Genomic DNA, 56,279 nt, shown 5'->3' with positions numbered 1-56,279 from the left:
TGAACCGCAAGATGTTATTATCTTGGAGGGGATTCTTGTATTGGCTGATGCCCGGTTACGGGATTTGATGGATATTAAGGTTTATGTGGATACTGATGATGATATTCGGTTATTAAGACGGATGCATCGCGATATGGAAAGCCGTGGTCGAACGTTTGATGATGTGGTTGGCCAATATCTTAAGACGGTAAAACCCATGTTCCATGAATTCATTGAACCAACCAAGCGTTACGCTGATTTAATTGTCCCAGAAGGTGGCAATAATCGCGTGGCCATTGATTTACTTGTAACAAAGATTCAATCAATCCTAAATGCCGATTAAAGATTGAGATTTGACAAGGACGTACACAGTAATTAAGATAGTCAGTATTATTAATTAAAATAAAGAGGTGGATAAAATGGTACAAAAAACTTATCCAATGACTGCAGAAGGCAAAGAAAAGTTAGCCGAAGAACTAGAAACACTCAAAATGGTAAAACGACCAGAAGTCATTGACCGGATTAAAATTGCACGGAGCTTTGGTGATTTATCAGAAAACTCTGAATATGAATCAGCTAAAGATGAACAAAGCTCATTGGAAACACGCATCGCAGAAGTTGAGAATATGTTACGCTTTGCAGAAGTAATCGATGTTGATAGCATCGCAGCTGATGAAATTGCTGTTGGTAAAACAGTTAGCTTTACAGACGACGAAGATGGTGAAGAAGAAACTTACCAAATCGTTGGTGCTGCAGAATCAGACCCATTCAGTGGTAAAATTTCAAATGATTCACCAATTGCCCAAGCATTACTTGGCAAACACGTTGGTGATAAAGTAGCTGTGCAAACACCAGGCGGCGACATGCACGTCACAATTACAGAAGTTAAATAAAGTGCGTTTCGAACGGGTTAGTCTTTGAGGATTAACGTAAAAACGGGTGTTATGGTCGAATTTTGACCATGACACCCGTTTTGTAGCTAACCGGAAAAGGTTGTTCGAAAAAGCACGTTTAAGAATAGAGTGCTTTTGGGTGCGGTTAGCAACTGAGCATTAATACAAAATTGGCAGTCATCCAGATTTTAGGATGACTGCCAATTTTAGATTAAGCAGAAGTTGTTGCAGCCAAAAAGCACGTTTCAAAAAAGCCACGGAAATCAATCCCGTGGCTTTTTTATTTTGCCGTTAATTCGTTAATCAGCCTTGAGACGGATTGGTGTTTATCTGGTTTGCTTGTATAATAATATTAATCAGTTGAAAGGGGACCGTAAATATGCCGTTTATCTGGCGCGTTTTTTTAATAATAGAAGCGATTATCTTCGGGACGTTCATTTGGCAGATGATTACGATACCCGCAAATTTAGTGTTCATCATTGCAGGTATTTTACTCTTAGTCTGGGCCAACAAACGTCGTAGTAAAGGTAAAATCGGTGTCTGGACGACTTTGTTAACGATGGTCGGTTGCGTAGCTGTTACGGTACCACTGTTAATTAATTTCTCGTTATGGTTAATGATTATTGTTGCGGTCGTCTTTTTAGCCTTAAATCATAGCCGAATGGGACAGTTTAGCAGCCGCAATATGAATCAGTTGTTTGATAATGCCCCTTGGCGCAAGAAAAAATTTATTCCCGTTAATACGACGGAACCCACCGCGAAAAAGACAACAGTCAAGCGGCATAGTTGGTTTGGTCATCAGACAATTGGCAATAACATTTTTGAATGGGATGATATTAACTTCGCGGTCGCTGCCGGTGATACAATTATCGATTTAGGGAGCACCATTTTACCCAAGAATGACAACCATATTGTCATCCGTAAGGGGTTTGGAAAGACACGGATTTTAGTGCCTGTCGGGACCGGTGTCTATCTTGATCACTCTGCAATGTTAGGGAGTGTGACAATCGACAATCAGCACTATAATTTGAAAAATGAGTCGATTCAGTTGTATAGTACAAACTATGATGAAGAAAGTCGCCACCTTAAAATCATTACCAACGTAATGATTGGTGATCTTGAGGTGATCTTAGTATGAGCAAGTTAACGCGGAGCTTTATATGGATCAGCACGAGTTTGTTGACGCTTCTGTTTTCAGTGGCGTTATTTTTTGCGTATTTCTACAGTACGCATCAGGAACAATGGCTGATTAGTTTGGCCACGAAGCAATTATTCTATGTACCACTGATTGTTTATATTGTGGTGGCCGCAATGGCAGTAGGCTTTTTAGTTACCGCAATCGTCTATCTTGTCGTACGTAAGCAATTATCCCATACTGAAAGCCAGTTACAATTTTTACTTTCTGGACAGTATGAATCGCCTGTTTTTCAGATTAGACAGAGCGAAACCAATGACTACGCGATGTCAATCGAGCAAACAGTTGAACAACTACGCCAAAAAATGATACGCTTACAACAAGAGATTCAAAGTTATAGTGATCGGCCGACCGTGATTGCTGGTGAAACCAAGGAAGAAATTCTAGCGCAAGAACGGCATCGTTTAGCACGCGAGTTACATGATTCAGTGAGTCAGCAACTATTTGCGGCGACGATGATGTTGTCGGCACTCAGTGAAGTTGCGCAAAAACAAGCTGATAACGCACAGATGTTGCAGTCCTTAACGACAGTTGAACGGGTGTTAAATGAGGCTCAATCAGAAATGCGGGCCTTACTCTTGCATCTACGACCAGTTAATTTGGAAGGCAAGAGTTTACGCGATGGGATCATTCAGTTATTGAACGAATTGAAGACCAAAATTGCGATTCAGATTACATGGGACATTGATAGCATAACGTTACCAAGTGGCATCGAAGATAATTTATTTAGAATTGTCCAAGAGTTGCTGTCAAACACACTACGGCATGCGAAGGCCCAAGAGATTGAAGTATACTTGAAACAACTCGGTCAGAGTGTTTTACTAAAGGTAATTGATGACGGGACCGGGTTTGATACGAATGCTGAGCAAAAAGCCGGCAGTTATGGGTTAAAGAACATTGTCGAACGGGCCCATAGTGTTGGGGGGACGGCAAAAATTATTAGTTTGCCTAACCAGGGAACGAGTGTTGAAATTCGAGTGCCACTATTAAAGGAGACCAATTAAGTGATTAATGTATTGATAGTAGACGACCATGAAATGGTGCGATTAGGCATCTCAACGTATTTAGGGGTTCAAGACGATATTCATGTCGTCGATCAAGCCGTCAATGGTAAAGAAGGTGTCGAAAAGGCGCTTGCATTACGTCCTGACGCGATTTTAATGGACTTAGTGATGCCTGAGATGGATGGCATTGAGGCCACCAAAACGATTTTAAAGGCGTGGCCTGAAGCCAAAATCATTATCTTAACGAGTTTTATCGATGATGAGAAAGTTTATCCGGCGATTGAAGCCGGTGCGGCCAGTTACATATTAAAAACTTCTACAGCCGAGGAAATTGCCAATACGATTCGTAAAACGGCGCAAGGACAATCGGTTTTAGAGCCAGAAGTGACGAATAAGATGATGAATCGCTTAACACATCCGGCTGAACCTAAGCTATATGAAGACTTAACTAATCGCGAACGTGAAGTCTTAGGCTTGATTGCCAAAGGCCGTAGTAATCAAGAGATTGCGGATGAATTATTCATTACGTTAAAAACGGTCAAGACGCACGTTTCAAATATTTTGGCGAAGTTACAAGTGGATGATCGCACCCAAGCGGCAATTTATGCGATTAAGAACCAACTAGTCGATTAATCAGGAGGAGTTTAACATGCAAATTCAGGTGTCAGATGCAGCAAGTCAATGGTTTCGCGACGAATTAGCCTTACAATCGGGGGATGCAGTCCGCTTTTTTGGCAAAGTGTATGGTCAAACGGCCGTGCATGATGGCTTTTCATTGGGCATGGAATGCGCCACTGTTGAGCAGCCAATTGGTTCGGTTGTTAAAGATGGTATTACCTATTTTGCGAGTCAATCGGACGAATGGTTTTTTGCCGATTATGATTTACAGGTTGATTACGATCCAGAGCTTGAAGAACCTAAGTATCAATTTGAACGTCGTTAGACGATAAAAAGCCCCGCCAAATCATTTGGCGGGGCTTTTTATTTTGGGTTAAAAGGCGACCAGTACGCGCCCAGTTTTATGCGTCTTCTGGCTAAGTTCTCGGGCTAAATCAGAAAAGGCGACCAAGTTAACTGTTGGCCAAATTTCCGGTTTAAACGTCGTGGCGAGTAATTGCCAGAGTTCTTTACGGTCTTTGCGCGGGTAATAGACTGAATCAATTCCGGCTAAGGTAATCCCACGTAGAATAAACGGCATCACTGTTGTTTCTAGGGTTGCACCAGCGGCATTGCCACAAGTTGCTACGAATCCGCCGGCACAAACTTGCGGTAAGATGTGGGCTAAAACAGGACCGCCAAGCGTATCAATAACCCCGGTGAATGTCTGATGGCTGAGCGCTTTAAGCGGACCAGCAGTTAGGTCAGCTGTATTAATAACATGGGTCGCACCAAGGTGCAATAAATAATCGGTTTGTTGCAAGTCACGCGTAGTTGCCGTTAGATTTGTGAAGCCAAGCTGCGCGAGGATGGTAAGTGCGAAACTTCCGACTCCGCCAGTGGCACCCGTAATTAAGAGTGGGGTGTCATGATCGGCTGTAAAGGCTTGGCGTAATAATTTGCTGAGCGCAATTGCGGCGGTGAAACCGGCCGTCCCAAACTGCATCGTTTCAGCAAGACTAAGATTTTCGGGCAACTTAAAGAGCCATTCACTAGGGACTTTGACATATTCAGCGTAGCCCCCAGCGATTGTAATGCCAGTTTCATAACCCGTACATAACACCTGATCGCCCGCTTCAAAGAACGGATTATCCGATTCGACAACTTCGCCAGCAAAATCAACGCCAGGTGTCATGGGGTAGTGACGTAAGACGCCACTTTTAGGATTCATAGCGAGCCGGTCTTTGTAGTTAATATCAGAATAGGCGACTTTGACTAACACCCCGTCTTTAGCGAGGTCTGGCGTTAACTTAGTTTGATAAGTGGCACTGACAGTAGTATCGGTTTGTTCTAAAACGAGTGCTTGATAGGCGACCATATGATTACAACCTCATTTCTAAATAATTATTTAACTCCATTATACAACAATGTTCGCTTTGAATTGGCATTGCGTCTCGGAAACGGTATAATTAATAGGATATTAGTCAACTAATAACGAGTCTGAGAGTGCTAAAGATAAAGGGGACGAAGAAGAAGATGCAACAACCAATGGTGGAATTTAAAAATGTCATTAAAGAATACGACGATGTCCAAATTTTAAAGGGCATCGACATTGCGTTGGAAAAAGGTAAGTTTTATACCTTACTAGGGCCGTCTGGCTGTGGTAAGACAACTATTTTAAGAATTATCGCCGGATTTACCAATGCGTCTGCCGGGGATGTTTTATTTGAAGGGCAGAAGATGAACGATTTACCGGCCAATAAGCGCCAAGTCAATACGGTTTTTCAAGATTATGCCTTATTTCCCCATCTAAATGTCTTTGAGAATGTTGCATTTGGGTTAAATCTACGTAAAGTTAAAAAAGCAGCGATTAAAGAAAAAGTGATTGAAGCCCTTAAATTGGTGCGCCTTGCCGGATATGAGAATCGCGAAATTAGTGAGTTATCAGGTGGGCAACAACAACGAGTAGCGATTGCGCGCGCTTTGGCCAATGAACCAAAAGTCTTGCTACTAGATGAACCTCTATCAGCACTCGATATGAAATTACGAAAAGATATGCAATATGAACTACGCGATTTACAACAACGGTTAGGGATCACGTTCTTATTTGTAACGCATGATCAAGAAGAAGCCTTAGCGATGAGTGATGAAATTTTTGTTATGAACGAAGGGCGCGTGTTGCAAAGTGGGACACCTGTCGACATTTATGACGAACCGATCAACCATTTCGTAGCCGATTTTATCGGGGAAAGTAATATTCTGCCAGGTAAAATGGTTGCTGATTATCAAGTTGAAATGGTCGGCAAGCAGTTCGAATGTGCCGATGCCGGGATGCGGGTCAACGAAGCAGTTGAAGTGGTGCTTCGTCCTGAAGATCTAGACATTGTTGCCGTTGACCAAGGCCAATTAGTGGTAACGGTTGATACGCAGCTATTCCGTGGTGACTATTATGAAATTACGGCCTATGATGCGGATCAAAACCGGTGGTTGATTCATTCAACTAACCCAGCTAAAGATGGTCAACGAGTCGGCTTATTCTTTGAACCAGAAGATGTGCACATCATGCGTTTTGGGGAATCAGAAGAAGATTTCGATGCACGACTTGAAAGTTACGAAGAGGAGGACTAAGGCAATTGCGTAAAAAACAATGGTTATATTACTTACCATATGCCCTCTGGCTAATTTTGTTCGTCCTCGCACCAGTCGCATTGATTGTGTACCAGTCCTTCTTTGATATCAATGGGCATGCGACATTGGTCAACTACACGACCTATTTCCAGTCAGGTACTTACTTGAAGATGACATTAAATTCGATATGGTACGCCTTTTTAATTACGCTGATTACGCTATTAATCAGTTATCCGACGGCGTATTGGCTTCATCAAACGAAACATAAACAACTTTGGCTATTATTAATTATTTTACCGACATGGATTAACTTATTACTGAAAGCTTATGCGTTTATCGGGATTTTTAGTCAAGATGGTGCCATTAATCATTTTTTGGGGTGGTTCGGGATTGGGCCACAACAGATTTTATTTACGAATTTCAGTTTCTTAGTGGTGGCGACCTATATTGAAATTCCGTTTATGATTTTGCCGATATTTAATAGTTTAGAAGAATTGAATCCATCATTGGTCAATGCAAGTCGTGATCTTGGCGCAAGTAGTTGGCAAACCTTTACGAAAGTCATCTTACCGTTAACAATGGCTGGGGTTAAAGCCGGGATACAGGCCATCTTTATTCCATCGTTATCCTTATTCATGTTGACGCGTCTAATCGGGGGTAACCGCGTGATTACGCTGGGGACTGCGATTGAAGAACACTTCCTCACAACAATGAACTGGGGAATGGGCTCGACCATCGGGGTGGTCTTAATCGTCGCCATGGGCTTAATCATGCTGGTAACCGGGGAGCAAAAAGCAAAGAAGAAGGTGACTAACAAATGAAAAAAATGAAATGGCAAAACGTTTGGTTAGTGCTTGTCTCTGTCTTATTGTACGCACCGATTTTCTATTTGATTTTCTATTCATTTAGCAGTGGGGATAATATGAATGGCTTCAAGGCATTTACCTGGGCAAATTATCAGGCCTTGTTTGAAGATACTCGGATGATTGAAATTGTGTTACAAACGTTATTAATCGCGATTCTATCATCTTTATGTGCGACGATTGTGGGGACGTTTGGGGCGTTAGGGATTTATTCAACGAAGCAACGGCGTGTGCGCAATATGATTTTATCGCTGAACAATATTTTAATGGTTTCACCCGATGTCATTATCGGGGCAAGTTTTTTGATTTTCTTCACGTTCTTAGGTTTTGGTTTGGGCTTTGGTTCAGTTTTACTGAGCCATATCGCTTTTTCAATTCCGATTGTTGTCTTGATGGTTTTGCCGAAGTTAAATGAAATGCGGCCAGCATTAGTTGATGCGGCACGTGATTTAGGTGCGACTGACTGGCAAGTCCTGAGTAAAGTTATTTTACCGTACATTAGTTCCGGCATTTTTGCAGGCTTTTTCATGGCGTTCACCTATTCGCTAGATGATTTTGCCGTAACCTTCTTTGTCACTGGGAACGGGTTTGAAACGCTCTCCGTTGAAATTTACTCCAGAGCGCGTCAAGGAATTAGTCTAGAAATCAACGCATTATCTGCCTTGATGTTTGTCTTCTCCTTAATCCTTGTGGCCGGCTACTATTTATTGAATCAAAGAAGCCAAGCCCAAAAAGCACGGCGTAAACGGAAAGCGGGGGCTTAAAATGAATAAATTAGGACGCATCACTTTAGCGATTTTAGTGGTCTGTGCAGCCCTTTGGTTTGGGACGGTTGAATTACAAAAATCACAAGGTTATACGAAAAATAATACATTAACATTATATAACTGGGGCGATTATATCGACCCAGCACTTATTAAAAAGTTTGAAAAGCAAACTGGTTATCACGTTTCGGTTGAGACGTTTGATAGCAACGAAGCGATGTACACGAAGATTAAGCAGGGTGGGACTGCTTACGATTTAGCGGTGCCAAGTGAGTACATGATTGAAAAGATGCGCAAAGCACACTTACTTAAACCGATTGATCATCGTCGCTTAACCGACTATCAAAATATTGGCAAGGATTTTTTGAATCAATCATTTGATCCTGGGAATAAGTATTCATTGCCTTATTTCTGGGGCACACTCGGGATTATCTACAACGATCAATTGGTTAAAAAACCACTGACACATTGGTCAGATCTATGGTCACCAGATTATCGCGGCCAAATTATGGTAGTCGATAGTGCTCGGGATATGATGGCCGTGGGCTTGATCGAAAATGGCCAGTCAGTCAATAGCACGAATCCGGCGGTTTTAAAGGCGGCTAAGGACAAGCTTGATCAGATGGCACCAAATGTCAAAGCGATTGTAGCTGACGAAATTAAGATGTATATGGTTCAAAATGAAGCGAGTGTTGCTGTGACTTGGTCCGGTGAAGCTGCCGAGATGTTGGATAATAATCCCCATTTGCACTATGTAATTCCAGAAGAGGGCAGCAATCTATGGTTTGATAATCTAGTGATTCCCAAGACGGCAAAACATGAAAAGGCGGCCTATGCCTTCTTAAACTTTATGTTAGAGCCCAAAAACGCGGCTCAAAATGCTGAATATATTGGTTATTCAACGCCCAATATACCGGCCAAAGCACTCTTGCCAGCAGCAACACGGAATAACCCAGGCTATTATCCAAGTCAAAAGGTGATCGATCGCTTGCAAGTTTATAGCGATTTATCACCAACTGCGGTTGGCCGTTATAATGATTTATTTTTAGAGTTTAAAATGCAACATTAAAAGTACAATGAGCAGATTGAAATGGTTCATGGTATAATAGATACAGAATTTTTTTGGATGGAGGTTACCTATGTCATTTGAATGGTCACAGTTATTAACATGGCGGATGCTCGCAAATGTGCTAGACATCATCGTTGTCTGGTATTTTGTGTATAAATTAATCATGTTGATTCGCGGTACCAAAGCCGTCCAATTGTTTAAAGGCATTATAGTCATTGCGCTGATTAAGGTTATCAGTTGGTACATTGGTCTACGAACTGTTTCGTACATTATGGATCAATTTATCAGCTGGATTGTGATTGCGTTGATCGTTATTTTTCAACCCGAAATTAGACGTGGTTTGGAACATATCGGACGTGGATCGCTACTACGACGCGGCGTTAATCCCAAGATTGAACAAGAAAATAATTTAATTAAAGCCCTCGATAAGTCGATTCAGTATATGTCGAAACGGCGTATCGGGGCGCTGATTACAATTCAAATGAATACCGGTTTGGAAGATTATATCGAAACTGGGATTGATTTGGATGCGGATGTGACGGGGGAGTTATTAATTAACATCTTTATCCCGAATACACCATTGCATGATGGGGCGGTCATAATTCGCGATGATAAGATTGCCGTTGCGGCCGCTTATCTACCACTTTCAGAGAGTAATTTAATTCCCAAAGAATTAGGGACCAGACATCGGGCAGCCGTTGGGATTAGTGAAGTAACGGATGCTTTGACGATTGTTGTTTCTGAAGAAACCGGTGGTGTCACATTAACGCGCAATAACGAGTTAATGCGTGATTTAAGCCGTGATGATTATATGAAGTACTTCAACTCGCATTTGATTACCCAAGAGGAAAACAAAACGAGTCTCTTACAAGAATTTGTTGATGGCTTCAAAAAAGGAGGCCAGAAATGATGAAAAAGTTTGTTGAAGGCCCATGGCTCTATCGAATTTTAGCGTTATTTCTAGCGTTGTTACTGTTTGGTTATGTCAATTTGGATGAAATTAACACGACGCGCCAGACGAATAACAATGATACACAGATGCTAGCAACCCGCACGGAAACCGTAAAAGTGCCGCTCCAGATTAATGCGGATACTGATCGGTATTTCATTACCGGCTATCCACAAAAGGTCAAAGTGAAATTATCCGGGCCGAATGCGCTAGTCACATCAGCAGTTAACACATTAAATTTCCGCGTGATTGGCGATTTAACGAAGCTGGGTCCTGGTGATCACACCGTCAAGTTAAAACAGACGGGGATTAATAAAGATATCAAAGTCACGATTGAACCTAAAGAAATTAAGGTCCACATTGAGCACAAAGTGACAAAGCAATTCCCTGTGCAGGTCAATGTTAAGAAAGAAAACTTAGCGGCCGGGTATAGTCTAGGAAATCCAAAACTAAGTCAAGACGTGGTTGAAGTCAGTGGTGCAAAATCAGCAGTAAATGCTGTGTCGCAAGTAGTAGCCACTGTTGATCCCGATGAAGGCACCAAAAAAGACATCAATGAAGAAGTCTTGTTGCAAGCTGTTGATCGCAATGGGAAAGCGTTAAATGTTTTAATTTCACCACAAACCGTTAACGTTAAGATATTGGTTCAAATGAGTAAGAAAACACTCCCGATTAGTTTGGAAAAGGCCGGTGAAAAAAGTGGCTACAGCTACAGTCTGTCATCAACAACTGATTCAGTGACCGTGTATGGTCGTCAAACAGCTTTAGCCAAGTTGACGTCGTTACCAGTGAGTGTCGATTTATCGTCAATCACGAGTTCAACTTCAAAGACGGTTAAAGTGGCTTTACCACACAACATTTATGAGAGTACGCCAAGTGCCATTAAGGTGACAATTACGGTGACTCCAGATACGACCAATACGAGTGCTACTAATACTGTTGAAGCGCCGTCTGAAAGTACGGCACAAACATCAAGTAGTGCGCCCGTTGAGTCAAGTTCAAGTAACAGCCAATCAAGTAGTCAATCAAGCTCAAGTGAAAGTAGTAAAGCAAATACCGATGTAAATCAATAATCAACGCTAAAGATTTTAGCAGGATGAATGGAGATAATTAAATATGACAAAGTATTTTGGAACTGATGGTGTACGTGGCGTTGCCAACTTAGAATTAAGCCCAGAAATGGCTTTTAAATTAGGACGTGCGGGTGGTTACGTTTTGACCAAGCACGCTGATAAGGATCAACGGCCAAAGGTTTTGGTGGCTCGTGACACACGTATTTCAGGCCAAATGTTAGAACAATCTTTGATTTCCGGCTTATTATCAGTTGGGATTGAAGTCTTATCATTAGGCGTGGTGACAACACCTGCGGTTGCCTATTTAATTAAGGTTCAAGAAGCAAGTGCCGGCATTATGATTTCAGCCTCACATAACCCCGCTATCTATAATGGAATTAAATTCTTCGGCGCAGATGGTTACAAATTACCAGACGCAACTGAAGAAGAAATTGAAGCAATTATTGATGCCGAAGAAGATACTTTACCACGTCCAGAAGGCGCTGGTCTGGGGACGGTGGAAGAATATCCAGAAGGTGCTTTGAAGTATACCCAATTCTTAGAACACACGATTCCTGATGATTTAGCTGGGATTAAAGTGGCATTGGATGGCGCAAACGGTTCAACCAGTGGTTTAATTAGCCGCGTATTTGCTGATCTAGAAACAGAATTTACAACAACGGCAACCCATCCAGATGGTTTGAATATCAACGATGGTGTCGGTTCAACACACCCAGAAAATGTTGCTAAAAGAGTGCTTGAAACAGGCGCGCAAGTTGGACTAGCATTTGATGGTGACGGGGATCGGTGTATCGCAGTTGACGAATTAGGTAATATTATTGATGGGGACAAGATTATGTTCATTCTCGGTCAATATTTATCTGATAAGGGTCGTTTAAAACAAGATACGATTGTCACAACTGTTATGAGTAATATCGGCTTGTATAAAGCGATTGAAGCCAACAACATGCAATCAGTCCAAACAGACGTTGGGGATCGTCACGTCGTTGAAGAAATGCGTGAAAAAGGCTATAACCTTGGTGGCGAACAATCAGGACACATCATCATCTTTGATTACCACAATACAGGTGATGGGATGTTAACCGGGATTCAACTCTTAAACGTCATGAAACAAACTGGTAAGAAGTTATCTGAATTAGCAGCTCCTGTTCAAACTTACCCACAAAAACTCGTTAACTTAACAGTTAAGGACAAGGATGCTTGGTTAACAAATGACAAGATCCAAGCTGCCATTGATACCGTTGAAAAAGAAATGAATGGTGATGGCCGCGTCTTGGTTCGTCCAAGTGGGACAGAACCATTGCTACGAGTAATGTGTGAAGCTGCAACAGAAGAAAAAGTAAATCAATATGCTGATCAAATCGCAGCGGTTGTTAAAGCTGAAATTGGCGCATAATTAAAGGGAGTGCTGACGCGAGTTGGTTAGGCTTTGAGGATTAACAGTAAAATGGGGGTTATGGTGTTTCTTGCCATAATCCCCATTTTGCAGTTCACCGGAAATGGCTACTCGAGAAGCGCGTTCAAGTTGGTCAACTTTTGAGCACTAGCTTGAAAAGCACGTTCTCACTTGAATCAAACTAAAAAAGCCCGTCAACATTGTGTTGACGGGTTTTTTTGGTGCAATTTTATTTAAGAGCCCATTCTTCTAACGCAATGTGACTTGTTCGTACATCAGAAAACCAAAGACAACCAATAAGACAACAGCAGCGGATATCAGATACCATTCTTTGACAAGTATGATAGGTGCATCAGTCAAATGATAATTTTTGCGGTAACGTTTGAGATTGAAAACACTGACTTCATTCACGATGATTAATAAAGCGGGTTCTAATAGTAGCATGTATTTACTACCGGTTGAATCGACAATGTTATTGGCGGCAATATGTAAGGCGATTGTTTTAGGTGCAACGACGATAAAGCTCAGTCCGACTAATAGGCCAAGAAGAGAAATACTTCGAATTAACAAGATGCTCTTTTTCATTACAGAAACTCCTTTTCTAAAATTGACTGGTCTTAGTATAGCATAAAAGCGCTAGATAGCGGAAAATATTTGGACTATACCAAAATTATAAATTTATATATACCAATAAAAATGTTGACATTAAAATCGTTGGTGCTATTATATTTAAGTGTTGTACCAATTGATTAAAAAATATTAAACCAAAGTTGAAAAGAGGATTTTTATAATGTGTGGAATCGTAGGCGTAATTGGCAATGAAAAGACAACTGAAATTTTATTAAACGGATTAGAGAAGTTGGCGTATCGTGGTTACGATTCAGCGGGCATTTACGTGAACAGCAAAACTGGGCATGACTACTTAGTTAAAGAACCCGGTAAAATTAGCGTTCTAGAAGCAGCGGTTGGGCCTGAAGTACAAGGAACAATCGGTGTTGGTCATACGCGTTGGGCAACGCATGGTGTTGCGAGTCGTGATAATGCGCATCCGCATGTTTCTGAAGATGGTCGTTTTTACTTGGTTCACAACGGCGTGTTAACTAACTATTTAGCTTTAAAAGAAACATACTTGGAGGATGTCCATTTTGTCAGTCAAACCGATACGGAAGTCGCTGTTCAGTTGATTGCTTACCTTGCTAAGACAGAACAATTATCAGCTAAGGAAGCCTTCCGGAAGGCTTTAACGTTGATTGAAGGCTCATACGCATTTGTCATGGTCGATCGTGATGATCCTAACACCTTATACGTTGCTAAGAATAAATCGCCATTGTTAATCGGTGTAGGTGATGGCTTTAACGTTGTGTGCTCGGATGCATTAGCGATGTTGAATGAAACAAAAGATTTTATTGAAATCCATGATCGTGAAATGGTGACACTCACGAAACAAAGTGTTCAAATTGAAGATTTAGACGGCACTTTTATTCACCGCGAAAGCTATCATGTTGAAATGGATGCTGATGCAGCGGGCAAGGGCACATACCCCCACTACATGTTAAAAGAAATCGACGAACAACCAGCTGTTATGCGGCGTTTATTGAACGAATACGTAGCTGCTGATGGAGAGCTTAAAATCGACTCAGCGTTACTCAGTGCAATGAATGATGCAGATTGCCTCTATATCGTGGCGGCTGGGACAAGTTATCATGCCGGTTTAATCGGGAAGACCTTGTTTGAAACATTAACACACAAGCCTGTCGAAGTACATGTTGCTAGTGAATTCGGCTATCACATGCCGCTATTATCTGAAAAGCCATTCTTTATCTTTTTAACACAAAGTGGCGAAACTGCTGATAGTCGCCAAGTGTTGGTACAAACTAATGCCTTACATTATCCAAGCTTGACCATCACTAATAGCCAAGGGTCAACACTTTCACGGGAAGCTGATTACACATTATTATTGCATGCAGGCCCAGAAATTGCGGTTGCTTCAACGAAAGCCTACACTGCACAAATTGCAGTTGAATTATTCTTGGCTGTTGCGCTTGGACGCCACAATCAACTGGTGCTAGCAGAACAATTCGATGTACATCATGAATTAGGCTTAGTCGCTACTGGCATGGAAGCTTTATTGAGCGAAAAAGAACAGATTGAAACCTTGACGACTGATTACTTACAAACAACACGCAATACCTTTTATATTGGTCGTGGTGAAGATTATGCCTTGAGTTTAGAAGCTGCTTTGAAGTTAAAAGAAATTTCATACATCCAAGCTGAAGGATTTGCAGCCGGCGAATTAAAACATGGCACCATCGCTTTGATTGAAGAGGGGACACCCGTTATTGCATTCTTAATGGATGCCAAAACGATTGCGCACACGCGTGGTAACTTACAAGAAGTGACTGCGCGTGGGGCAAAAGCCTTGACGATTGTCAGCGAAGAATCTGCTGAAGCAGATGATCAGATCATTTTACCAACCGTAAACGACTTATTGACACCATTATTGGGGATCATTCCTGGTCAATTAATTGCTTACTATGCAAGTTTGCATAGAGGGTATGATGTAGATCAGCCAAGAAACCTAGCTAAGAGTGTCACGGTTGAATAAATAATATTCAAAAAGCCTCGTTCAAAGAACGAGGCTTTTTTGCGTTTAATGAGTTGGTGCATATGTTGCTCGAGGACCGCCAACGTATTTTGGTCGTGACCGTAAAGCTGTGACATGTGCACTACCCAATGTATCAAGGGTTGGGCGGACAGGGACTTGAACGAATTTCACGTGCATCCCAATCGCCGTATCACCGATATCTAATCCAGCTTGTGCAACGATATGTTCAACTTCAACCGGATCACTGAATTGTTCAAATGCAGCGACGGAGCAGGCGCCTCCAGCGTGCATAGCAGGAACAACTGAGACAATTTCAAAGTCGTGTGCGCGGGCGACCTGACGTTCAATCACCAAACTACGGTTAATATGTTCACAGCCTTGCACGGCTAAATGAATCCCCAATGGATTGAGAATGCCACGAAGTGTTGCGATGATGACTTCACCGACTTCTTTGCTAGAAGCCTTACCGATATGACCACCGACGACTTCACTCGTTGAACACCCGAGAACGAACAAATCACCATTTCCTAAGTGTGCTTCGTTTAGAACATCCTGAGTCATCTTTGTTAAGTCTTGTTGAATTTGGTTTAATTGTAATTCGTTTGTCATTTAAAAAATCTCCTAGTGGTTAAATAATTGTGGTCGAATACGGGATAAACTAGTGACTAACGGGATGGTAACCACGATACCAAGTCCATTTTGAACAATATTACTGAAAATCGAAGCGATTCCGGCAGCCCAGCCGAAAAGTAAACTGGTAGCTAAAAAGTAACCGGCAACCATGACGATACTACCGCAAATGAGGGGGATAATCAGCTGCTTTGGTCGCATTGAATCATTACGAGTTAGGTGACCTACAACGAAGCCTTGCCCCCCATGAATGATGAGTGAGAAGAGACACCACTCAGGGTAACCAGATAATAGATCGATTAATAGGCCACTCAGGGCTCCGACAGTGAGTCCGCCAGGATTTCGCAGCATGATCGCCGTTGTATAAATACCGACCTCACAGAGCGTCACAAAGCCCTTCGTCGCCGGAATCGGGATGATGATTAACAAAGAGAGTGCCACGGTCAATGCGGTGAGCATCGCGAGTAATGGTAATTGACGTTTATTAAAGTGCATGTTTAGTAGCCCCCTGCCAGACATTCCCCAGGCCATGGCGTAGATGAATACCATCTTTTAAACCGGCATAAACAAATTTCTTTGCGCGTGCCACGGCAACTTCAATCGATTTTCCTTGTGCTAATTCCGCCGCAATCGCTGCCGAAAGCGTACAACCGGCGCCATCAATGGTAGTTGTTTCCAATCGTGGAGCTTCTAAATAATGAGTTGTTGCGCCCGATTTTAATAAATCAACGGCCTGCTCACCAGGGAATCGTTGACCACCTTTGATAATGACGTGCTTGGGGCCAAATGATTGGATAATTGTAGCAGCTTCGACCATTTCCTCACGCGTGGTAATTGACGAAAGACCACTGAGTTGTTGGGCCTCCAACAAGTTTGGGGTGACAACGCTCGTCAAAGGCAGTAGTTCTTTTTTTAACGTGTCGAGGTACGCTTGCTGCGCAGGAATGGCGCCTTCTTTAAAGACGAGGACCGGGTCAGCGATGATGGTTAATTCAGGATGTTGTCGTAGTCGCTCACAGATGGCTTTTAAAGTTTCCGTTTGATGAACCAAACCAATTTTAACGTGCGTTAGTGGCACGTAGTTTAAAATGGCATCAAGCTGGTCCAAAATGGTATCCTCAGGTAAGTTGTGGATTTTCAAGTGACCGTCTGGTAGCAATGTAGCGATGCAAGTTAAGGCACTGACCCCAAACGTTTCTAAGGCCTCGAACGTTTTTAAATCGGCCTGGATGCCACCACCACCCAGAGTATCAGAGCCGGCAATGGTTAGAATGTTTTGCATAGTTGTCCTCCAAAATTCTATTCTTAACTATCATAGAGAAGAATAGAATGTTCAACAACAGCCAATTGGCTTGTTTTTTTACCATCCAATTTGTAAACTAAATAAGAGGTGTTAAAAATGATTGAATGGTTACAATATTTACCTGAACAAAAGCCAAAGTATATGGCAATTAAAAAAATGATTATTAGCTTGATAGATAAAGGACAATTAAGTTCAGGTGACCAATTACCGCCAGAGCGTCAGTTAGCTAAATTATTGAGTGTCAATCGTTCAACGGTGACACGTGCGTCTGATGAATTGGTTGCAGATGGCGTGATTGAACGTCGCGTTGGTAGCGGGACGTTTGTCAGCCAGCAAGCGCGACCACAGGCAAGGCGGGTCAATTGGCATACTTATTTGATCAGCCAACGTCAGTCACAAAGTCAAAATGAACGGCGCCAATTACAACAACTGATTAGACGAAAACCTGAAAAGTTAATTGATGTTTATTCAAGTGACTTACCATTAGAATTAGTCCCACAATTTCAATTTCCTGCATTGACGTGGCAAGATTTTATTACTGCACAAGCATTAGAGACACCACGAGGCTATCAACCACTTATTACGGCAATTAATCAATTGGATCAACACAATAAACGGCTATTTTTTACCGAAGAGCAGTTATTAATGACTGCCGGTGTGCAACAATCACTCTTTTTAATATTACAGGGTTTATTGACGCCAGGTGATGCTGTTGCAATTGAATCACCCTCCTTTTTTCATGACTCAACTTTGTTTGAAGCGACGGGTGTCCGTGTCTATGAAGCTTCAGTTGATGCTGATGGGATTTCTTTGACTGCTTTAGAAGAGCTAATCATTAAGCACCGTGTTAAGTTGGTTATTCTCAATCCAGATTATCAAAATCCAACGGGGCACGTAATGAGTTTTCAAAAAAGAAAAGCAGTTGTTCATTTATGCCAGATGCATCAAATACCAATCGTAGAAGATGATGTCTTTGGTTGGTTAGGATTTGATACAACTAGGCCAATCCCAACGTTAAAGCAACTTGATCCGGATAATGTTATTTATATTAGTTCGTTGTCCAAAATTATGGGGGCTAGTAGCCGAATCGGGTGGGTAGCTGCTACTCCGCAAGTCATCGAACAGTTGACCCGCGTGCAACATGAAATGGATTTAGTGCCAAGCATTATGGTGCAAGTCATGGTGACCTTAGCGATGGGGGATCCGCAATTTCAAACGCAGTTGGATCAACTTAAGGGGATGCTTCAAGAACGTGCACAAGCAACCTATAAGATGCTTGAAAGGGTATTACCCGATTGGCACGTTTACTTACCAGCGGGAGGTTATTATATTTGGGTGACCTATCCGAACCATAAATTACGCTTAAAAACCTTTATTGATCATCAGCTTGCTGTCGCACCAGGATCATTATTTGGGCTTAAAACAGATGCGTTGCGCATCAATTTTGCGCGATTAAATGCAATTGATTTGGTCGCGCTAGAACAACGATTAGTAGCCATTATTAAAGCAACAGAATAAAGAGGGGGATTCGGATGACAGAGCAATTCGTACCAGAGATTTATACACCATTAAAAACCAGTGTTGTCGGACCACCTGCTGTGGCGCGACAAGTTGGGGGGATTAAGATCCTCGGTAAGAAGATTAAAACAATTATTTTTACCACCGATGTTGCGATTGTGAATAATACAAATGCTGACGCTGTTTTGGCAGTTTATCCATTTACACCACACCCAGCTGTCATGAATGCCATCAGCAATGTGGCGACGATCCCCGTTTTTAATGGGATTGGTGGGGGCTTAACGGCCGGCAGCCGGTCCGCGTACATGGGATTATTGGCAGAGGCCGCCGGTTCGATTGGCGTGGTGGTTAACGCACCGACCTCGGTGGAGACGATTAAAATGATTAACCGCGTTGTTGACGTTCCGATTATTTGTACTGTTGTGTCAGAACGTCAGGATTACGCCGCGCAGATTGAAGCTGGAGTTTCAATTTTAAACGTTAGTGGCGCGGCTAAAACCCCAGCAATTGTTAGCGCAATTCGCCAACAATATCCCGAAATTCCGATTATGGCAACTGGGGGTAAAAACGAAGCTAGTATATTAGCGACGATTGAAGCGGGTGCGAATGCATTGACGTACACGCCACCGACCAATGGCGAGTTATTTGCTAAGAAAATGGCCGATTACCGATCTGATTTAGTATGATAACAGTTTACGTGCTATGCAATCCCCCGTATGATAAAAAGATTACTAGAGGAGGTTTTTGAATGATTCGTCAAGCAACAGTTGCAGATGCCAAGAGTGTCTTGCCAATTATTAATATTGTTTTTGAAGAAATGGAAATGCCACTCTTCCAAAAGATTCCGTTGGAGGATTTATTTGGTATTTTAGAACAGGCCTTTGCAATACCTGAATATCGGTATAGTTATGCTAACACACTAGTTTATGAAGAAGACGGCCAAGTATTGGGGATTGTTGTAGGCTTCCCAGAAGAAAAGGAAGCCCATATCGACGATGCATTAGCACCGTTATTCCCACAAATCGGCTTACCTGAGACAACGCGTTTCTTTACCGATAAGGAAGCACAACCGGGGGAATGGTATTTAGATACACTTGCCGTCGCTGAACATGCACAGGGGCATGGTGTAGGGACAAAGTTACTTAAGGCCTTACCAGATTATTTAAAAGCACGTGGTGAAAAAAAGATTAGCTTAAGTGTGGATTTACAAAATCCTGGCGCTAAAAAACTTTATGAACGAATGGGTTTTGTTAAACAAGGAGATTTAACGATTGGTGATCATCAATATGATCATATGATTAAACAGCTTTAACACGAAAAGAGCCGACAACAATTGTTGTCGGCTCTTTTCAGATTAAAGTAATGGCATAATCATTGTCGTCCATAGCCAGCTCAGTGGCATGACTAAGATCATTGCTGGTATCATGTCTGCAATTGGAAATTCGCGAATTTTAGCAATTCTAAAGCCAGTGGCGAGCATCAAGAGGCCGCCGCAAGCTTTGAAATCTGCAAGCATTGTTGGATTCGTTAGTGGGAAAATGAGTTTGGCGAGTAAGAAAATGATGTAAAAGATAATGAATTGCGGAATCGCAATGGTTGAAACGACGGGGCCAAGATTGCAGGCAAAGATGGCAGCAGTAAAGAAATCTAGAATTGATTTAGAAATTAGAATCGTATTGTTGCCTGTCATACCAGCATCTAATGTCCCATAAATACCGGTCCCACCGGCACAAAAGAGAACAATCACTGTCACGAGTGCTGAAATAAATTCGGTATCTGATAGCGTATTGTTTTTACGCGGAAAAAATTTAGAAATTGGCCGTTCCATCAAGACAGCACCGCGATCAATCCAGCGACCGAAGTGAATGAGTAGGCCAATCCCAGTACCGAGAACAACTGCGAAGATGACTGCAGGCATGTTCTTCATTTGAATAATGGCATTGATGCCCATTCCCATCGAAGCAACACCGAAGATTAAGGTGAGTTCTGTTTTAAATTTAGTTGATAATTTATCTCCCAATAAACTACCGAATAGACCGCCAAATAAGACGGCTAATGAATTAATAATCACGCCAGTTGGCATTGAGAAGACCCCTTTAATTTTAAGTTTGCATATTCAACCATACCAATTTAAAAGAAAAGAATCAATTTAATTTTAAATGTTAGCGCTTATATATATTCGATGGGAGTCTTGAGCTAGACCAAAAAACGACTAATCATTTGATTAGTCGTTTTTTTACTGACTATTCGAATCGCAAACTAGGCTTAAAACGCCGAATCAGTGCCTTGGGTTGGTTATAGGCCCAATGATTTAAAACGGCGGCAATCAAAATACAGGGGACGATATCCTTTTCTTGGTTGACAGTCAATTGAAAGGCTGGACCGCTGCTTGCTAGAATGGTGGTCGCTTGCATGATGGGTTGTGTATGGTAGATAATGCGATATTGATTTTGCGTTAAATCTCCCATAATTAACCAATTAAGTTGTTTGACATAGATAAACTCATGCCAGACGCCCCAGATCTTTTTGAGTTGACCAATCCGTTCATCGTTTTGGAAAAGGTCAAAGTCAGGTGAGGGGCTAATTGTGACTTGGCGAATTTCACCGAGTAAGTCGCCGGTGAGTGAGTAAAGGCTGAATACGTCATGCCGAATCCCACGCTTTCCAACAAGTAAATAACGCGGTTGTTCTTGATCGTCAATCACGGTTGAGACACCACGTGAAGCACTAGCCTGGTGTTTAATGTAGAAAATAGGCATCAAAGATCACTTCTTTTCAGCTGTACGATTCAAGTCAATCGCGTGATAAATCGCTTGTGCGACGCCGTCTTGAATGTTAGTTGTAGTTTGATAGTTCGCAAGTTCCTTAATTGTTGGGACAGCATTGCCCATGGCGACACCAATGCCAGCTATTTTGATCATTGAAGAATCGTTTAAGTTATCACCAATTGCCATTGTTTGCTCAACTGGAATCCCTTTTTGTTCAGCATAGGCGGCCAAAGCGATGCCTTTTTGAGCGTCAATGTGGTTTATTTCGATGTTATTACTTGAAGAGGAAGTTACAACTAAATCCCCGCGGGCTTCACAAAAGGCCTTAATTGGTGCTAATTCGGTCATCCCCTGTGTGCTAAAAGCGATGATTTTAAGAATCTTAACCGTTGGATCGTTAATAATCCCTTGATAGTGATCATCGACGTAGTTAATATTCATCAATTCCAAACGGGCTGCTGCTAAAGCAACCGCAATTTTATAACTCGTATCGGGATTGAGGTTGACGAGTAAATCAGCGACATTTTGGATACGACTGACTTTGCTATCTGAATAATTACCGGCAGTCGTCATGAGTTCGAAGTAAATATTATTTTCGCGTAAATTTTCTGTGACGGCTGTCACCGTTTCGGAATCAATCGGCACATTCAAAACTTCATTACCTAAAGAATCAAAAATTTGGGCACCATTCATCGTAATTAAAGTAGGTTGGATGTCATCACTGTCAATTAGGGGGAGGGCTTCAGAACGACTGCGGCCGGTAGCCACTACGAATTCGATGCCGGCGTCTTGGGCAGCTTTAATGGCGGTCATGTTACCGTCTGAAACCTGCATTTTGTCGTTTAATAAGGTACCGTCCATATCAGATGCAATAATTGAAATCAAAGGAATTCCTCCTGAAAACGTATTATTAGAAACTTACCTCTATCTTAGCATGCAAGCTACTTTTCTCCTAGCAACTTATGTTAAAACACGATAAACTAGTTAATGAGGTGAGCAGATGAAAACAATTATTCACAATGAGTGGCAAACGATTCTCGCACCAGAGTTTGCCAAACCCTATTATGGTCAGCTCCATACCTTTTTGAAACAGGAATACCAAACGACCACGGTTTATCCAGAGATGCACCATATTTTCCAAGCCTTTGAATGGACACCGTTTGAACAGGTTAAAGTCGTCATTTTAGGACAAGATCCTTATCATGGCCCGAACCAAGCCCATGGGTGTAGTTTTTCCGTTTTACCAGGGGTCAAAGTCCCACCATCATTGCAAAATATTTATAAAGAATTGCAGACGGATGTTGGCTTTCAACCGGTTCAGCATGGCTATTTAAAGAGTTGGGCGGATCAAGGCGTGTTCTTGTTGAACACCGTATTGACCGTGCGGGCAGGTCAATCAAATTCGCATCGTAAACAAGGTTGGGAACAGCTAACGGATGCGGCGATTGCTGCATTGTCAAATCGGGGACATGTGGTCTTCATTTTATGGGGAAACGCGGCAAAGGATAAACGGCGGTTAATTGATGAGACGCAAAATGCGGTCATTACTGCAGTACATCCCAGTCCCTTGTCAGCCTATCACGGTTTCTTTGGCTCTAAACCTTTCTCACAGACGAATACTGCCCTTGAGCAATGGGGCATGGCGCCAATTAATTGGCAATTACCACAAACAGTCACGGCAGAATAATGAAGCGTTACCATTATTGACTTGTCGCGGTATTAGAAACGTTGTATGATTACATTAGCAATAATAAAATGCTTACTGGAGGTTGCAATTGTGGATTTATTTGAAAGCTTAAAAGCAAAGATTACCAATCGGCAATTTAAAATTGTTTTTCCGGAAGGAACAGAACCAAGAATTATTGGTGCAGCAGCACGGTTGAATGCTGATCGGATTTTGAAACCCATTTTAATTGGGGTAACGAATGATATTCAACAAATCGCTGCTGCTAAAGGATTTAACTTGGACGGGATAACGATTATTGATCCACAAGAATATCCAACAGCTGACTTTGAAAAAATGGTTGCCGCTTTTGTCGAACGCCGCAAGGGCAAGGCAACCCCTGAACAAGCACAAACAATTTTACAAGATCCTAATTATTTTGGCACCATGCTGGTTTATTTAAACTTAGCCGACGGGATGGTTTCAGGTACCGTGCATTCAACAGGTGATACTGTTCGACCAGCATTACAAATTATTAAAACAAAACCAGGTGTCCAACGCACAAGCGGGGCCTTCATTATGCAACGCGGTCGCGATAACGAACGTTACTTATTCTCAGATTGCGCCATCAATATTAACCCGAATGCGCAAGAATTGGCTGAAATTGCTGTGGAATCTGCAAAGACGGCTGAGTTGTTCGATATCGATCCGAAAGTTGCGCTGTTGAGCTTTTCAACGATGGGGTCTGCGAAAGCAGACGAAGTCACGAAGGTTCAAGAAGCAGCACGGATTGCACATGAAATTGCGCCAGAATTAGACATTGATGGTGACCTACAATTTGATGCCGCATACGTACCAGTTGTTGCGAACCAAAAAGCACCAGATTCAAAAGTGGCGGGTCAAGCCACTGTGTTTGTTTTCCCAGAATTACAATCAGGGAACATTGGCTACAAGATTGCTCAACGTTTTGGGAATTTCGAAGCCATCGGACCAATTTTACAAGGTTTGAATCAACCCATTTCTGATTTATCACGTGGGAGCAACGAAGAAGATGTTTACAAGTTAGCCATCATTACGGCTGCTCAAGCATTACAAAACTAATTAACCGACAACAAAGACGCCAGCACAGAAAAATTGTGCTGGCGTCTTTGACTTTGCGAACAGGGCTTTTTTCGGTATAATGACACACAGATAACAATTAGAATGAGGCAGAACATGTTAGAATTTAAAACAACTGATCCAGAACAAACAATTGCGATTGCCAAACAGTTAGGCCAACAAGTCCAAGCCGGTGATGTCTTGTTGTTGGATGGTGATTTAGGCGCTGGTAAAACAACGTTTACGAAAGGCTTGGCAGCTGGTCTGGGAATTGACCGCTATATTAAGAGTCCGACATTTACGTTAATTCGTGAGTATCAAGACGGTCGGTTACCACTCTATCATATGGATGTGTATCGATTGGAAGAAACGGGCGCCAGTGATTTAGGCTTAGAAGAGTATTTCGATGGGGACGGGGTTTCGGTGGTTGAATGGAGTCAATTTATTGCTGAAGAACTACCGAGCGATTATTTGACGATTCATTTTAATAAGGATGTTAGCGATGATCAAGTTCGGACGTTAGTACTTGATCCGCACGGCGCTCACTACGAAGCATTGGTGCGTACTAGTTTTGCAGACTAGTGTAGTTGACATTCGGCCCGCGCAAGCAGCAGATGCGCGGGCTTATTTATGCTTTCTAAAGGCGGTCGCTAAAGAAACACCGTATGTTGCGTTACCAGCGGAGTTAGCCACTTTAACACCATTATTTACTGAATTTTTGATAGCAAGTATTCTTGAATCGCAACAAGATGTATTATTGCTTGCTTTTGATCAACAGCAAATTGTCGGGGCAATTCGTGTGAATAGTCCGACAGAACAGGGGCTAACACATATCAGTGAAGTTAGTATCGCTGTTTTAAAAGCGAAGTGGCATCGCGGAATTGGCTCTGATTTGATGGCGCACCTTTTAGCATCGGTTCGAGAAATAGGAAATCCGCGACGGCTTGAGTTAACAGTACAAGCCCGTAATCACCGTGCAATTGCACTTTACAAACGGTTTGGTTTTGTGACCGAAGCACAATTAGCAGCCGGATTTTATGCGCCAGAAACGGGCTATATTCCGGTTGTGCAAATGTGCCAATTAATGAATATGGATGAGGAGATTTAAGATGCAACAACAACGAGGACGCGGAATTTACTTAGCCGTATTAGGATCAATATTTTGGGGGATTCAAGGGCCAGTATCACAGTGGCTATTCACTGACACGGCAATTAAGCCAGAATGGCTAATGGGGGTTAAGATGGGGCTTTCAGGCCTATTTCTATTAGGTTATGCGCTCATTAAACAACCGAACGATGTTTTTACAGTGTGGCGTCAACCGCGGGACTTTACGCGGATGTTATTATTTGCAGTATTAGGGTTATCGGCCGTTCAGTATTTTTATTTTCTAACGATTCAAGCCAGCAATGCACCAACGACTACGATTTTACAACAGCTAGGCACCATCATGATCATCTTAATTAGCTTGGTGATTTATCGTAGAGCACCTAGCCGCGTTGAACTAATTGCAGTGACTGTCGCATTGTTGGGGACGTGGTTGTTAGTGACAAAAGGACAACTGACGCATTTGGCGATTTCACACGCGGCATTCGGACTTAGTTTATGCCTTGGCTTTTCCGGCGCTTTAAACACATTAATTCCGGTTAAGTTATTCCAAAAATATCCAACATTAGTGATTGTGGGCTGGGCGATGTTAATCGGTGGGGTGGTCTTCACATTTGTTCATCCATTTTGGGTCGGTGTTCCACCGTTGAATGTGGCAACAATCAGTAGTGTCTTATTCATTGCTTTGTTTGGGACCGCGCTCGCCAATCTTTGTTTCTTGGGGAGTTTACGGTATATCACACCGACAACGGCTGGTTTATTGAATACCTTTGAGCCATTAGCTGCAACTATCGGTACTGTTTTATTCTTGAAAACGAGTTTCAACACCTGGGAAGTCGTGGGTGGGATTCTTGTGATCAGTACGGTCTTTATCTTGAGTTTTGGTCAATCTAAGTCAAAATAAGTTAACACGATGAACCGAATTGTGGTATAATTAACAGCGGAAACAAAGCTCGTACATTAGTCAAAACAAATTAATGATTATGATGAAGTTGTTAATCTTGTCGAAGCCCTAATGACAATTTAGCTTTAATCCACCATTCGCTGAAAGAGCGGTTAGCCTGTCTGCATAGACAAGTTAACCGCTCTTTTTTTGTTAGCCGATTAATTTGGTGGCCGCTTTTAGCGGTTCAACGCCAAAATCGTTGGCTTCTTTAATCAGAATCTTGGCACAAGCGATACTATCAGCCAGTGCATTGTGGTGATTGTCAAGTGGAATCGCTAGGTTATCACACAAGGTGTTTAGCTTATGATTCTCAAATTGTGGATACAACCGCCGACTCGTCTTGAGAGTATCCAACGCTAAATAATGGGGTTCTGGAATGTCGTAGTGTTGGAGTGTACTTTTCAACACACCAATATCAAAATTCGCGTTGTGGGCGACCACTAACTTGTTTGGCGTAAAAAATGGTGCGATGTGCGGCCAGACTTGATTGAACTTGGGCGCTTGAGCCACATCGGCTTCATGAATGCCATGAATTTGCGTATTGCGACTGCTAAAATAAGTTTCAGGTTTAATTAACGTATAAAAACTATCAACGATTTGATCGTTGCGCACAACAACAAGGGCAAGTGAGCAAGCACTATGCCGTTGACCGTTGGCGGTTTCAAAATCCATTGCGACAAAATTCAATATTTTGAACCTCGCTTTTTATAAAGTTTGCTTATTTTAAGCGAATAAATCTTGCGTGTCAAGTTCGACGGGGCAGTGGTCGGAACCAAAAATTTTCGTGTGAATCTTGGCATCGACTAATTTAGGTTGGAGATCATTGGAAGTAATGAAATAATCAATGCGCCAGCCGGCATTATTGTCGCGGGCGTGGAATCGATAACTCCACCAAGAATAAATATCGGGTTGATCAGGATAGAAATAACGGAAGGTATCGGTGAAGCCGCGATTTAAGAGGGTTGTCATTTGCCCTCGTTCTTCATCTGAAAAGCCGGCGTTATGATGATTGGTCTTATCATTTTTCAGATCAATTGGTTCATGGGCAACGTTTAAATCACCGCAGAAAATGACGGGTTTTTGAGTCGATAAATCAGCGATATAAGTTTGAAAGGCATTCTCCCAACGCATGCGATAGTCTAATCGTTTCAACTTATCCTGTGAATTGGGTGTGTAGCAAGTGATTAAATAAAAAGTAGGGTATTCAAGTGTAATAACGCGTCCTTCTTGATCGTGTTCAGGTTGGCCGATACCATAAGTTGCAGTGAGCGGTTTATGCTTAGTGAAGATGGCAGTACCGGAATAGCCTTTTTTTTCAGCGTAATTAAAGTATTGATGATAACCTGGTAAATCTAATTCAACTTGGCCGGCTTGCATCTTAGTTTCTTGTAGACAGAAAAAATCGGCATCTAGTTGATTAAAAGTGGTCATAAAGTCTTTTTTTAAAACGGCGCGTAAGCCATTAACGTTCCAAGAAATAAATTTCATTGTCGATCCCTCATTTCTAAACTCCATTTTAACGGTCTAGTCAATAATACGCAAAAAAGTGTTGGCTGTTCAATTCAAGCCGTTTTTGTTAAACTAGGAGTAGATTATTTTTTGAGGGGAACGACAATTGTGACAAGTCAAGTTGAAGCATTTTTACAAGCAAACCAAGCAATCGAGATTCATCAAGCAGAACCATTGAGCTTATACACCTTTACCAAAACAGGTGGACCGGCAGATTTACTCGCACTCCCCAAATCTGTTGCAGAAGTGCGGCAATTAGTGGCCAGTGCCAATGAACTGACATTACCTATCACAATTATCGGTAATGCTAGTAATCTAATTGTTCGTGACGGTGGCATTAAAGGCTTAGTCATCATCTTAACGGCGATGAATCAGATTAAAGTTGAAGGTAACTTGGTGACCGCGCAAGCTGGAGCAGGGATTATTCAAACCTCTGAAGCAGCTTATAGCGGTAGTTTGACCGGCTTAGAATTTGCTGCCGGCATTCCTGGTAGTGTTGGCGGTGCGGTCTTTATGAACGCCGGCGCATATGGTGGCGAAATTAGTGATGTACTGACCCGCGTTGATGTTTTAATGCGCGATAATCAAGTACAGACGTTAACGGCCGCTGACTTAGACTTCAGTTACCGGCATAGTTTAATTCAAGATAACGGCAGTATTGTGTTGGTTGCCTATTTTGAAATGGCAACGGGTGTGGCACCAACAATTCGCGCCCGGATGGATGAGGTCAACGCTTTGCGGGCTGCCAAACAGCCGCTAGAATATCCCTCATGTGGGAGTGTCTTTAAACGACCAGTCGGTCATTTTGTCGGACCGTTGATTCAAAAAGCGGGCTTGCAAGGACATCAAATTGGGGGCGCACAAGTTTCTAAAAAACATGCCGGGTTCATCGTGAATATTGATCACGCAACGGCAACGGATTATTTGACGTTGATCGAATACATTCAAAAAACGATCTGGGCGAAGTTTAATGTGCGCTTAGAACCAGAAGTCCGGATTATTGGGCAACATAAGCAAGGTTAAATCAATGATGAAAAGCTATGGTAAAAGATGATTTTATCAGGGCTTTTTTATAAGGATGAGCGTTTTAAAAAGAAAGGGTGTTGGGATGGCAATTATTGAAGCTGTTATTTTGTTAATTACGTTGGTGATTATTGCCAATATCATCGGGCATTATTTGCCAAATTTACCGGTTAGTTTAATTGAGATCGGGTTGGGATTAATGGTGGCGTTAGTCTTTACCGTCAAGATTCCACTAAAAACAGATTGGTTCATGTTGGTGTTTGTTGCACCATTATTGTTTAACGATGGCCGTCGTTTTCCTAAGAAGGAACTATGGGCGTTGCGCGGACCAATTATTGGGAATGCGATTTTCCTCGTCTTTGCAACGACGTTAATTGGCGGCTTGGCCATTCATTGGTTAGTCCCGGCGTTACCGCTGGCTGCAAGTTTTGCGTTAGCGGCAATCTTGTCGCCAACGGATCCGGTGGCGGTACAATCGATTTCAGAACAGGCCGATTTACCGCCCCGGGTTTTGCACTTAGTGAGTGGTGAAAGTTTAATTAACGATGCCAGTGGCTTGATTAGCTTTAAATATGGGATTGCTGCCGCTGTTACCGGCTATTTCTCATGGCAACAAGCCGCGGGCGATTTTCTGTATATTAGTATTGTTGGCGCACTAGCGGGGATGATTATCATGTTAATCATTCATTTTATTCGCCTATTTATGCTACAACAAGGCTTTGAAGATGTGATGTTCCATACGATTTTACAGTTGGTGACACCGTTTATCATCTATCTAATTGTTGAAGATCTATTCCACGCATCCGGTGTGATTGCGGTGGTGGTAGCTGGGATCATCAGTCATTCATCACGGAATATCTTCCTCGATTTTTTACCGGAGTTGAAGTTAGTGACTGAACAAACTTGGTCAATCAGTGTTTACTTATTAAACGGGATTGTCTTTTTAATTTTAGGGATTGAATTACCTGTCGCTATGCATAATACCGTGCATAATCCGCTGATTAATACGAGTGAAGAAATTCTCCTCGTCTTAGCGGTTTGGTTGATTCTGGTGATTGTGCGGGGACTCTGGACACTAGCTTACTTGCTCTACACCAACCAGACGAATCCCAAAACATTCCGCGAAAACATTAAAATTGCGGTGCTCTCTGGACTTTCTGGGGTTCGTGGAGCGATTACGATGGCCGGGGTATTATCGGTGCCAACTGTTTTAGCGGATGGTTCACCGTTTCCTCAACGCGGCTTAATGCTCTTTATTGCGGCCGGCGTGATTATTGTCAGTCTGGTGATGGCCGTTGTCCTAATTCCTAAGCTGACAAAAGTCAAAGCACCAATCGAGATGCGAGGGATGCAACGAGATCTTGAAGCCGAAGCAGCCGCAGCAGCCGCAGAAGATGAAGCAGCTGCTGATTTATTGGATGAAACAAACGCTAAGATTTACATGTACAAAGTAGCAGCGAGCATGGTCGAATCCCAACGGCATATTGATAATAACCGGGCTGCTTTAGATTTATTGGCAGAGTATCAGTTGATGATCCGCCGGTTGGAGAGTCAACAAAGCGAAGCAAGCACAAGTGACGAACTACCACCGTTAATTGCTGAAGAGTTGATTTTGCGACAAGTGGCATTTGACGGAGAACGTCAGAAGTTAGAGTCGTTATGGGCTGAAAAGGCCATTAGTGCTAAAAGCTATCGGCATGGTAAACGTAAGTTGCGGCAAAAACAAGTAATGTTATCGGTTATTGGGACGAGTTTTAATTGGCATCATGTGCAACTACAAGTCTATCGTGCTTGGTCAATCAGCAAACGCTTTTTGACGCATCTCTGGCCGCGGCATACCAAATCACCAAGTGAAACCGAGTGGCAATTGACTGAACGTGAAATGGCTAAGGCGGGAATTAAACAATTGTCGTATTTCCTAAAACAGCCTGAAAATCGCCAACGTCATTATAATCGTCAGGTTATTTATCAAATTATTGTGCGGTATCGGAATCAGATTGAAAACATGAAAAATGGGGGGCGGAGTAAGACCGCTATCTATGAACGTCAATTACAAAAATTAAGAATCAAAGCGCTCACGAGTGAACGAGTGGCGATTCAAGAGTTATTGGAACAACATAAAATTTCATGGCAACTTGCAGATGAATTACGCAAAAACATTAACTATTCCGAAAATGCACTGATTTTAGCACGAACGGATACTGAATAGATTCAAAAAAGCCCCACGCACTCATTTTAAATTGAGTGCGTGGGGCTTTTTTTGATGGTTAGAATAAGTGGCGGCGGCGGTAGTATTTGTAGCTGTAATAACCACCAATTGCAAAGCCGGCGCTGATTAGTGAAATCGTCAAACCCCAATAGAAATAAGGTGGCCAGTATTTAAGGGTAACGGTATGGTGACCTTTTTTCAGCGGGATGGCGATGAAGTTCTTCAAGCCGCGTTTGATTTTAACCGGATGGCCGTCAACCGTTGCATGCCAACCAGCAGCATAGGGGACGGTTGTCATGAGGACTTGGTTTTGTTGAGGAATGGTGATCGTTCCTTTGATGGTTGCGTTTGAGAAAGTATTCAGTTTCAATGCATGTGCACGAAGTTGCTGCGTTAGGTGCGTCAATGCTTGATAATTCAAACTATATAAATTAATATTTTGGAGCCAAGTTTCCTTTTTAGAAAAGCTAAGGTCAACGGTTTGTTGTTGGCCGATTGCGTTACTTGTTAGGTTTAAGACGACAGTATCGCGGAAAGTATCGTATTGTTGTAGCGTGTGACCGTTTAATGAGACCTGAACCGCATTTTTTTCGAGGTTTGAGCCTAATGTGAGGTAATAGGGATCACTCGTAGTGGGTGTGAAGGTATAGATGACGTGAGCTGGATTCTTCGGATCAACCCGGAGGAAAGTTTCGTTGAGTTTTGGTTTTTGTTTAGCATTCTTGTAAGTGACAGTATTGAAAAATTGAAGTGTGAAGAGTGGCTGTTCTGTCGCTGAATTGACTAAGTCTGCCGCAATCTGGTTCTGTTCAAGGATGGGATAATTGGCAACCACATGATGTTTAAGCACTTTTTCAGAGGCCGCAAAGCCTAAATCAAGTGCGTTGGGGTTTTGATAAATTGCAATTTGATCTTTTTTTTTGAGTAAGTTATAACGTGCTAAGTCCGGCTTATTCGTACTGAGTGGAATTGTTGCTTGCCCACTAGTATTGTTAAGGTAGTAGCGATAACCTAATAACGCATCGGTGAACAGGGTCTGATTAGTATCGGCAACGGCGCCATCGCCAGCTGGTTCGCCAATGCTGCCCATGAATTTCGGATAGCTCGGTTCGAGCATCGAATTAAAATGAGATCCGCCGAAATAATCAGCTTGCATCGGGTCATTTTTTGTCCGCATAAAGGTTTTGCCAATTCGTTGAAACGCAGTTTTATTTGGAATTGCGCTAATGGCTGATTGTAAATGAGCTGTATAATCTGCGTAATCTTTTTGTGAGACATAGCTAATTTGATTAAGACTCATTGTCGCGTTGGTGACCATCTCACCACCGACGCATAGAACTAAGAGCAAAGGATAATAGCGCTTGAGCGGCTTTTTCAGGAGTAAAAGCAAGCATGTCATCAGTAAGAAAGCGATGCTTAAGTTAATCTGATTAGGACTTAGCGCGGTGAAGCTCTTGAGATGTTTGGCAGTATAATCAAAAGCCGCCATCAACATTAAAAACGGCAATAAGAGTTGATACCAACTAAATCGGGGGTGCTGGTGGAGCCGTTGAACCGCGAGCACGATTAGCCAAAAGCTAACCACATATGAAAAGCGGTAAGGATACCAAACTGGAAATTGCATGCCGTGCCATAATAAATCAAGGGGTTCATAACACATTGAAACACCTAAGAAAATGGTGACTAATAAGGCAACTAACCGTTCTTGCCAGGCAATCTTGCGTGTTCCAAAATACAAGATGGCACAAATCAATACGAGACTGCCGACGAATATATTCGGTTCGCCTTTTGGCATTTGGTCGAAGTTAAAATCGCCAATCACAAGTTTAGAAAGCATCTTAAGCGGATTATATTCGAACTTCCAATGAATCTTTTGAATGGTGTACTGCCCTTTGCTCTGCGTCAATTGGAAAAAAGTTGGCAATAGGAGCCAGGCTGAGAGTAAGCCGGCCAAGAGTGAGCCACTGATGAAGCGGGCAGCGCGTTGCCATAGATGGCGCCAAGTTTGCCAATAATGAGCACAAGCCCACGCAAAATAAGCAATGACAAACAGGCAAACCATATAGCCCATATAATAGTTACTCATTAAGAGTGCGGCAAGACTCAATGGATAAAGCCAAAAGTGACGGCCTGTAAAGAGCCGGTCGATGCCTAAGACAACTAGTGGAAGCCAGACGAGTGCATCCAACCACATAACGTTAAACTGGTTGGCAATTGCAAACCCGGATAAGGCGTAGACAACACTAAGTGTCGGTAACCACCAGCTATGGAGTAGTTTGTTAGATTTTAAGTAGTACGCAAAGCTAAGACCACTGGCGCCTGTTTTGAAAAGGACAAGCAGCCAAACACCAAAACTCAACCAAGTTCCTGGTGTCAATAGGACGATTAGATTGAATGGACTCATCAAATAGTAAGCCCAGACCCCAAGCATGTCGCCCCCTAAGCCCTTAGCAAAGGAATAAAAAAAAGTTTCGGGATGGTGCAATAGCGTACTTCTGAAAAAAGCGTAAAAATCGATGTATTGTTGGCCTAGATCAACAGTCAGGATTGTTTGCCCTCCAAAAGGGAACACTTGTCGAAGTAGTCCGTAGATAAATAAAATGCCAAATGGTAGTAAGAAACTAAGGCCTAATGTATAATGACGACGTGCAAAAGCGTAAAATCGACTCACGGTAATCCTCCAATTAATAAAAAAATCTAAAAATTAGGTTGCTAGTCCGTTTTTAACTGAGAAAAGCTGTAAAATATAACCAGTTAATGACTATGCTTAAGCATACCATAATCTCGTTTGAATTTAGAGATTTGGCATAGCTTGTTTAAGATAATTTTGCTAAACTTAAACAATACAGCACAAAATCGCTCAAAAGGTCGCTTGGCGACTTTTTGAAGCATAGAGCGGCGCCATCTTTTACTAGAGCGGCGCTAAATAAGGAGTATCTGACCGTCTGTGAAAATCATTAAGAGAAAAAACAAACAAAATCGTGAAAAATCACTGATTCCATTCCGCTTAAATTTCCTATTATTCGTTGTCTTCGCGTTATTTGCCGCGTTGATTATGCAATTGGGACGCCTGCAAGTGATGGAGGGCGCTAATTTTCAAGCGATGGTCAACAGTACTGATAAGAAAATCGTTACAGGTAACGTGCCTCGAGGGATGATTCTGGATTTAAAGGGCCGTGTCTTAGTTGGGAATACTGCTAAACCGGCGATTACTTATACGAAGAATATGAATGTCTTGGCAGACAAAATGTATGCAGAGGCCAATAAGTTAACCCAATATTTAACGGTCCCGACGGATAAGTTAACTGAACGTGATCAGATTGATTACTACCTCAGTAACCCCAAGAATCTTAAAAAATGGAACGCAAAACTGCCTAAATCTGCGAAGGTTGCCAGTGATGGTTCTGAGTTGCCAGAAAAGAAGGTTTATCAATCAACAATCGAATTGGTTAAAAAGTCGTTTAAAGGGTTAAACGAGCAACAAAAACAAGCCGCTGCGATTTTCAAAATTATGAGTGGGGCTTATCAATTATCGACAGTTTATATTAAAAATACGGATGTGACTGATAAGGAAATTGCTGAAATCAGTGAACATCTAACGAGTTTGCCAGGGATTAATGTCAGCACCGATTGGGAACGGGCTTATCCTAATGGCGATTCAATGCGCAGTATTATTGGACATGTTTCAACTGAAGAGCAAGGGTTACCAGAAGATGGCGTCAACTCCTTGCTAGCACAGGGCTATTCGCGTAATGATCGCGTTGGGACCAGTTATTTAGAAAAGCAATACGAAAGTGTCTTGCATGGTTCTAAGTCGCAATCACAAGTTGAAGTTGGTGCGAATAATCAGATTCTCTCAAGTAATGTCTTATTTAAAGGGCAAAAAGGGAGTAATTTAAATTTAACAATTGACCAAGCTTATCAAACGCAAGTGGAAGCGGCTTTGAAGAAAGTCTATGATCAGGCAAAAGCAGCGGGAGCCACTCAGTATTCTGATGGTGCCTATGCCGTGGCGATGAATCCGAAAACAGGTGCTATTTTAGCAATGGCTGGCGAATCCAACGATCGTAAGTCAGGTGAAATTGCCGATGATGCGCTCGGGGTGATTAATCACACCTTCGTCATGGGGTCTGCTATTAAAGGGGCGACCGTTATGGGGGGCTTAATGGATGGTGTGATTACGCCAACCAATAATACCTTACCGGATACACCAATCTATTTAAGAGGAACGCCGGTTAAGAAATCTGTTTACCCAGTTGGGACGTTTGGATCATTGAACGCTGAATCAGCGTTGGAAGTTTCTTCTAATATTTACATGATGCAATTAGCGATGTTAGAAGGGCATGCCAAATATGTACCCAATTCTTCGTTAACGATGGATTCAGATATCTTTACGAAGATGCGTGGCTACTTCAGTCAATTTGGCTTAGGACAAAAGACTGGGATTGATTTGCCAGGTGAAGCCACCGGGATCGAAGGGCCAACCGTCAATGAATATGGCGAGCCAGCCAATGGTTCATTACTTGATTTATCTTATGGTAACTACGATGCCTACACCTTAATTCAATTGGCACAATACATTTCAACCATCGCAAACGGTGGTCAACGAATGAAACCATACCTTGTGGATTCGATTCAACAAACTGGTAATGATGGGTCAGCTGGCCAAGTTGGTACCAAGACCACGCCGACAGTGCTTAGCACAGTTGATGCGCCCGAAAGTTACTTTAATGTCGTTAAAAAAGGGATGTACAACGTTGTCAATGGGACCAACGCTTGGGGGACAGCACACACCTTGAAAGATATTAAACCAACGCTTGGCGCTAAAACCGGGACGGCACAATCATTTGCCCGTGAAGATCCAAACGATTCGACAAGTAAGCAAGTCGAAACCGTTACTTCTAGTTTGGTTGGCTTTGCTCCATACGATAATCCGCAAGTGGCAATCGCCATTGTGTTCCCGAACTTAAACTCTGATAAAGGGCACTACAATACGTTACTAGCCCGTGAAATGATTACGAGTTTCTATAAATTAAATAACATTACTGAATGAAATATTCCAAAATAACCTTTTCAGATACCATAAAAAATGGTATGATACTAAGAGTCTAAGAATTAAACAGTTTTTTAGAAATTTACTTACAGCTTGGAGGCTATATCAATGCGTGTTCACATTACAATGGAATGTACAGAATGTCACGAACGTAGTTACTTATCAAACAAAAATAAACGTAACAATCCAGATCGCTTGGAATTAAAGAAATATTGCCCACGCGAACGCAAAGTAACTTTACACCGCGAAACTAAATAATAGTGACGCACATCAAAAGTCGGGGCGCTTCGCGCTCGGGCTTTTTTTTGTTAAGGAGGCTTTTGAATGCGGACTAAAAAGCAAATTCGGCAACAACAAATTGCGGCATTACAAACGCTTGCGCAGACGCCTGCGCTTAAACATGCCCAAGAAGCACAACTTTTGGAATTGTTAATGGCAACCGAGGTGTTTCAAAAGGCAACAATCATCGGTGTCACGTTGAGTCAGCCAATTGAAATGGCGACCCAGCCGGTAATTGATGCCATTCGTTTGGCCGGTAAAGAAGTTGTAGTGCCCAAGACATTGCCAGAGCGACAAATGGCTTTTTACCCGTTAACGGCAACCACTGAATTAACAACGAGTTCCTATGGTGCTTTAGAACCAGTGGTTACAGCTGGTAGCCAGGTGTTAATCCCTGATTTAATGATTGTGCCGGGACTAGCATTTAGTCCAGAAGGTTGGCGGGTTGGTTTTGGTGGCGGTTATTATGATCGTTATCTTGCCAAATATCCAATGCCAACTGTTGCACTAGCGCTTAAACCACAACAACGAAGTGCTGATTGGGCCATTGATGAATTCGATATCCAACTCGATCAGGTTCTTCAGGTCTAAAGGAGAAAAGATGACTAATTTTAAAGAACGTTGGCAAGACGCACCGATTGTGGTGTATGCCTTGATGTTACTAACGATTTTGATGTTTGCAATGATGTTTTTGAATCCGGTTGTATGGTTGAACGGCTTTACATCGGTTAACATGCTAATGAATGGCCGGATTATTGGGTTTATGATGGCATCTGTCAATCATGGCCGGTTTATGAATCTCTTCGTAGATTTGGTTATTTTGTTTTTTGTTGGTGGACAACTTGAACGATTATTAGGACACTGGCGCCTATTAGCTATCTATATACTGAGCAGTTTGGCGAGTTTGTTTACAACGGGCGCTTTTTTTGGTCTCGATACACCAACCGTGACTGCTGGAACAGCTATCTTAGGGCTATTCGGTGGCTTCTTGATGTTAGGTGATGCCTTTAAAGAAGAATCCGTGCTAGGACAAGTGGCACGCCAGTATTGGCTGTTTTTATTTTTAACAATCGGATTACAATTTATTGTCGATCACAATGCATTGTACGCAATGGTAGGTGGGGTACTTGGCGGCTTTTTAAGTAGTATGGCGCTGGGTGCACCCAAAGTGGGTAAGATTAACCCGCTGAACCGTGTGGTGAGTGGGTTAATTTATGTTGCAACGATGATTTTATTTGGTTTTCTGGGTATGAATCATTAATCAATTTATGTATAATGTTAAAGGTGAAGTTGATGAGAACTCTATATGATGTACAACAACTTTTAAAACAATTTGGCGTTTACGTCCATCTTGGTAAACGACTTTGGGATATCGAGCTCACCAGTATCGAATTACGGCACGTTTATGATGCGGGGTTAATCGATGGCAAAGTGTATCGTGATGCTAAGATGGTTTTAGTGCGTGAACATCGGTTGGAGAAAAATGAAGCGTTTAATCACAATTTATTGGAGGAGAAGTTTAAATGACAGACAAGAAGTTAATCGGCGTTGATTTAGGCGGGACAACTGCTAAATTTGCAATTATGACAATGGATGGCGAAATCCAACAACGCTGGAGTATCGATACGGATATTTTAGATGAAGGTAGCCACATTACACCGGATATCATTGAATCGATTAATCATCATTTAGATTTATATAACATGACACCTGCTGATTTCATCGGGATTGGTATGGGCACACCTGGTAGTGTTAACAGTAAAGAAGGGACCGTTATTGGTGCTTACAACTTAAACTGGAAGACAACCCAATACTTACGTCGCGATATCGAAGCTGGCACACACATGAAGCTTGCAATTGATAATGATGCCAACGTTGCTGCTTTAGGTGAACGTTGGAAGGGTGCTGGTGAAAACCAACCCGATGTTGCTTTTGTCACACTTGGCACTGGAGTTGGCGGCGGGATCGTTGCTGATGGCCATTTATTACACGGTGTTGCTGGTTCTGCAGGTGAATTAGGCCACGTAACAGTTGAACCACATGGTTATGAATGTACGTGTGGCAAACAAGGTTGTTTAGAAACTTATGCTTCAGCAACCGGTGTTGTGCGCGTTGCACGTGACATGGCTGAAGAATACGCTGGTAATTCAAAATTAAAGACAATGTTGGATGATGGTGAAGAAATCAGCTCTAAATTAGTTTTTGACATGGCTAAAGAATCAGATGCATTGGCTGTTAAGGTTGTTGATCGTGTTTCTTACTACCTTGGTTTAGCATTAGCTAACGTTGGGAACATGTTGAATCCCGCTTACATCGTTATCGGTGGTGGTGTTTCAGCTGCTGGGGAATTTTTACGTAAACAAGTTGAAGCTTACTTTGAAGAATTTACATTCCCAAATGTTAAAAATACGACTAAGATTCGTTTAGCAAACTTAGGAAACGTAGCCGGTGTTATCGGGGCTGCTTCACTTGCACTTCAATTTGATCAACAATAATTTGTTATAAGGGAGTCTTATCGATGCTTGTATTAGGGACAATTAATGTATGGGTAGTAATTAATATTATTCTGATCGCCATTTTACTTTGGTTCTTGGGCGATTGGGCATATTATCAAATTCAACGCAAACGCTTAGGCGGCGAATTAACGGAAGCGGCGTTTGAAGAAACAATGCGCAAGGCCCAAATTGTCGACTTACGGGATAAAAAAGATTTTGATGCAGGCCACATTTTAGGCGCCCGCAACTTACCTTATCCAATGTTGAAACAAAATATGGGTGAACTACGGATGGACTTACCAGTCTACTTATATGATGCAGGCATTACGCTCAGTATCCGAGCAGCACTGAAGTTAAGAAAAGCCGGTTTCACCGACATTAAATGGTTGAAAAAGGGTTATGCTGGTTGGACCGGCAAAACAAAGCGTAAAAAGAAATTAAATTAAACCAAAAAAGCCCAAGAGTTACTAGCGAAAAAACTAGTCAACTGTTGGGCTTTTTATAGAGTGCGTTCAAACCGGTCATGTTCTGAGGATTAGCAAAATTGGCCAAACAAATGGCGAAGCTGTTTGTTTGGCTAATTAGGCTAAACGCAGGAACATGGTTTGAAAAGCACGTTTCAAAACAGAGTGCGTTTAAAGCGGTTTGACTCTGAGCATTAGCATAGTGTTGTTAATGACCGACAAAGTCGGTCGTTTGCAATACGAAGCTAATCCCAAGAGTCAGCTTTAAAAAGCACGTTTCCATAAAAAAGTCCGTCGCCAATCAGGCAACGGACGCAGTCTTTTCAAAGCGCTTAGCCTTGGTGAGCTGAATGGCTCTTACGGTTAGCACGTCGACGACTTTCTTCAATTTGATTTTCTTTTTCTTCGATTGGATCAACGACGGTCTTCTTAAATGCCAAGAGTGAACCGGCAATCGCGCCGACTGTTGAAACGGTTCCGATTACGAAACCTTTTAGAAATTTATGTTTCATAGGTAAAGCCTCCTCAAGTCTCAATTCATTCAAGTACAACTTTATTATCGCGTATTTAAGCGCGAATAGCTAGTAAAATACGTTAATTAATGTGGTGAAAATATGGAAAAAGAAAAGCTAATCGTCATTGTTGGTCCGACAGGCGTTGGTAAAACAGCGTTAAGTCTACAACTCGCACAACAGTTGCAAGGTGAGATTATTTCCGGGGATGCGATGCAGGTTTATCGCCAGTTAGACATCGGTACGGCCAAAGTCACACCAAAAGAGCAGGCGCTTGCGCCGCACCACTTAATTGATGTGGCGGATATCGATCAACGCTTCACTGCCTTTGACTTTCAACAGCAAGGACAACAACTCGTCACTGAAATCGTCGGCCGGCAACACATGCCCTTGGTTGTTGGTGGAACGGGACTTTATTTGCAGGCGTTACTGTACGATATGACCCTGGGTAGTGCGCAAGATGCGGAACAGAATTTTACGATTCGTCAAAAATGGCAAACTTTTTTGGATCAGCATTCTGAAGAAGCTTTGTGGCAGACGCTTAATCAAATTGATCCGCAAGCAGCCGCTAAAATTCCGAGTGCGAATCCACGGCGTGTGGTTCGCGCATTAGAGGTTTATGAAACAACGGGAACTTTGTTTTCACAACAAAAGCCAAAAGAATTACGTTATGATACGTTTATTATTGGATTGAATTGTGACCGTGCATTATTATACAAGCGAATCAACCAGCGGGTGGATCAAATGATCGATGCTGGACTTTTAGAAGAAGCGCGGTTGGCTTATGCACATCGTGAAACGAGTCCGCAAGCCGTGCGGGGGATTGGGTATAAAGAGTTCTTCCCATACTTTGATAGTGACTGTTCATTAGACGTGGCAATTGCTCAAGTAAAACAAAATTCACGGCACTACGCAAAACGACAACTAACGTGGTTTAGAAACCAGATTCCGGTCAATTGGTACAATCTGGTTGAACAACCTGAAGCCGATTTGGCTCGGATTCAAACCGATTTACAACAATGGTTACAGCAATAATAGAAATGGAGTGGTTAAAAAATGGATTGGCAAGCAAACTTAGCACCAGAATTACAAGCTAAAATCGCGGCAGTTGATACGCAAATCGCACCGCGTTTACAAGCACTGGATGAACAAATCATCAATAATCAAGCAAAGGTGCTCGAAGCGTTTCAAGCAGAAAATATTTCTGAATCGCATTTAAACGGGACAACCGGTTACGGCAACGATGATCAAGGACGCGATAAGTTAGAGGCCGTCTATAGTCACGTTTTCAAAACTGAAGATGCGCTTGTGCGGCCGCAATTGGTTTCCGGCACACACGCGATTGGAACGGCCTTATTGGGGATGTTGCGGCCTGGCGATGATCTTTTATATCTTACGGGCGAACCATATGATACGTTGCAAGAAGTCATCGGGATGGCCGGTAACGGGATTGGTTCACTAAAAGAATTCCAAATTGGATTCGATTTTGTGCCATTATTAGCTGATGGTGCCGTGGATTTTGAAACGGCCCGGACCAAAATTACAGCTAAGACAAAAGTGGTCGCTATCCAACGTTCACGTGGCTATGCTGATCGCGATAGTTTCACGGTTGATAAAATCAAGGAAATGATTGCCTTTGTCAAAAACATTAACCCTGAATTGATTGTCTTTGTCGATAATGCTTACGGTGAATTCTCTGAAACAACGGAACCAACAGAATTCGGGGCCGACGTAATGGCCGGTTCTTTAATCAAAAATGCTGGTGGTGGGATTGCGCAAACGGGTGGTTACATCGTCGGGACTGAAAAATTAATCGAAATGATTGGTTATCGCCTGACTGTGCCAGGTGTTGGTGCCAGTGAAGGCGCCACACAAGGCAATCTGCAATTGATGTTTGAAGGTTTCTTCTTAGCACCAAGTGTGACTGGTAATGCGATTAAAGGGGCTGTTTTTGAAGCAGCGCTTTTGGAGCAAATGGGCTTGAGTGTCTCACCTAAATGGGATGCCCCTAGAACAGACTTGATCCAAACGGTGAACTTCGGTAATCCGGATGATATGGTTAAGTTCGCTGGTTGTGTTCAAGCGCAATCACCAATCGATTCATTTGTGACCCCCATTCCAAGTGATTTTGCCGGTTACGAAGATCAAATCGTAATGGCTGCCGGGACCTTTATCCAAGGTGCCAGCATCGAATTTTCAGCAGACGGCCCATTGCGCGCCCCATATACACTTTACTTACAAGGTGGGTTAACTTACGCGCACGTTAAACTCGCGATTAGTCGGGCAGTCCAAACAACCTTCTTTGAAAAATAAATGCCAAGCGGTCAATCAAATTCGCGTTTGATTGACCGCTTTTTTTGTGCGTTAAGCATGGTATGATAAGGGTGCAACGAATCGTAGCGGTCGGTTTTAAGAGATGCTTTGGATTGTTGCTAGTATAAATGTGTCATTCTCGCTACGGTAAGTCTTGGAGGTGGTTAGATGTTAATTGGTCAACAATTAAAACAATTTCGTTTGGATGCGAACTACTCTCAACAGACACTCGCAGAGCAGATTAATGTGTCATGACAAGTCATTTCTAAATGGGAGACGGATAAAAGTGCACCAGACTTGAATACATTGGTTGTTCTTGCCAAATTGTATAATGTAAGTTTGAATACTTTGCTCGGGGTTGAAACGGTCACTAAACCGAATTCATTCTTTTGTCCGATTTAGGACGGATTATGCAACAACCCGAACAACACTATGTGGATTTAGCACAACAGTTCAGTGCCACTTTGACGGATGTAACTGTTACTAGTGATGGCCAAACAATGCCAGCGAATTGGTGGCAAGCACGGAGTCCTTATTTAATTGTATTAGAACCGCGCCAAATTTGTTTAAAGCAGACAGATGTTTTAAAAGTCATGCCCGCAAAAGTTGTTAAGCAACTTGCGACAACGGAAATTCGAACAATTCATTATGCGGTCATGCAGACTGCTGGACCATCAACCGTTGGCGGGTTACAAGGTATCGGGCACGCTTATCGGGCCATCGTGACGGTTGATACAAAGCAATCCGTAGCACCATACTATATTACCAACCAGGATTTTCTTCAGTTGGCAAAAGTTCTGAAAGCTTATGCACAACAGGAACACGTTCAATTTGATGATCAGATGGCTTTGCTGCCTTATTTTATGACGCATGACACAACTGACTGCTTTAATTATTTAGAGGTACATTACAGCGAATTAGCGGAAAAAGTTGGGTTTCCAGCAGAAAGCGCAGGACAGGCGGTTTATCGATGGTAGATGAAACAGCAAAAAACAACTTTGAAACGGCGACAGATGGGGTTCAGGCTTATCACAATTATTTTGGCACGCCAACGCACGATGATCGTATTTGGTTTGAACTCTTAACAGTTGGGGTCTTCCAAGTGGGGTTGAGCTGGAAAGTAGCTGCAAGTAAAATACCAGTTCTGCGACAACAAATGGTTGGGATGGTGATTGATCAAGTCGCACAATTTGATGAAATGGATGTTGAACGCCTGCAAAAAGAACCAGATATGATTCGTAATACGCGTAAGATTCGGGCAACGATTCAAAATGCGCGGGCAATTCAAGCCATCCAAACTGAATATGGCAGTTTTTCAGCGTATTTGTGGGCATTTGTTGATGGTCAGCCGCAATTGCTTGATTCACAAATGGCTGGCGTGTCCGATAAATCAGCGCCGATCAGTACGCAACTTGCGAAAGAGTTAAAGAAGCGCCAGTTTAAATTCGTTGGACCGGTGGTAACGCATTTGTTTATGCTTGCAGGTGGTTTGATTCAAATCAGCGATGAAGACTAATGCCTAAAAGGTAAACCAAATTGGTTTACCTTTTTTTGTTGGCTGATGTTAGAAAATCTGACATCAAATGTTGACCGTTTGAAAGGCGACTGGTAAGATAAAACGCAAGTGAGGTGAAATGGATGGCTGAAAAACACTTAAGGCGCAACTTAGCAGTTTTGCCAATTGGTACGGTAATGAAATTGACGGGACAAACTGCGCGTCAAATTCGTTATTATGAAGCACAGGCGCTTGTTTTTCCTGAACGGACAACGGGCCATCAACGGTTGTTTTCGTTGAACGATGTTGATCGTTTGTTGGAAATCAAGGATTACCTAGCTGAAGGCACCACGATGGCGCAGATTCGCCAGATCTATCAGAAGAAGGCGGATCGGCAGCGTGATAAACAATTATCAGACGAAAAAGCGCGACGGTTATTGGCCAATGAATTATTATCGGTCGGCGGCTTAGTTGGACAACAGTCAACCATTTCACAATCATCTAAATTATATTAAGGGGCGACGGATTAATGGCACGTAAAGTATTGACAGCAGAAGCAATCAAGCAATTAGTGGATCAAGAAAACGTTAAGTTCTTACGTTTAATGTTTACGGATATCAACGGGATTATCAAGAATGTGGAAGTACCAATTAGTCAATTAGATAAAGTTTTAAGTAACAAAATGATGTTTGACGGTTCTTCAATCGACGGTTTTGTCCGGATTGAAGAAAGTGATATGTATTTGCGGCCTGATTTAAGTACATGGCTCATTTTCCCATGGGAAGCGGAACATGGAAAAGTCGCGCGGTTAATCTGTTCTGTCTATACCGCAGATGGAGAACCATTCTTAGGCGATCCACGGAATAATTTGAAGAAATTAGTGCGCGAAATGCAAGATAAAGGGTTCAAAGACTTTAACATTGGACCGGAACCAGAATTTTTCCTCTTTAAATTAGATGAATACGGCAAACCAACGTTGAAACTCAACGACCAAGGCGGCTACTTTGATTTTGCCCCCGTTGATTTAGGCGAAAACTGTCGGCGTGATATTGTTTTGGAACTTGAAAAGATGGGCTTTGAAGTTGAAGCCAGTCATCACGAAGTCGCACCCGGACAACACGAAATCGATTTTAAATACGCTGATGCAGTCGATGCAGCGGATAACATCCAAACCTTTAAATTAGTCGTTAAAACAATCGCTCGGAAACATGGATTACATGCAACCTTCATGCCAAAACCATTACACGGTGTCAACGGCTCTGGGATGCACATTAATATGTCACTCTTTAATCAAGATGGTACGAATGCCTTCTACGATGAAAAAGGTACAGAACAACTTTCCGAAACGGCTTATCATTTCTTAGCTGGCTTATTGCAACACGCACGCGCCATCACGGCAATCAACAACCCAACAGTTAATTCTTACAAACGATTAGTCCCTGGTTTTGAGGCACCGGTTTATGTTGCATGGTCTGGTCATAACCGGTCACCATTGATTCGGGTCCCACAATCACGCGGGTTATCAACGCGTCTCGAACTACGGAGTGTTGATCCAAGTGCCAATCCTTATTTAGCAATCGGGTCGATTTTGGCAGCCGGTTTATCTGGCTTAGATCAAGGGCTCTTGCCTGATGCTGGTGTGGATCGCAACATCTATAGCATGGACGAAACAGAACGGAAGGAAAATCACATCACTGACCTACCATCCACATTGCACAATGCATTGAAGGAACTAGCCAAGGATGAGATTATCAAAGATTCAATGGGACCTTATCTCTACCAGAGCTTCATGGATTCTAAATCATTGGAATGGGCAGCTTATCGTCAACAAGTTTCCGAATGGGAACGCGAACAATATTTGGAACTCTATTAGTCGCAATTTACGCCATGTTTTTGTACAATTAAACTTTAGAAATAGAAAGTTGGCAGAGTATGAAAACATTGGTGATTATCAGCCATCCCGAAATTGAGACGTCGATGGTCCAAAACTTTTTAAAAGCGAGTGCAGCACCACTGGAAGCCATCACTTGGCACCACTTAGATGCGCTTGAGACGTTAGATGTGGCTGCTGAACAAGCATTATTACGCAACCATGAGCGGATTATTTTTCAATTTCCGCTCTATTGGTATGCTGCTCCAGCGAGCTTAAAAATGTGGTTGGACACCGTTTTAACGGGGCAATTTGCCTTTAATGGCCGCCAACCATTAGCCGGGAAAACACTCGGGGTTGTCGTTTCAACTGGTACGGCGGCTAAACATTTTCAAGCTGGCGGCAGTGAACAAGCAACGCTGTCTGAAATTTTGCGCCCATATGAATTGGTGGCTCGTAAGCTAGGGATGACCTATTTACCACCACTTGCGATTCATCAATTGGGTTATTGGCAAGAAACTGATAAACAATGCTTGGTCATCGATTATCAACGGTATTTGACGCAATCCGAGTTCAATTTTGATCAGCAATTAGCGTGGTTTGAAGCGATGCTGACTAAAAAGGCTGCTGAAGCCACATCGCCTGAAGCGCAACAACGTTTAATGCTTTTAAGCGAACAATTCGCCGACAAACGATCGGAATTAACCGATTTGAATTGGCAAGTCCAACTGATTCGCGAAGAAGAGGGGGAAGGCTAATGGATTGGTTAACAGAACAAATTCAACTACAAAAAGAACAAGCCACAACGTATGAAGAGCAAGCTTTTTATACGGCGCTTCAACAAACGAGTGATGAACTAGCATTACGGATTGAACAACGCCAAGGTGAACTTGATGGGCGAATCTGGAATGCAACGAATTGGTAAACTAATGCAAAATAAAAAACGCCGCGACGAAAGTCGGGGCGTTTTTTGTGTAATTCGATTAATAGCGTTTGATTAATGTATCGAAAGCATCTACGATTGCTTGGAAGAATTTTAGTGTATCTGGGTTTGTGATTTCTTGATTGTCATCTAATAAGTTCATGACATTGCCGATATAAGCTTCTGGTTGTTGAACCGTTGGCATGTTCAAGAAAACAAGTGATTGACGTAAGTGGTGGTTAGCACCGAAACCACTGATTGCACCAGGTGAAACGCTGACGATTTCAGCTGGTTTGTTATCCCAGATGCTTGCACCATAAGGACGTGAACCAACGTCTAAAGCATTTTTCAATACGGCTGGTACTGAACGGTTGTATTCTGGTGTGACGAATAAAACGGCGTCCATTGTCTTCATTTTATTTCTGAAAGTTGTGTAAGCTTCTGGTACTTGATCTAAATCATCATAATCTTGGTTGTACAATGGTAAGTCACCAATTTCAACAATTTCTAGATTATAATCTGATGGGAATAATGGCATCAATGATTTAGCAACTGATTTGCTAAATGAATCTTTCCGTAAACTACCAATTAAAACTGCGATATTTTTTGTCATAGTGAAACCTCCAATTGTTTACTTATTATTAGTAAGTAACTTTAGTATAGCACGTTCTCCTGAAAAGGCAACCACTTTTACTTACTAATTTAAGCATAGCGAATTGGTGAAGCTTTTAGCAAACAATATGGTCGGCCATTGATTGGCATTGTCAAGCTATAAATCGTATAATAGCAATAAGTAGAACAAAGATGGGAAATGAATAATGGAAATTAAATGGCACGTCAATCAACCACAATCTGTTAAACAATTCTTGCTAGCAAGTGGCATCAGTCAACGATTGTACGCCAAAATTAAGGCGTTAGGCCAACCGATTCTAGTAAACGGGCAAAAAAGTGCGCCTAGTGATCAGGTACAATGCGGCGATGTGGTCACATTGCAGTTACCAGCTGAACCGGCCGATGAATCAGTTGCTGTTAGTCACGAACCAATCACTATTTGTTATGAGAACGAGTATTGGTTGGCGGTCAATAAACCAGCTGGCTTGGCAACGATTCCGGGTCCCACTAATCAAACGGATACTTTGTTGAATCGCATTAAGGGTTACTGGCAAGCGCAGGGTGCAACAGATTTAGTACCGCATATCATTACGCGCTTGGATTTTGATACAAGTGGAATTGTTTTAGTCGGCAAACACCAAATTGCACAAAGTCTATTGCAACCGCAGATTGAACAGCATCAATTACAAAAATTCTATTTAGCAGTTGTTTCAGGAACGGGTTTACCAGCATCAGGGGATATTCGTGAACCGATTGGACAAATCGACCATCAACCGCGGCGTGAGGTGTTGGCGGATGGTCAGTCAGCTTGGACGAGTTATTGGCGCTTGGGTGCATCGGGTCAGTTGACGGCGGTTAAAGTTCAGATTCATACTGGGCGGACGCATCAGATTCGGGTTCACTTCAGCGCGTTAGGCTATCCATTGGTGGGTGATCAGCTCTATGATGGGCCGCTTGATTTAGGGATAACGCGACAAGCATTGCACGCGTATCGACTGCAATTTCAAGATCCATTCAGTCAACAATCAATCTCGATTCCAGCACCGATTCCAGCCGATATCCAAGCGATTCTACCTACAGAACGATTACCAATTGATTGATTCAAAGGAAGATGACAAATGAAAAAATGGCAATGGTTACTAATTTGTATCTTGTGTTTCGGCATTGGTGGGGTTATCGGTCATGTAGCGACTGGTCCAACAACGGTGCCATCGATTATTCAGCCAACTTCGGCCACCGCAAACCAGCCCGTTATTTTCGTACCGGGGAGTAATGGAACAGTTGAAGGGTTTAATGGCACCTTTGCTAAATTGAACCGTCAAGCCACACGCCATGTTTTAAAAGTAACGGTATTAAAAAATGGTCACTTGAAAACCAGTGGTCGCTTTGATCAAAAAATACAACACCCCGTGATTGTGGTTGCGTTTGAAAACAATGCAGATGGTGATGAGAACGTCTTTAAACAATCCGAATGGTTTAAATTGGCAGCAGGTAAATTAGCTAAACAATACCACTTTACGCATTTTGGTGGGGTTGGTTATTCCAACGGTGGGCTTGTATTAACGCGGTATGCTGAGCGTAGTGGAAGTGGACCGAATATTACGCGATTACTGACGTTGGGAACGCCATATAATGGCATGTCGGAGCACATCACTCAGGAAACACCGATGTTAGCTGATTTAAAGAGCCGCCGGCAACATTTATCCAAAGACTTAGTGGTCTATTCAGTCGGCGGCACAATTAACGATAAGAATGATGGGATTGTCCCAGCAGCGAGTGTTGCGGCTGGTCGGCTCATTTTTCAAAAGCAAGTTGCTGATTATATGACAATTTCGGTGAGCCAGCACCATGCAGCCCATACTGAATTGCCGGATAATCCAACCGTCATTTCACTGATTCAACTATTGATGTTTAAATAAAAAAAGGTGTGTCGCAGCAAGTTGAGCTGTGACACACCTTTTTAATACTATTGATCGATTGTTTTCAAGAGATTCCGCGTGATGAGCATTCCAATGATGAAGATTAAAATTTCTGTTAATGGGACACTCACCCAAACACCGGTTAATCCGAAAAGGCTAGAAAGAACCAAGACGCTCGCAATCAAAACGATGTAGCCCCGCATGATGGCCACGAAAAATGACAATCGAGGTTGCGCAATGGCGGTCATGAATAAGTTATTGACGATGTTCATGCTTGAGAAGAAAAAACTAATGAAAATCAAGGGAATGCCAGCAGACGCGTAGCGAATCAGTTGTTGGTTGTGTTCATGGTTAAAAATTTCGATGATCGGTAATTTAAGACCAATCAAAACGAGATATAATCCTACCGCAATCCCGAGTGCGGAAAGCAAACCGATTTTGAGACTCGTTTTGACATTATCCCAATGATGTTTCCCAAATTCGCGACTAACGATTGGCTGAACCCCGACTGCAACACCGTTGAATAGGGATAGACCAACTAGTAAGATGTTGGCGATAATGCCGTAAGCGGCGATGGCATAGTTATTACTGAGATGGAGAATAACAATGTTAAAGACGAAAATGCTGACCCCAGTACTCATTTCAGTTAAGAAAGATGGGAAACCGAGTTGAATTGCTTTGAACGTCGGTTTAAAACGTAAGGTTAAGTGCTGCAAAGTTAGTAACCGTTGTGGGTGATGCCGGTGTTGTGTCAAAATGAGTAGGCTGACGATTGGCGAACAAATCGTGGCCATCGCAGCACCCATCATGCCCATGTGTAGGGGGAACATTAAGAGGTAATCGAAGATAATGACGAATAAGCTTTGTGAAAGTGTCGCAATCATTGTCAAATGTGGATTACTATCGTTACGTACGAAACTTAAGACTAAGTTATTGATGATAAATAAGGGACTGCCAATTAAAATAATTCGTAAATAGGTCAAGCTTGGGGCGAGCGTTTCATGATTGGCACCCAGTAAGTGGAGTAGTGGGTGAATAAAAATTAAGCCGAGCGCCATGATGATGAGGCTTAATAAAATCCCAAAAGAAAGAACTTGAGTGAAAATCGAGCGACTCTTTTCGGGATGCTTGCTCTTGTTAATTGAGAAAATCGTGGCGCCCCCAATCCCGAGCATCAGACCTAAACCGTTAAATAAGTTAAAAATGGGCAGATCAATATTCAAAGCGGCCAAGCCAATTGGTCCGACTGCGTAAGCGATAAAATATGTGTCCGCTAAAATATAGATGGATAAGCCTAACGAGCTGAAAACGTCACGGATGATGTAGCCCGTTAATTCTTTTTTGATATGTGGTGAGTTTTCCAAAATAACACTCCTATTCGATTGGTAGTGGGGTCGCCATTAATAACGCAATAAATGATTGGATTGGTGCTGGTAAATTCTTCCGGGCGACAAGGTAGAATTGGCGTTGATATTGTTGGGACAACGGTCGATAGGAAATTTCTGGGTAATCAAGTAAGGCTGCGCTAGAAACTAATGATTGGCCGATACCCTGTCTTAATAGTTGGATAATCATCGCATTGCTTTTGATGGTCATCACGTTTTCGAGTGGTAAATTATTTTCTTTGACGTAATTCATCGTATAGTGATAGACGCCAGAACCCTGTTCACGAAGCAACCAGGGTTCATTCGGGCGACCTGCTAGGACCAGTTGATCGGTCTGTAGTGGTGACCGAATTAAGTCTTTTTCGGTTAATGGTTTTTCAATGAAACCAAAGTCTAGTTTGTGCTGCGTCAATTCTTGAACAATCTGCGATGAGTTGAGTGTACTGATATCTAAGGCGAGTGTTTCAAGGGCTGGCCGATGCGCTTTAAGCAGGGTTGGCAATAAGTAGGTTGCAGTGGTGTGCGAGGCGCCAATTCGGCACGGTGTTTTTGGCTGGCCATCTTGATGATGGAGTGCGTGCAAATCTTGGTCCCATAAATCAAGAAGTTGTTGTGCTTGTTGGTAGAAGAGATCAGCACTCTTAGTCGGCGTCATCTGCTGGCGCCCATTGCGTTCAAATAGTGTGACCCCCAGCGCATCTTCCAATTGTTTAATTTGCACAGAAACGGTCGGCTGCGATAGAAAAAGCAGTTGCGCAGCCGTTGTAAAATTCTTGGTTTCATAAACGGTTTTAAAAGTTGTTAAAATTTTAAACATATCATCACTTCTATTCGTTATCTTAATAACAACTATTATAAAGATTTATTTTATTAATTGAAAGAGTTTCGGTATAGTTTAAGATAACAAGTGAGAAGGAGTAAAGCAATGGACAATATAACAAAAAAAATACCTGGCTTTGCGTTATCGTTAGCGATTGCGATTGCCAGTTATTACATCGCTAAATTATGGTTACCAATGTTAGGCGGCGCAACGATTGCGCTTTTTGTCGGCATCGTACTTGGCAATACTTGGTTGCAACAACCGGTATTAGCAGCCGGAACTAAGTTTTCCGAGAAAAAATTATTGGAATATTCAGTCATGTTACTGGGTGCGACAATTACATTCCAAAGTATTCAACAAATCGGCTGGCATGGTGTGCTGTTTACCGTGTTACAAATGAGTTGTACGATTGGATTTGCCATCTGGTTTGGCCGCCGGTTGCAATTTAGCGAAGGTACCTATTTATTGATGGCCGGTGGGAATGCCGTTTGTGGCTCGAGTGCGATTGGGGCAATTGCGCCCGTCATCGATGCCGATAACGAAGATACCGGCATTGCGATTACATTGGTAAATCTAATGGGGACCATCTTGATGTTACTCTTGCCAGTTATTGGAACGTTGATGTGGGGACATAATAATGAACTCCGTGGCGTGTTAATTGGTGGAACAGTGCAGTCAGTTGGTCAAGTGGTTGCTAGTGCGACGATGATTAACCAAGGAACGGTTGTCACAGCGACCTTATTCAAAATTTTACGGATCATCTGTTTGGTTTTTGTTGTCAGCGGTTTTGGTTACTTACATCAAAAGAAACAAAGTAAAGTCAGTGATACAAAACTGAGCGAACAATTATTAGCGAAGAAGAGTAGCTTAGTGCCATGGTACGTGATTGGCTTCCTATTATTCTGCGTCTTAAATAGCTTACGTGTTTTTCCAAGCCAATTTGGTACACTGTGCCATTTCTTGAGTACATGGTGTGAAACAACGGCGTTAGCAGCCATTGGGTTACGCTTGAACTTAAAGGCACTCTTCAGCCAAGGTAAACGTTTATTAGCATATGCCGGCGGATTAGTGACCGTACAGGTAGTCCTCGCGATTTTATTAATTACACTATTATTCTAGGGCGTTTCAGCAGCTAGGATGTTTCTAGAAATATTGAATTATTAAAAAATCTGCCATCAACAATTTTATTGATGGCAGATTTTTTTGTTATTAAGCTTGGTAAGTGCCGACTTGAACGGCTTGTTTTAAAGTGGCTGGTGTGTGATGTGACTTGGCGAAAAATTCGCTTAAATCACGTCCGGCTGTTAAATCTTTAAAATGTTTGCCGCCTTGCCAAGGGGCGATTGCGGAAAGGTCATAAACGACGCCATCAACGGCAACGTATGCGGGTTGACCATCTTGACCGTTATATTGAGCGAGTGTTTCTTTTGTAAAGACTTTATCTGTCATGATTAAAAATCTCCTTCGAATTGTGAATGGGTTACCAATAATATAGCGCTAGATGCAGAAGTTGGCAACGATTAAGTTGTGCACTTTGAAAATGAATAATGTTGAGGCTAGCGAATTAGAGAATTATTCGTGACCTTAAATACTGTTCTTCAAATAATAATTTGTTAAAATAATCATAATTGGGGGGGATGAAAATGGACAATAAAAAAGACTGGTTGATGCGACAAGTTGATTCTTTTGCGGAAGGAATGGGTTATTTGTTATCGAAACAAAGTGGTAATTCACAGTCGGAGGTTGCCTTTCCGCAAGAAAATGCTAAAAAATTGCCTTTTCAAAAGGAATTGACAAGTTTAATTGCTGCCAACGATACTAGAGGGGCCGCCCAACGATTATTAAAATTACAATACGCAATGCCTGAAGAACAATTTCTACAGTTAGGTACATGGTTGTTATTAGAAATGAAGCAGGACAGTTTTCCTAATCCTTTAACTCGTGAAATGCTGACAGATGTTTTAAATAAGATTAATTAAATAATTGAACGAAAAAACCACCCTAATAAATAATAGGGTGGTTTTATTTAATATTGATGGACCCGACCAGATTCGAACTGGCGACCTCCTACATGCGAAGCAGGCGCTCTCCCAACTGAGCTACGGGCCCAAACGCTTACAAAAATATTTTAGCACTTTTAGCTAAAATAGCAAGGCGAATTAGTGACGGGCAGATGTTCTGAGGTTATTTGCTTTTTTGCCACCTTTAATCGTGCGGGTTTTGAAGTGGGCTTGTTGGCTATCAGGAACGAACTTGAAGTGTTGCATTTTCCCGGCATATGGTTGGCCACTGAGGCGAATCTTCAACCAATTTTGCATGGCTTCAATCATTCCAGTCAGTTTTTCGGCTTGTTCAGAATTTGCTTGTTTTTGGACTTCGGTTGTAACATCGTTAGTGAGATAAGCCAATAATTTTTGATGATAGGCAATTAGTTCTTCTGTGAGTGGTGCTTGGTTATATTGATTGAAAAGTTTTTGAACAAAACGCATTGCATCTTTAGCGTTTTGTGGTTGGTAAAAGCGATCTTGATCAGACATAGAATTTCCCTCTTTCTTCAGAGTAGTATAACGAATAATAGTGCTCGTCACAACCGTGTGCTTTGGTATAATAGAGAAATACTAGTTTTTCGGAGGTCAGCAATGTTTAAACGTAAAAGTGATTGGTTCTTAGTGGCTGCACTGGTGATGATGGCGATCTTATTTTACAGTTCTTCAATGACGTATCATGAACAAACATCGGTGCCCACTTTGGAACGATTTCTCAAGAATGAACCACTTAAGGCTTGGTTAAGTCAATTTTCGTTCCATTATGCAGGCAGTGAACAGAGTGTAAAAGCATCTGGGTATTTCAAATTTGTGGAGTTTTTCGTGCGAAAAGGCGCCCATTTTGGGACGTATTTCTTATTGGCGGCTTTTAGTTATTTAGGGCTACGGCCACGCGTAACCGGTGGTTTTTTAGTAGTTATCTTTAGTTGGCTGGCAGCAACCGGGTATGCGGCCACGGACGAATTCCACCAAATGTTGACTGGTGATCGGACGCCACTTTTTCAAGATGTGATGTTGGACAGTGTTGGCGCATTAACGGGGATTGTGATTGTTTGCGCACTACAGTGGATTTTTACACAAAAAAAGAGACGATAGCCCGACTATCATTGCTTTTAGCATGGTAATTTGCTATCATAGAAAACGACTTAGTACCAGAATTCTATAATCGAAAAGAGGAGTTAGATATGTCAGGACATTCAAAATGGCATAATATTCAGGGTCGTAAAAACGCACAAGATGCAAAACGCGGCAAGATTTTCCAAAAACTATCCCGTGAGCTTTTCATGGCTGCGAGAAGTGGCGGTCCTGACCCAAGTTCTAACGCCGCATTACGTTTAATTATGGATAAAGCACGTTCAGCTAACATGCCTAAAGATAATATCAAACGGGCAATTGATAAAGCTGACGGTAGCGATGGCGCGAACTACGATGAAATTACTTATGAAGGCTATGCACCAGGTGGTGTTGCCGTTTTAGTACACGCTTTAACTGACAATAAGAACCGGACAAGTTCAGACGTTCGTGTTGCATTTACTCGTAATGGCGGGACAATGGGTGCTTCTGGCTCAGTTGCTTACATGTTTGATCGTCGTGGTTACATTGCGATTGCACGTGAAGGCTTAGATGTTGATGAAGATCAAATGTTTGAAGACATTCTAGAAGCTGGCGCGGATGATTTACAAACTGAAGAAGACGTGTTTGAAATTTACACAGATCCTAAGGAATTAGCAAATGTCCGTGATATTCTTGAAAAGAAATACACATTGGCAAATGCTGAATTAACAATGATTCCACAAAATACAACACCGGTTGATCCTGAAAAAGCAGAACAATTCCAACGTTTAATTGATGCTTTGGAAGATAACGATGATGTTCAAGAAGTTTATACAGCTGGCGAACTACCAGAAGAAGACTAATTTGTTTGATAAGTGCGTTGCAAGTAATTGCAACGCACTTTTTTTGTGCAGAAAATTATCCGGTTATTTGCGTATCTTTGGTTAGTCAGGAAGGAGGGACGAGATGACCGAAGTATTAACAACCCTTTTGCAAAAGTGCGCAACGGAAAAAGCGCAGGATCTTTATTTTCGACCACTATCGACGGGTTGGGCAATTATTGAACGCTTAGCGACAGGACTAAAGCCGTTACAAAAAGTTACTCTGTCAGAAGGCAATCAATGGCTCAATCAAATGAAGTATCAAGCGGGGATGGATATCAGTGAAACTCGGCGTCCACAGACCGGCCGTTCAGCGATCGAGGTGGCAGGTGAATTGATTTATTTACGGTTGGCAACCGTGGGGGATTTTTTGAATCGGGAAAGTTTAGTTGTTCGTTTCATTTATCCCATTGGGCAGACTTATCATTGCGACGACTCGCAGATTTTAAGTCGTTTAATGCAGTTAATTCAGCAACCAGGATTATTGCTATTTGCCGGTCCAACTGGTTCAGGGAAGACAACAAGTTTGTACTATCTTGCGGAACAAGTCATGCAAGATAAGATGGTGGTTGCGATTGAAGATCCGATAGAGATTCAACAGCCAGCGTTCTTACAGTTACAAGTGAATGAAGCCGCAGGGTTAACCTATGCAGCATTGTTGAAAATCAGTTTGCGATTACGGCCTGATACCTTAATTATTGGTGAGATTCGCGACTTACAGACGGCCCAACACGCGGTTTCTGCGGCGTTGAGCGGTCACTTGGTACTAAGTACGATTCACGCGCGAAGTACAACGGGGGTGATGGACCGTCTATTAGATCTTGGAATTAGCCACTCACAATTAACCGCTTGTTTAGCGGGTGTTGCCTATCAATCACTAGTGGTCGACGGCCACAATGTAGCGGCCCACTATGAGTTAGCAACTGCACAACAATTGGAGGAGGCTGTTCATGAAGACTAAAACCACTGTTCAATTCAATACTGAATTTATGTTGCTGTTAGGGCGCTTACTGCAAAATGGTTTTTCTTTACAACAAGCACTTGAGTTCATGCCGATTGTTTTTCCGACACAAAAGCAGTGGCTGCATCAGGTGCAAACTGGGTTAGAAGCAGGAAAACGACTAGCACCAAGCTTAGCGGCGGTTTCGTTTCCAACACACCTTGTTGCACAGATTGAATTGACTGAGTTGCAGGGAAACTTAGGCGAGTGTTTGTTACATCTTGGCCAATTACAGCGAATTCAACAGAAACGGCGTAGAGAGTTAGTTGGCGTAATTGCCTATCCCTGTTTTCTACTCCTTTTTCTCGGGGCGTTGATTGGGATGATGCAGATTTATCTTTTTCCGGAAATCGCGCAGTTTAACCCAACAACTT

General features: G+C 42.3%; 65 protein-coding genes and 1 tRNA gene (2 of these 66 running past the window's edge). 48 read left to right on the top strand and 18 right to left on the bottom strand.

The genetic code is table 11. The annotated features are described in order from the left end of the window. The 6 genes from udk to ACF1X7_RS00860 form a co-directional block, all read left to right on the top strand. Positions 1-322 carry the 3' portion of a uridine kinase gene (gene udk, locus ACF1X7_RS00885; RefSeq protein ID WP_039099029.1) on the top strand. Its footprint begins 311 nt before the window's first position, so only the last 322 of its 633 coding nucleotides appear in the window; the start codon falls outside the window, past its left edge; the stop codon is at positions 320-322. A gap of 76 nt (positions 323-398) precedes the next feature. Next, entirely contained in the window at positions 399-872 is a 474-nt protein-coding gene (gene greA, locus ACF1X7_RS00880) for a transcription elongation factor GreA (RefSeq protein ID WP_004265286.1), read from the top strand. 379 nt (positions 873-1,251) lie between these two features. Next, positions 1,252-2,010, top strand: a complete 759-nt coding sequence (gene liaF / locus ACF1X7_RS00875) for a cell wall-active antibiotics response protein LiaF (protein ID WP_004265216.1) — start codon at positions 1,252-1,254, stop codon at positions 2,008-2,010. Further along, the gene (locus ACF1X7_RS00870) at positions 2,007-3,071 is read left to right on the top strand and encodes a sensor histidine kinase (RefSeq protein WP_065825458.1); all 1,065 of its coding nucleotides are present in this window, start codon (positions 2,007-2,009) and stop codon (positions 3,069-3,071) included. The genes liaF and ACF1X7_RS00870 overlap by 4 nt, the downstream gene beginning before the upstream one ends. Further along, a complete protein-coding gene (locus ACF1X7_RS00865; protein WP_035185961.1) occupies positions 3,072-3,704 on the top strand; it encodes a response regulator in 633 nt (210 codons plus the stop codon). It begins immediately after the preceding gene. Positions 3,705-3,720: 16 nt separating this feature from the next. Beyond that, complete coding sequence (locus ACF1X7_RS00860) at positions 3,721-4,014, top strand: HesB/YadR/YfhF family protein (RefSeq protein WP_039099108.1); 294 nt, start codon at positions 3,721-3,723, stop codon at positions 4,012-4,014. A 48-nt stretch (positions 4,015-4,062) separates the two neighbouring features. Here ACF1X7_RS00860 and ACF1X7_RS00855 read toward each other — a convergent pair whose 3' ends face one another. Further along, positions 4,063-5,046, bottom strand: coding sequence for a YhdH/YhfP family quinone oxidoreductase (locus ACF1X7_RS00855; RefSeq protein ID WP_039099109.1), 984 nt, complete (start codon positions 5,044-5,046; stop codon positions 4,063-4,065). A 158-nt stretch (positions 5,047-5,204) separates the two neighbouring features. On the opposite strand from ACF1X7_RS00855, the gene ACF1X7_RS00850 reads away from it, so the two are divergent. The 7 genes from ACF1X7_RS00850 to glmM all read left to right on the top strand — a co-directional run bounded on the left by ACF1X7_RS00850 (position 5,205) and on the right by glmM (position 12,410). Next, entirely contained in the window at positions 5,205-6,296 is a 1,092-nt protein-coding gene (locus ACF1X7_RS00850; RefSeq protein WP_004265322.1) for an ABC transporter ATP-binding protein, read from the top strand. 5 nt (positions 6,297-6,301) lie between these two features. After that, positions 6,302-7,117, top strand: a complete 816-nt coding sequence (locus ACF1X7_RS00845; RefSeq protein ID WP_069468006.1) for an ABC transporter permease — start codon at positions 6,302-6,304, stop codon at positions 7,115-7,117. Further along, positions 7,114-7,923 carry an ABC transporter permease gene (locus tag ACF1X7_RS00840; protein ID WP_056966048.1) on the top strand — a complete coding sequence of 270 codons (810 nt, stop codon included), beginning with the start codon at positions 7,114-7,116 and terminating at the stop codon, positions 7,921-7,923. Before ACF1X7_RS00845 ends, ACF1X7_RS00840 begins: the two co-directional genes overlap by 4 nt. A gap of 1 nt (position 7,924) precedes the next feature. After that, positions 7,925-8,992, top strand: coding sequence for an ABC transporter substrate-binding protein (locus tag ACF1X7_RS00835; protein ID WP_411162349.1), 1,068 nt, complete (start codon positions 7,925-7,927; stop codon positions 8,990-8,992). A 70-nt stretch (positions 8,993-9,062) separates the two neighbouring features. Beyond that, on the top strand, positions 9,063-9,902 hold the full coding sequence (cdaA, locus tag ACF1X7_RS00830) for a diadenylate cyclase CdaA (RefSeq protein WP_004265257.1): 840 nt from the start codon (positions 9,063-9,065) through the stop codon (positions 9,900-9,902). Beyond that, on the top strand, positions 9,902-11,014 hold the full coding sequence (locus ACF1X7_RS00825) for a YbbR-like domain-containing protein (RefSeq protein WP_411162348.1): 1,113 nt from the start codon (positions 9,902-9,904) through the stop codon (positions 11,012-11,014). The genes cdaA and ACF1X7_RS00825 overlap by 1 nt, the downstream gene beginning before the upstream one ends. Positions 11,015-11,057: 43 nt before the next feature. Beyond that, entirely contained in the window at positions 11,058-12,410 is a 1,353-nt protein-coding gene (gene glmM / locus ACF1X7_RS00820) for a phosphoglucosamine mutase (protein ID WP_004265339.1), read from the top strand. 249 nt (positions 12,411-12,659) lie between these two features. Here glmM and ACF1X7_RS00815 read toward each other — a convergent pair whose 3' ends face one another. After that, on the bottom strand, positions 12,660-12,995 hold the full coding sequence (locus tag ACF1X7_RS00815) for a hypothetical protein (RefSeq protein ID WP_004265305.1): 336 nt from the start codon (positions 12,993-12,995) through the stop codon (positions 12,660-12,662). Between the two features lie 205 nt (positions 12,996-13,200). Here ACF1X7_RS00815 and glmS point away from each other — a divergent pair, with 205 nt between their 5' ends. Then, positions 13,201-15,015 carry a glutamine--fructose-6-phosphate transaminase (isomerizing) gene (gene glmS / locus ACF1X7_RS00810; RefSeq protein WP_064777339.1) on the top strand — a complete coding sequence of 605 codons (1,815 nt, stop codon included), beginning with the start codon at positions 13,201-13,203 and terminating at the stop codon, positions 15,013-15,015. 45 nt (positions 15,016-15,060) lie between these two features. Here glmS and ACF1X7_RS00805 read toward each other — a convergent pair whose 3' ends face one another. From ACF1X7_RS00805 to thiD, 3 genes are read right to left on the bottom strand one after another with little or no spacing between them, the layout of a single operon-like run. Continuing rightward, complete coding sequence (locus ACF1X7_RS00805; protein ID WP_039099117.1) at positions 15,061-15,624, bottom strand: TIGR01440 family protein; 564 nt, start codon at positions 15,622-15,624, stop codon at positions 15,061-15,063. A 12-nt stretch (positions 15,625-15,636) separates the two neighbouring features. After that, positions 15,637-16,140, bottom strand: coding sequence for an ECF transporter S component (locus ACF1X7_RS00800; protein WP_039099118.1), 504 nt, complete (start codon positions 16,138-16,140; stop codon positions 15,637-15,639). Then, positions 16,130-16,927 carry a bifunctional hydroxymethylpyrimidine kinase/phosphomethylpyrimidine kinase gene (thiD, locus tag ACF1X7_RS00795; protein WP_064777337.1) on the bottom strand — a complete coding sequence of 266 codons (798 nt, stop codon included), beginning with the start codon at positions 16,925-16,927 and terminating at the stop codon, positions 16,130-16,132. The genes ACF1X7_RS00800 and thiD overlap by 11 nt, the downstream gene beginning before the upstream one ends. Positions 16,928-17,044: 117 nt before the next feature. Here thiD and ACF1X7_RS00790 point away from each other — a divergent pair, with 117 nt between their 5' ends. From ACF1X7_RS00790 to ACF1X7_RS00780, 3 genes are all read left to right on the top strand, one after another. After that, a complete protein-coding gene (locus ACF1X7_RS00790) occupies positions 17,045-18,466 on the top strand; it encodes a PLP-dependent aminotransferase family protein (protein ID WP_052202748.1) in 1,422 nt (473 codons plus the stop codon). Positions 18,467-18,480: 14 nt separating this feature from the next. Beyond that, positions 18,481-19,152, top strand: a complete 672-nt coding sequence (locus ACF1X7_RS00785; RefSeq protein ID WP_039099120.1) for a hydrolase — start codon at positions 18,481-18,483, stop codon at positions 19,150-19,152. Positions 19,153-19,214: 62 nt separating this feature from the next. After that, positions 19,215-19,778: a GNAT family N-acetyltransferase gene (locus ACF1X7_RS00780; RefSeq protein WP_411162347.1), complete on the top strand. Its 564-nt coding sequence runs from the start codon at positions 19,215-19,217 to the stop codon at positions 19,776-19,778. A 42-nt stretch (positions 19,779-19,820) separates the two neighbouring features. Here ACF1X7_RS00780 and ACF1X7_RS00775 read toward each other — a convergent pair whose 3' ends face one another. The 3 genes from ACF1X7_RS00775 to ACF1X7_RS00765 form a co-directional block, all read right to left on the bottom strand. Continuing rightward, the gene (locus ACF1X7_RS00775) at positions 19,821-20,549 is read right to left on the bottom strand and encodes a DUF554 domain-containing protein (RefSeq protein ID WP_089556463.1); all 729 of its coding nucleotides are present in this window, start codon (positions 20,547-20,549) and stop codon (positions 19,821-19,823) included. Between the two features lie 160 nt (positions 20,550-20,709). Then, positions 20,710-21,225: an LURP-one-related/scramblase family protein gene (locus ACF1X7_RS00770; protein ID WP_039099125.1), complete on the bottom strand. Its 516-nt coding sequence runs from the start codon at positions 21,223-21,225 to the stop codon at positions 20,710-20,712. A gap of 6 nt (positions 21,226-21,231) precedes the next feature. Beyond that, entirely contained in the window at positions 21,232-22,119 is an 888-nt protein-coding gene (locus tag ACF1X7_RS00765) for a Cof-type HAD-IIB family hydrolase (protein ID WP_411162346.1), read from the bottom strand. A 115-nt stretch (positions 22,120-22,234) separates the two neighbouring features. On the opposite strand from ACF1X7_RS00765, the gene ACF1X7_RS00760 reads away from it, so the two are divergent. The 5 genes from ACF1X7_RS00760 (at position 22,235) to ACF1X7_RS00740 (ending at position 26,004) form a co-directional block, all read left to right on the top strand. Continuing rightward, complete coding sequence (locus ACF1X7_RS00760) at positions 22,235-22,921, top strand: uracil-DNA glycosylase (protein ID WP_039099127.1); 687 nt, start codon at positions 22,235-22,237, stop codon at positions 22,919-22,921. Between the two features lie 90 nt (positions 22,922-23,011). Next, complete coding sequence (gene pta / locus ACF1X7_RS00755; RefSeq protein WP_411162345.1) at positions 23,012-23,998, top strand: phosphate acetyltransferase; 987 nt, start codon at positions 23,012-23,014, stop codon at positions 23,996-23,998. A gap of 114 nt (positions 23,999-24,112) precedes the next feature. After that, positions 24,113-24,577, top strand: a complete 465-nt coding sequence (gene tsaE / locus ACF1X7_RS00750) for a tRNA (adenosine(37)-N6)-threonylcarbamoyltransferase complex ATPase subunit type 1 TsaE (protein ID WP_004265209.1) — start codon at positions 24,113-24,115, stop codon at positions 24,575-24,577. Beyond that, entirely contained in the window at positions 24,567-25,103 is a 537-nt protein-coding gene (locus ACF1X7_RS00745; RefSeq protein WP_052202720.1) for a GNAT family N-acetyltransferase, read from the top strand. Before tsaE ends, ACF1X7_RS00745 begins: the two co-directional genes overlap by 11 nt. A 1-nt stretch (position 25,104) precedes the next feature. Further along, a complete protein-coding gene (locus ACF1X7_RS00740) occupies positions 25,105-26,004 on the top strand; it encodes a DMT family transporter (RefSeq protein ID WP_004265375.1) in 900 nt (299 codons plus the stop codon). 192 nt (positions 26,005-26,196) lie between these two features. Here the strand turns inward: ACF1X7_RS00740 and ACF1X7_RS00735 are convergent, their stop codons facing one another. Further along, positions 26,197-26,733: a 3'-5' exonuclease gene (locus tag ACF1X7_RS00735; protein ID WP_064777330.1), complete on the bottom strand. Its 537-nt coding sequence runs from the start codon at positions 26,731-26,733 to the stop codon at positions 26,197-26,199. 36 nt (positions 26,734-26,769) lie between these two features. Continuing rightward, entirely contained in the window at positions 26,770-27,534 is a 765-nt protein-coding gene (locus ACF1X7_RS00730; protein WP_411162344.1) for an exodeoxyribonuclease III, read from the bottom strand. A gap of 129 nt (positions 27,535-27,663) precedes the next feature. On the opposite strand from ACF1X7_RS00730, the gene murB reads away from it, so the two are divergent. Together murB and ACF1X7_RS00720 are read left to right on the top strand one after the other, a co-directional pair. Further along, positions 27,664-28,578 carry a UDP-N-acetylmuramate dehydrogenase gene (gene murB, locus ACF1X7_RS00725; RefSeq protein ID WP_146954931.1) on the top strand — a complete coding sequence of 305 codons (915 nt, stop codon included), beginning with the start codon at positions 27,664-27,666 and terminating at the stop codon, positions 28,576-28,578. Between the two features lie 85 nt (positions 28,579-28,663). Next, entirely contained in the window at positions 28,664-30,787 is a 2,124-nt protein-coding gene (locus tag ACF1X7_RS00720; protein WP_411162343.1) for a cation:proton antiporter, read from the top strand. 58 nt (positions 30,788-30,845) lie between these two features. Here the strand turns inward: ACF1X7_RS00720 and ACF1X7_RS00715 are convergent, their stop codons facing one another. Next, positions 30,846-33,458 (bottom strand): YfhO family protein, encoded by a 2,613-nt coding sequence (locus ACF1X7_RS00715; protein ID WP_411162342.1) that lies wholly within the window; start codon positions 33,456-33,458, stop codon positions 30,846-30,848. 276 nt (positions 33,459-33,734) lie between these two features. Between ACF1X7_RS00715 and ACF1X7_RS00710 the strand changes: the two genes are divergently transcribed. The 7 genes from ACF1X7_RS00710 to ACF1X7_RS00680 all read left to right on the top strand — a co-directional run bounded on the left by ACF1X7_RS00710 (position 33,735) and on the right by ACF1X7_RS00680 (position 39,060). After that, complete coding sequence (locus ACF1X7_RS00710) at positions 33,735-35,840, top strand: peptidoglycan D,D-transpeptidase FtsI family protein (protein WP_411162341.1); 2,106 nt, start codon at positions 33,735-33,737, stop codon at positions 35,838-35,840. 108 nt (positions 35,841-35,948) lie between these two features. After that, the gene (gene rpmG / locus ACF1X7_RS00705; protein WP_011375028.1) at positions 35,949-36,098 is read left to right on the top strand and encodes a 50S ribosomal protein L33; all 150 of its coding nucleotides are present in this window, start codon (positions 35,949-35,951) and stop codon (positions 36,096-36,098) included. Between the two features lie 66 nt (positions 36,099-36,164). Next, positions 36,165-36,710, top strand: coding sequence for a 5-formyltetrahydrofolate cyclo-ligase (locus ACF1X7_RS00700; protein ID WP_004265360.1), 546 nt, complete (start codon positions 36,165-36,167; stop codon positions 36,708-36,710). Between the two features lie 10 nt (positions 36,711-36,720). Further along, positions 36,721-37,380, top strand: a complete 660-nt coding sequence (locus ACF1X7_RS00695; RefSeq protein ID WP_004265271.1) for a rhomboid family intramembrane serine protease — start codon at positions 36,721-36,723, stop codon at positions 37,378-37,380. A 32-nt stretch (positions 37,381-37,412) separates the two neighbouring features. Beyond that, positions 37,413-37,646, top strand: coding sequence for a YqgQ family protein (locus ACF1X7_RS00690; RefSeq protein WP_035185973.1), 234 nt, complete (start codon positions 37,413-37,415; stop codon positions 37,644-37,646). After that, positions 37,643-38,614: an ROK family glucokinase gene (locus ACF1X7_RS00685; RefSeq protein WP_054644041.1), complete on the top strand. Its 972-nt coding sequence runs from the start codon at positions 37,643-37,645 to the stop codon at positions 38,612-38,614. Before ACF1X7_RS00690 ends, ACF1X7_RS00685 begins: the two co-directional genes overlap by 4 nt. A gap of 23 nt (positions 38,615-38,637) precedes the next feature. Next, positions 38,638-39,060: a rhodanese-like domain-containing protein gene (locus ACF1X7_RS00680; RefSeq protein ID WP_004265272.1), complete on the top strand. Its 423-nt coding sequence runs from the start codon at positions 38,638-38,640 to the stop codon at positions 39,058-39,060. Positions 39,061-39,410: 350 nt separating this feature from the next. Here the strand turns inward: ACF1X7_RS00680 and ACF1X7_RS00675 are convergent, their stop codons facing one another. Then, positions 39,411-39,590, bottom strand: a complete 180-nt coding sequence (locus ACF1X7_RS00675) for a DUF3042 family protein (protein ID WP_004265196.1) — start codon at positions 39,588-39,590, stop codon at positions 39,411-39,413. 102 nt (positions 39,591-39,692) lie between these two features. Between ACF1X7_RS00675 and miaA the strand changes: the two genes are divergently transcribed. The 9 genes from miaA to ACF1X7_RS00630 all read left to right on the top strand — a co-directional run bounded on the left by miaA (position 39,693) and on the right by ACF1X7_RS00630 (position 46,193). Further along, positions 39,693-40,625, top strand: coding sequence for a tRNA (adenosine(37)-N6)-dimethylallyltransferase MiaA (gene miaA, locus ACF1X7_RS00670; protein WP_065825471.1), 933 nt, complete (start codon positions 39,693-39,695; stop codon positions 40,623-40,625). A 21-nt stretch (positions 40,626-40,646) separates the two neighbouring features. Then, the gene (locus tag ACF1X7_RS00665; protein WP_004265189.1) at positions 40,647-41,903 is read left to right on the top strand and encodes an aminotransferase class I/II-fold pyridoxal phosphate-dependent enzyme; all 1,257 of its coding nucleotides are present in this window, start codon (positions 40,647-40,649) and stop codon (positions 41,901-41,903) included. A gap of 297 nt (positions 41,904-42,200) precedes the next feature. Next, entirely contained in the window at positions 42,201-42,305 is a 105-nt protein-coding gene (locus tag ACF1X7_RS00660) for a hypothetical protein (RefSeq protein ID WP_237023252.1), read from the top strand. An 8-nt stretch (positions 42,306-42,313) separates the two neighbouring features. Then, on the top strand, positions 42,314-42,880 hold the full coding sequence (locus ACF1X7_RS00655) for a hypothetical protein (protein WP_411162340.1): 567 nt from the start codon (positions 42,314-42,316) through the stop codon (positions 42,878-42,880). Further along, entirely contained in the window at positions 42,874-43,419 is a 546-nt protein-coding gene (locus ACF1X7_RS00650) for a DNA-3-methyladenine glycosylase I (protein WP_411162339.1), read from the top strand. Before ACF1X7_RS00655 ends, ACF1X7_RS00650 begins: the two co-directional genes overlap by 7 nt. A 122-nt stretch (positions 43,420-43,541) precedes the next feature. Continuing rightward, positions 43,542-43,913 (top strand): MerR family transcriptional regulator, encoded by a 372-nt coding sequence (locus ACF1X7_RS00645; RefSeq protein WP_004265234.1) that lies wholly within the window; start codon positions 43,542-43,544, stop codon positions 43,911-43,913. A gap of 14 nt (positions 43,914-43,927) precedes the next feature. Continuing rightward, entirely contained in the window at positions 43,928-45,271 is a 1,344-nt protein-coding gene (gene glnA, locus ACF1X7_RS00640) for a type I glutamate--ammonia ligase (protein WP_039098814.1), read from the top strand. A 59-nt stretch (positions 45,272-45,330) separates the two neighbouring features. Further along, positions 45,331-46,026: an NAD(P)H-dependent oxidoreductase gene (locus ACF1X7_RS00635; RefSeq protein WP_039098816.1), complete on the top strand. Its 696-nt coding sequence runs from the start codon at positions 45,331-45,333 to the stop codon at positions 46,024-46,026. Next, positions 46,026-46,193, top strand: a complete 168-nt coding sequence (locus ACF1X7_RS00630; RefSeq protein WP_004265345.1) for a hypothetical protein — start codon at positions 46,026-46,028, stop codon at positions 46,191-46,193. Before ACF1X7_RS00635 ends, ACF1X7_RS00630 begins: the two co-directional genes overlap by 1 nt. Positions 46,194-46,251: 58 nt before the next feature. Here the strand turns inward: ACF1X7_RS00630 and ACF1X7_RS00625 are convergent, their stop codons facing one another. Then, entirely contained in the window at positions 46,252-46,803 is a 552-nt protein-coding gene (locus ACF1X7_RS00625; RefSeq protein ID WP_039098818.1) for an NADPH-dependent FMN reductase, read from the bottom strand. A 205-nt stretch (positions 46,804-47,008) separates the two neighbouring features. Between ACF1X7_RS00625 and ACF1X7_RS00620 the strand changes: the two genes are divergently transcribed. Both ACF1X7_RS00620 and ACF1X7_RS00615 read left to right on the top strand, forming a co-directional pair. Then, the gene (locus ACF1X7_RS00620) at positions 47,009-47,902 is read left to right on the top strand and encodes an RluA family pseudouridine synthase (protein ID WP_411162338.1); all 894 of its coding nucleotides are present in this window, start codon (positions 47,009-47,011) and stop codon (positions 47,900-47,902) included. An 18-nt stretch (positions 47,903-47,920) separates the two neighbouring features. Next, entirely contained in the window at positions 47,921-48,721 is an 801-nt protein-coding gene (locus tag ACF1X7_RS00615) for an alpha/beta hydrolase (protein ID WP_064777320.1), read from the top strand. Positions 48,722-48,768: 47 nt separating this feature from the next. Here ACF1X7_RS00615 and ACF1X7_RS00610 read toward each other — a convergent pair whose 3' ends face one another. Beyond that, positions 48,769-50,085: an MATE family efflux transporter gene (locus ACF1X7_RS00610; RefSeq protein WP_039099662.1), complete on the bottom strand. Its 1,317-nt coding sequence runs from the start codon at positions 50,083-50,085 to the stop codon at positions 48,769-48,771. 10 nt (positions 50,086-50,095) lie between these two features. Continuing rightward, on the bottom strand, positions 50,096-50,923 hold the full coding sequence (locus ACF1X7_RS00605) for a LysR family transcriptional regulator (protein WP_039099661.1): 828 nt from the start codon (positions 50,921-50,923) through the stop codon (positions 50,096-50,098). Positions 50,924-51,031: 108 nt separating this feature from the next. Here ACF1X7_RS00605 and ACF1X7_RS00600 point away from each other — a divergent pair, with 108 nt between their 5' ends. Beyond that, positions 51,032-52,045 carry a YeiH family protein gene (locus ACF1X7_RS00600; protein WP_004265264.1) on the top strand — a complete coding sequence of 338 codons (1,014 nt, stop codon included), beginning with the start codon at positions 51,032-51,034 and terminating at the stop codon, positions 52,043-52,045. 90 nt (positions 52,046-52,135) lie between these two features. On the opposite strand, the gene ACF1X7_RS00595 is transcribed toward ACF1X7_RS00600, so the two are convergent. Beyond that, a complete protein-coding gene (locus ACF1X7_RS00595; RefSeq protein WP_411162337.1) occupies positions 52,136-52,375 on the bottom strand; it encodes a cytochrome b5 domain-containing protein in 240 nt (79 codons plus the stop codon). A 194-nt stretch (positions 52,376-52,569) separates the two neighbouring features. Between ACF1X7_RS00595 and ACF1X7_RS00590 the strand changes: the two genes are divergently transcribed. Next, positions 52,570-52,905 carry a hypothetical protein gene (locus ACF1X7_RS00590; RefSeq protein ID WP_275780570.1) on the top strand — a complete coding sequence of 112 codons (336 nt, stop codon included), beginning with the start codon at positions 52,570-52,572 and terminating at the stop codon, positions 52,903-52,905. A gap of 57 nt (positions 52,906-52,962) precedes the next feature. Here the strand turns inward: ACF1X7_RS00590 and ACF1X7_RS00585 are convergent. Beyond that, a tRNA-Ala gene (locus ACF1X7_RS00585) sits at positions 52,963-53,035 on the bottom strand. Positions 53,036-53,085: 50 nt separating this feature from the next. Continuing rightward, a complete protein-coding gene (locus tag ACF1X7_RS00580) occupies positions 53,086-53,463 on the bottom strand; it encodes a hypothetical protein (RefSeq protein ID WP_039099519.1) in 378 nt (125 codons plus the stop codon). 102 nt (positions 53,464-53,565) lie between these two features. On the opposite strand from ACF1X7_RS00580, the gene ACF1X7_RS00575 reads away from it, so the two are divergent. The 4 genes from ACF1X7_RS00575 to ACF1X7_RS00560 all read left to right on the top strand — a co-directional run. After that, the gene (locus tag ACF1X7_RS00575) at positions 53,566-54,066 is read left to right on the top strand and encodes a VanZ family protein (protein ID WP_039099520.1); all 501 of its coding nucleotides are present in this window, start codon (positions 53,566-53,568) and stop codon (positions 54,064-54,066) included. A gap of 89 nt (positions 54,067-54,155) precedes the next feature. Beyond that, on the top strand, positions 54,156-54,887 hold the full coding sequence (locus tag ACF1X7_RS00570) for a YebC/PmpR family DNA-binding transcriptional regulator (RefSeq protein ID WP_004270897.1): 732 nt from the start codon (positions 54,156-54,158) through the stop codon (positions 54,885-54,887). Positions 54,888-54,990: 103 nt separating this feature from the next. Beyond that, positions 54,991-55,866: a competence type IV pilus ATPase ComGA gene (gene comGA, locus ACF1X7_RS00565; protein ID WP_039099523.1), complete on the top strand. Its 876-nt coding sequence runs from the start codon at positions 54,991-54,993 to the stop codon at positions 55,864-55,866. Beyond that, positions 55,856-56,279, top strand: the 5' end (the start) of a protein-coding gene (locus ACF1X7_RS00560) for a type II secretion system F family protein (protein ID WP_064777317.1). It continues 578 nt past the right edge of the window; only the first 424 of its 1,002 coding nucleotides appear in the window; it begins with the start codon at positions 55,856-55,858; its stop codon lies beyond the right edge, outside the window. The genes comGA and ACF1X7_RS00560 overlap by 11 nt, the downstream gene beginning before the upstream one ends.

The sequence above is a fragment of the Latilactobacillus sp. VITA-14 genome, assembly GCF_046580785.1.
GTDB lineage: Bacteria > Bacillota > Bacilli > Lactobacillales > Lactobacillaceae > Latilactobacillus > Latilactobacillus curvatus.
This window is presented reverse-complemented; position numbering and strand designations above follow the sequence as displayed.

Excerpts from the sequence above, each read along its gene's own strand:
- greA (WP_004265286.1), top strand. The coding sequence starts at position 399 with ATGGTACAAAAAACTTATCCAATGACTGCAGAAGGCAAAGAAAAGTTA.
- liaF (WP_004265216.1), top strand. The coding sequence starts at position 1,252 with ATGCCGTTTATCTGGCGCGTTTTTTTAATAATAGAAGCGATTATCTTC.
- ACF1X7_RS00870 (WP_065825458.1), top strand. The coding sequence starts at position 2,007 with ATGAGCAAGTTAACGCGGAGCTTTATATGGATCAGCACGAGTTTGTTG.
- ACF1X7_RS00860 (WP_039099108.1), top strand. The coding sequence starts at position 3,721 with ATGCAAATTCAGGTGTCAGATGCAGCAAGTCAATGGTTTCGCGACGAA.
- ACF1X7_RS00855 (WP_039099109.1), bottom strand. The coding sequence starts at position 5,046 with ATGGTCGCCTATCAAGCACTCGTTTTAGAACAAACCGATACTACTGTC.
- ACF1X7_RS00850 (WP_004265322.1), top strand. The coding sequence starts at position 5,205 with ATGCAACAACCAATGGTGGAATTTAAAAATGTCATTAAAGAATACGAC.
- ACF1X7_RS00840 (WP_056966048.1), top strand. The coding sequence starts at position 7,114 with ATGAAAAAAATGAAATGGCAAAACGTTTGGTTAGTGCTTGTCTCTGTC.
- ACF1X7_RS00835 (WP_411162349.1), top strand. The coding sequence starts at position 7,925 with ATGAATAAATTAGGACGCATCACTTTAGCGATTTTAGTGGTCTGTGCA.
- cdaA (WP_004265257.1), top strand. The coding sequence starts at position 9,063 with ATGTCATTTGAATGGTCACAGTTATTAACATGGCGGATGCTCGCAAAT.
- ACF1X7_RS00825 (WP_411162348.1), top strand. The coding sequence starts at position 9,902 with ATGAAAAAGTTTGTTGAAGGCCCATGGCTCTATCGAATTTTAGCGTTA.
- glmM (WP_004265339.1), top strand. The coding sequence starts at position 11,058 with ATGACAAAGTATTTTGGAACTGATGGTGTACGTGGCGTTGCCAACTTA.
- ACF1X7_RS00815 (WP_004265305.1), bottom strand. The coding sequence starts at position 12,995 with ATGAAAAAGAGCATCTTGTTAATTCGAAGTATTTCTCTTCTTGGCCTA.
- glmS (WP_064777339.1), top strand. The coding sequence starts at position 13,201 with ATGTGTGGAATCGTAGGCGTAATTGGCAATGAAAAGACAACTGAAATT.
- ACF1X7_RS00805 (WP_039099117.1), bottom strand. The coding sequence starts at position 15,624 with ATGACAAACGAATTACAATTAAACCAAATTCAACAAGACTTAACAAAG.
- ACF1X7_RS00800 (WP_039099118.1), bottom strand. The coding sequence starts at position 16,140 with ATGCACTTTAATAAACGTCAATTACCATTACTCGCGATGCTCACCGCA.
- thiD (WP_064777337.1), bottom strand. The coding sequence starts at position 16,927 with ATGCAAAACATTCTAACCATTGCCGGCTCTGATACTCTGGGTGGTGGT.
- ACF1X7_RS00790 (WP_052202748.1), top strand. The coding sequence starts at position 17,045 with ATGATTGAATGGTTACAATATTTACCTGAACAAAAGCCAAAGTATATG.
- ACF1X7_RS00785 (WP_039099120.1), top strand. The coding sequence starts at position 18,481 with ATGACAGAGCAATTCGTACCAGAGATTTATACACCATTAAAAACCAGT.
- ACF1X7_RS00780 (WP_411162347.1), top strand. The coding sequence starts at position 19,215 with ATGATTCGTCAAGCAACAGTTGCAGATGCCAAGAGTGTCTTGCCAATT.
- ACF1X7_RS00775 (WP_089556463.1), bottom strand. The coding sequence starts at position 20,549 with ATGCCAACTGGCGTGATTATTAATTCATTAGCCGTCTTATTTGGCGGT.
- ACF1X7_RS00770 (WP_039099125.1), bottom strand. The coding sequence starts at position 21,225 with ATGCCTATTTTCTACATTAAACACCAGGCTAGTGCTTCACGTGGTGTC.
- ACF1X7_RS00760 (WP_039099127.1), top strand. The coding sequence starts at position 22,235 with ATGAAAACAATTATTCACAATGAGTGGCAAACGATTCTCGCACCAGAG.
- tsaE (WP_004265209.1), top strand. The coding sequence starts at position 24,113 with ATGTTAGAATTTAAAACAACTGATCCAGAACAAACAATTGCGATTGCC.
- ACF1X7_RS00740 (WP_004265375.1), top strand. The coding sequence starts at position 25,105 with ATGCAACAACAACGAGGACGCGGAATTTACTTAGCCGTATTAGGATCA.
- ACF1X7_RS00730 (WP_411162344.1), bottom strand. The coding sequence starts at position 27,534 with ATGAAATTTATTTCTTGGAACGTTAATGGCTTACGCGCCGTTTTAAAA.
- ACF1X7_RS00720 (WP_411162343.1), top strand. The coding sequence starts at position 28,664 with ATGGCAATTATTGAAGCTGTTATTTTGTTAATTACGTTGGTGATTATT.
- rpmG (WP_011375028.1), top strand. The coding sequence starts at position 35,949 with ATGCGTGTTCACATTACAATGGAATGTACAGAATGTCACGAACGTAGT.
- ACF1X7_RS00700 (WP_004265360.1), top strand. The coding sequence starts at position 36,165 with ATGCGGACTAAAAAGCAAATTCGGCAACAACAAATTGCGGCATTACAA.
- ACF1X7_RS00695 (WP_004265271.1), top strand. The coding sequence starts at position 36,721 with ATGACTAATTTTAAAGAACGTTGGCAAGACGCACCGATTGTGGTGTAT.
- ACF1X7_RS00690 (WP_035185973.1), top strand. The coding sequence starts at position 37,413 with ATGAGAACTCTATATGATGTACAACAACTTTTAAAACAATTTGGCGTT.
- ACF1X7_RS00685 (WP_054644041.1), top strand. The coding sequence starts at position 37,643 with ATGACAGACAAGAAGTTAATCGGCGTTGATTTAGGCGGGACAACTGCT.
- ACF1X7_RS00680 (WP_004265272.1), top strand. The coding sequence starts at position 38,638 with ATGCTTGTATTAGGGACAATTAATGTATGGGTAGTAATTAATATTATT.
- ACF1X7_RS00675 (WP_004265196.1), bottom strand. The coding sequence starts at position 39,590 with ATGAAACATAAATTTCTAAAAGGTTTCGTAATCGGAACCGTTTCAACA.
- miaA (WP_065825471.1), top strand. The coding sequence starts at position 39,693 with ATGGAAAAAGAAAAGCTAATCGTCATTGTTGGTCCGACAGGCGTTGGT.
- ACF1X7_RS00665 (WP_004265189.1), top strand. The coding sequence starts at position 40,647 with ATGGATTGGCAAGCAAACTTAGCACCAGAATTACAAGCTAAAATCGCG.
- ACF1X7_RS00655 (WP_411162340.1), top strand. The coding sequence starts at position 42,314 with ATGCAACAACCCGAACAACACTATGTGGATTTAGCACAACAGTTCAGT.
- ACF1X7_RS00650 (WP_411162339.1), top strand. The coding sequence starts at position 42,874 with ATGGTAGATGAAACAGCAAAAAACAACTTTGAAACGGCGACAGATGGG.
- ACF1X7_RS00645 (WP_004265234.1), top strand. The coding sequence starts at position 43,542 with ATGGCTGAAAAACACTTAAGGCGCAACTTAGCAGTTTTGCCAATTGGT.
- glnA (WP_039098814.1), top strand. The coding sequence starts at position 43,928 with ATGGCACGTAAAGTATTGACAGCAGAAGCAATCAAGCAATTAGTGGAT.
- ACF1X7_RS00635 (WP_039098816.1), top strand. The coding sequence starts at position 45,331 with ATGAAAACATTGGTGATTATCAGCCATCCCGAAATTGAGACGTCGATG.
- ACF1X7_RS00630 (WP_004265345.1), top strand. The coding sequence starts at position 46,026 with ATGGATTGGTTAACAGAACAAATTCAACTACAAAAAGAACAAGCCACA.
- ACF1X7_RS00625 (WP_039098818.1), bottom strand. The coding sequence starts at position 46,803 with ATGACAAAAAATATCGCAGTTTTAATTGGTAGTTTACGGAAAGATTCA.
- ACF1X7_RS00620 (WP_411162338.1), top strand. The coding sequence starts at position 47,009 with ATGGAAATTAAATGGCACGTCAATCAACCACAATCTGTTAAACAATTC.
- ACF1X7_RS00615 (WP_064777320.1), top strand. The coding sequence starts at position 47,921 with ATGAAAAAATGGCAATGGTTACTAATTTGTATCTTGTGTTTCGGCATT.
- ACF1X7_RS00605 (WP_039099661.1), bottom strand. The coding sequence starts at position 50,923 with ATGTTTAAAATTTTAACAACTTTTAAAACCGTTTATGAAACCAAGAAT.
- ACF1X7_RS00600 (WP_004265264.1), top strand. The coding sequence starts at position 51,032 with ATGGACAATATAACAAAAAAAATACCTGGCTTTGCGTTATCGTTAGCG.
- ACF1X7_RS00595 (WP_411162337.1), bottom strand. The coding sequence starts at position 52,375 with ATGACAGATAAAGTCTTTACAAAAGAAACACTCGCTCAATATAACGGT.
- ACF1X7_RS00590 (WP_275780570.1), top strand. The coding sequence starts at position 52,570 with ATGGACAATAAAAAAGACTGGTTGATGCGACAAGTTGATTCTTTTGCG.
- ACF1X7_RS00580 (WP_039099519.1), bottom strand. The coding sequence starts at position 53,463 with ATGTCTGATCAAGATCGCTTTTACCAACCACAAAACGCTAAAGATGCA.
- ACF1X7_RS00575 (WP_039099520.1), top strand. The coding sequence starts at position 53,566 with ATGTTTAAACGTAAAAGTGATTGGTTCTTAGTGGCTGCACTGGTGATG.
- ACF1X7_RS00570 (WP_004270897.1), top strand. The coding sequence starts at position 54,156 with ATGTCAGGACATTCAAAATGGCATAATATTCAGGGTCGTAAAAACGCA.
- comGA (WP_039099523.1), top strand. The coding sequence starts at position 54,991 with ATGACCGAAGTATTAACAACCCTTTTGCAAAAGTGCGCAACGGAAAAA.